The sequence below is a fragment of the Actinoplanes sp. NPDC004185 genome (assembly GCF_053603475.1).
Map to the genome: position 1 here is coordinate 114041 of NZ_JBSGFR010000001.1, position 57013 is coordinate 171053.

At 71.9% G+C, this 57013-nt stretch carries 51 protein-coding genes and 1 riboswitch (2 of these 52 cut by a window edge); of the genes, 22 read left to right on the top strand and 29 right to left on the bottom strand.

Features of this window, described 5'->3' with window-relative positions; translation table 11 throughout:
- A protein-coding gene (locus tag ACWEOZ_RS00515) for a family 16 glycosylhydrolase (protein ID WP_451908629.1) crosses the window boundary here: on the bottom strand, positions 1-305 show its 5' end (the start). The gene continues 1204 nt to the left of window position 1, outside the view; 305 of the gene's 1509 nt are visible here — the first part of the coding sequence; the start codon lies at positions 303-305; the stop codon falls past the left edge of the window.
- 271 nt (positions 306-576) lie between these two features.
- Positions 577-903 carry a TfoX/Sxy family protein gene (locus ACWEOZ_RS00520; protein ID WP_451908630.1) on the bottom strand — a complete coding sequence of 109 codons (327 nt, stop codon included), beginning with the start codon at positions 901-903 and terminating at the stop codon, positions 577-579.
- Positions 904-946: 43 nt separating this feature from the next.
- On the opposite strand from ACWEOZ_RS00520, the gene ACWEOZ_RS00525 reads away from it, so the two are divergent.
- Both ACWEOZ_RS00525 and ACWEOZ_RS00530 read left to right on the top strand, forming a co-directional pair.
- Positions 947-2131 (top strand): hypothetical protein, encoded by a 1185-nt coding sequence (locus ACWEOZ_RS00525; RefSeq protein ID WP_451908631.1) that lies wholly within the window; start codon positions 947-949, stop codon positions 2129-2131.
- A 230-nt stretch (positions 2132-2361) separates the two neighbouring features.
- Positions 2362-2441, top strand: a riboswitch (cyclic di-GMP riboswitch).
- Positions 2442-2455: 14 nt separating this feature from the next.
- Positions 2456-5344: a Calx-beta domain-containing protein gene (locus ACWEOZ_RS00530; protein WP_451908632.1), complete on the top strand. Its 2889-nt coding sequence runs from the start codon at positions 2456-2458 to the stop codon at positions 5342-5344.
- Positions 5345-5396: 52 nt separating this feature from the next.
- Here the strand turns inward: ACWEOZ_RS00530 and ACWEOZ_RS00535 are convergent, their stop codons facing one another.
- The 9 genes from ACWEOZ_RS00535 to ACWEOZ_RS00575 all read right to left on the bottom strand — a co-directional run bounded on the left by ACWEOZ_RS00535 (position 5397) and on the right by ACWEOZ_RS00575 (position 14761).
- Complete coding sequence (locus ACWEOZ_RS00535) at positions 5397-6485, bottom strand: hypothetical protein (RefSeq protein WP_451908633.1); 1089 nt, start codon at positions 6483-6485, stop codon at positions 5397-5399.
- Positions 6486-6611: 126 nt separating this feature from the next.
- The gene (locus ACWEOZ_RS00540; protein ID WP_451908634.1) at positions 6612-8573 is read right to left on the bottom strand and encodes an ABC transporter ATP-binding protein; all 1962 of its coding nucleotides are present in this window, start codon (positions 8571-8573) and stop codon (positions 6612-6614) included.
- A 97-nt stretch (positions 8574-8670) separates the two neighbouring features.
- A complete protein-coding gene (locus ACWEOZ_RS00545; RefSeq protein ID WP_451908635.1) occupies positions 8671-10407 on the bottom strand; it encodes an ABC transporter ATP-binding protein in 1737 nt (578 codons plus the stop codon).
- A gap of 3 nt (positions 10408-10410) precedes the next feature.
- On the bottom strand, positions 10411-11034 hold the full coding sequence (locus tag ACWEOZ_RS00550; protein WP_451908636.1) for a TetR/AcrR family transcriptional regulator: 624 nt from the start codon (positions 11032-11034) through the stop codon (positions 10411-10413).
- 61 nt (positions 11035-11095) lie between these two features.
- Positions 11096-11854 carry an alpha/beta fold hydrolase gene (locus ACWEOZ_RS00555; RefSeq protein WP_451908637.1) on the bottom strand — a complete coding sequence of 253 codons (759 nt, stop codon included), beginning with the start codon at positions 11852-11854 and terminating at the stop codon, positions 11096-11098.
- A complete protein-coding gene (locus ACWEOZ_RS00560) occupies positions 11851-12306 on the bottom strand; it encodes an SRPBCC family protein (RefSeq protein ID WP_451908638.1) in 456 nt (151 codons plus the stop codon). Before ACWEOZ_RS00560 ends, ACWEOZ_RS00555 begins: the two co-directional genes overlap by 4 nt.
- Positions 12303-12650: an ArsR/SmtB family transcription factor gene (locus ACWEOZ_RS00565; RefSeq protein ID WP_451908639.1), complete on the bottom strand. Its 348-nt coding sequence runs from the start codon at positions 12648-12650 to the stop codon at positions 12303-12305. Before ACWEOZ_RS00565 ends, ACWEOZ_RS00560 begins: the two co-directional genes overlap by 4 nt.
- Before the next feature lie 21 nt (positions 12651-12671).
- Positions 12672-14075 carry an AAA family ATPase gene (locus ACWEOZ_RS00570; protein WP_451908640.1) on the bottom strand — a complete coding sequence of 468 codons (1404 nt, stop codon included), beginning with the start codon at positions 14073-14075 and terminating at the stop codon, positions 12672-12674.
- A 56-nt stretch (positions 14076-14131) separates the two neighbouring features.
- Entirely contained in the window at positions 14132-14761 is a 630-nt protein-coding gene (locus ACWEOZ_RS00575; protein ID WP_451908641.1) for a TetR/AcrR family transcriptional regulator, read from the bottom strand.
- A 58-nt stretch (positions 14762-14819) separates the two neighbouring features.
- On the opposite strand from ACWEOZ_RS00575, the gene ACWEOZ_RS00580 reads away from it, so the two are divergent.
- From ACWEOZ_RS00580 to ACWEOZ_RS00605, 6 genes are all read left to right on the top strand, one after another.
- Entirely contained in the window at positions 14820-15839 is a 1020-nt protein-coding gene (locus ACWEOZ_RS00580; protein ID WP_451908642.1) for an aldo/keto reductase, read from the top strand.
- A gap of 29 nt (positions 15840-15868) precedes the next feature.
- Complete coding sequence (locus ACWEOZ_RS00585) at positions 15869-16393, top strand: PadR family transcriptional regulator (protein ID WP_451908643.1); 525 nt, start codon at positions 15869-15871, stop codon at positions 16391-16393.
- On the top strand, positions 16390-17070 hold the full coding sequence (locus ACWEOZ_RS00590; protein WP_451908644.1) for an ABC transporter ATP-binding protein: 681 nt from the start codon (positions 16390-16392) through the stop codon (positions 17068-17070). The genes ACWEOZ_RS00585 and ACWEOZ_RS00590 overlap by 4 nt, the downstream gene beginning before the upstream one ends.
- Positions 17067-19286, top strand: a complete 2220-nt coding sequence (locus ACWEOZ_RS00595) for an FtsX-like permease family protein (RefSeq protein WP_451908645.1) — start codon at positions 17067-17069, stop codon at positions 19284-19286. The genes ACWEOZ_RS00590 and ACWEOZ_RS00595 overlap by 4 nt, the downstream gene beginning before the upstream one ends.
- Positions 19287-19293: 7 nt before the next feature.
- Entirely contained in the window at positions 19294-19800 is a 507-nt protein-coding gene (locus ACWEOZ_RS00600; RefSeq protein ID WP_451908646.1) for a DinB family protein, read from the top strand.
- A gap of 70 nt (positions 19801-19870) precedes the next feature.
- On the top strand, positions 19871-20065 hold the full coding sequence (locus ACWEOZ_RS00605) for a hypothetical protein (protein ID WP_360552915.1): 195 nt from the start codon (positions 19871-19873) through the stop codon (positions 20063-20065).
- A 57-nt stretch (positions 20066-20122) separates the two neighbouring features.
- On the opposite strand, the gene ACWEOZ_RS00610 is transcribed toward ACWEOZ_RS00605, so the two are convergent.
- Entirely contained in the window at positions 20123-20401 is a 279-nt protein-coding gene (locus tag ACWEOZ_RS00610) for a YggT family protein (protein ID WP_433720772.1), read from the bottom strand.
- A 77-nt stretch (positions 20402-20478) separates the two neighbouring features.
- Between ACWEOZ_RS00610 and ACWEOZ_RS00615 the strand changes: the two genes are divergently transcribed.
- Positions 20479-21207 carry an MBL fold metallo-hydrolase gene (locus tag ACWEOZ_RS00615; protein WP_451908647.1) on the top strand — a complete coding sequence of 243 codons (729 nt, stop codon included), beginning with the start codon at positions 20479-20481 and terminating at the stop codon, positions 21205-21207.
- Between the two features lie 9 nt (positions 21208-21216).
- A complete protein-coding gene (locus tag ACWEOZ_RS00620) occupies positions 21217-21765 on the top strand; it encodes a GNAT family N-acetyltransferase (protein WP_451908648.1) in 549 nt (182 codons plus the stop codon).
- Here the strand turns inward: ACWEOZ_RS00620 and ACWEOZ_RS00625 are convergent.
- Positions 21734-22603, bottom strand: a complete 870-nt coding sequence (locus tag ACWEOZ_RS00625) for an NAD(P)H-binding protein (RefSeq protein ID WP_451908649.1) — start codon at positions 22601-22603, stop codon at positions 21734-21736. The two genes, ACWEOZ_RS00620 and ACWEOZ_RS00625, sit on opposite strands and share 32 nt — an antisense overlap.
- Positions 22604-22684: 81 nt before the next feature.
- Here ACWEOZ_RS00625 and ACWEOZ_RS00630 point away from each other — a divergent pair, with 81 nt between their 5' ends.
- The gene (locus tag ACWEOZ_RS00630) at positions 22685-23368 is read left to right on the top strand and encodes a TetR/AcrR family transcriptional regulator (RefSeq protein ID WP_451908650.1); all 684 of its coding nucleotides are present in this window, start codon (positions 22685-22687) and stop codon (positions 23366-23368) included.
- On the opposite strand, the gene ACWEOZ_RS00635 is transcribed toward ACWEOZ_RS00630, so the two are convergent.
- Positions 23358-24215: a helix-turn-helix transcriptional regulator gene (locus ACWEOZ_RS00635; protein WP_451908651.1), complete on the bottom strand. Its 858-nt coding sequence runs from the start codon at positions 24213-24215 to the stop codon at positions 23358-23360. The genes ACWEOZ_RS00630 and ACWEOZ_RS00635 overlap by 11 nt on opposite strands.
- A gap of 87 nt (positions 24216-24302) precedes the next feature.
- Between ACWEOZ_RS00635 and ACWEOZ_RS00640 the strand changes: the two genes are divergently transcribed.
- Positions 24303-25079, top strand: coding sequence for an SDR family NAD(P)-dependent oxidoreductase (locus ACWEOZ_RS00640; RefSeq protein WP_451908652.1), 777 nt, complete (start codon positions 24303-24305; stop codon positions 25077-25079).
- On the opposite strand, the gene ACWEOZ_RS00645 is transcribed toward ACWEOZ_RS00640, so the two are convergent.
- The 6 genes from ACWEOZ_RS00645 to ACWEOZ_RS00670 all read right to left on the bottom strand — a co-directional run bounded on the left by ACWEOZ_RS00645 (position 24972) and on the right by ACWEOZ_RS00670 (position 30163).
- Positions 24972-25724, bottom strand: coding sequence for a DUF2306 domain-containing protein (locus ACWEOZ_RS00645; protein ID WP_451908653.1), 753 nt, complete (start codon positions 25722-25724; stop codon positions 24972-24974). The two genes, ACWEOZ_RS00640 and ACWEOZ_RS00645, sit on opposite strands and share 108 nt — an antisense overlap.
- A gap of 72 nt (positions 25725-25796) precedes the next feature.
- On the bottom strand, positions 25797-26453 hold the full coding sequence (locus ACWEOZ_RS00650; RefSeq protein ID WP_451908654.1) for a response regulator: 657 nt from the start codon (positions 26451-26453) through the stop codon (positions 25797-25799).
- Positions 26450-27568 (bottom strand): sensor histidine kinase, encoded by a 1119-nt coding sequence (locus ACWEOZ_RS00655; RefSeq protein WP_451908655.1) that lies wholly within the window; start codon positions 27566-27568, stop codon positions 26450-26452. The genes ACWEOZ_RS00650 and ACWEOZ_RS00655 overlap by 4 nt, the downstream gene beginning before the upstream one ends.
- 55 nt (positions 27569-27623) lie before the next feature.
- Positions 27624-28655 carry a zinc-binding dehydrogenase gene (locus ACWEOZ_RS00660; RefSeq protein ID WP_451908656.1) on the bottom strand — a complete coding sequence of 344 codons (1032 nt, stop codon included), beginning with the start codon at positions 28653-28655 and terminating at the stop codon, positions 27624-27626.
- A gap of 4 nt (positions 28656-28659) precedes the next feature.
- Positions 28660-29529, bottom strand: coding sequence for a hypothetical protein (locus ACWEOZ_RS00665; RefSeq protein WP_451908657.1), 870 nt, complete (start codon positions 29527-29529; stop codon positions 28660-28662).
- A 55-nt stretch (positions 29530-29584) separates the two neighbouring features.
- Positions 29585-30163 (bottom strand): DUF1684 domain-containing protein, encoded by a 579-nt coding sequence (locus ACWEOZ_RS00670; protein ID WP_451908658.1) that lies wholly within the window; start codon positions 30161-30163, stop codon positions 29585-29587.
- A 131-nt stretch (positions 30164-30294) separates the two neighbouring features.
- On the opposite strand from ACWEOZ_RS00670, the gene ACWEOZ_RS00675 reads away from it, so the two are divergent.
- Entirely contained in the window at positions 30295-33930 is a 3636-nt protein-coding gene (locus ACWEOZ_RS00675; protein WP_451908659.1) for a family 78 glycoside hydrolase catalytic domain, read from the top strand.
- Here the strand turns inward: ACWEOZ_RS00675 and ACWEOZ_RS00680 are convergent.
- The 5 genes from ACWEOZ_RS00680 to ACWEOZ_RS00700 are packed head-to-tail and all read right to left on the bottom strand — an operon-like array spanning position 33909 to position 37959.
- Positions 33909-34970 (bottom strand): ABC transporter ATP-binding protein, encoded by a 1062-nt coding sequence (locus tag ACWEOZ_RS00680; protein ID WP_451908660.1) that lies wholly within the window; start codon positions 34968-34970, stop codon positions 33909-33911. The genes ACWEOZ_RS00675 and ACWEOZ_RS00680 overlap by 22 nt on opposite strands.
- Positions 34967-35758, bottom strand: coding sequence for an ABC transporter permease (locus tag ACWEOZ_RS00685; protein WP_451908922.1), 792 nt, complete (start codon positions 35756-35758; stop codon positions 34967-34969). The genes ACWEOZ_RS00680 and ACWEOZ_RS00685 overlap by 4 nt, the downstream gene beginning before the upstream one ends.
- Complete coding sequence (modA, locus tag ACWEOZ_RS00690) at positions 35755-36555, bottom strand: molybdate ABC transporter substrate-binding protein (protein WP_451908661.1); 801 nt, start codon at positions 36553-36555, stop codon at positions 35755-35757. The genes ACWEOZ_RS00685 and modA overlap by 4 nt, the downstream gene beginning before the upstream one ends.
- The gene (locus tag ACWEOZ_RS00695) at positions 36552-36950 is read right to left on the bottom strand and encodes a TOBE domain-containing protein (protein ID WP_451908662.1); all 399 of its coding nucleotides are present in this window, start codon (positions 36948-36950) and stop codon (positions 36552-36554) included. Before ACWEOZ_RS00695 ends, modA begins: the two co-directional genes overlap by 4 nt.
- Positions 36951-37008: 58 nt before the next feature.
- Entirely contained in the window at positions 37009-37959 is a 951-nt protein-coding gene (locus ACWEOZ_RS00700) for a phosphotransferase family protein (protein WP_451908663.1), read from the bottom strand.
- Between the two features lie 103 nt (positions 37960-38062).
- On the opposite strand from ACWEOZ_RS00700, the gene ACWEOZ_RS00705 reads away from it, so the two are divergent.
- Positions 38063-39061: a hypothetical protein gene (locus ACWEOZ_RS00705; RefSeq protein WP_451908664.1), complete on the top strand. Its 999-nt coding sequence runs from the start codon at positions 38063-38065 to the stop codon at positions 39059-39061.
- Between the two features lie 63 nt (positions 39062-39124).
- Positions 39125-40012 (top strand): siderophore-interacting protein, encoded by an 888-nt coding sequence (locus tag ACWEOZ_RS00710; protein ID WP_451908665.1) that lies wholly within the window; start codon positions 39125-39127, stop codon positions 40010-40012.
- Here the strand turns inward: ACWEOZ_RS00710 and ACWEOZ_RS00715 are convergent.
- A complete protein-coding gene (locus tag ACWEOZ_RS00715) occupies positions 40009-40815 on the bottom strand; it encodes a PrsW family intramembrane metalloprotease (RefSeq protein ID WP_451908666.1) in 807 nt (268 codons plus the stop codon). The genes ACWEOZ_RS00710 and ACWEOZ_RS00715 overlap by 4 nt on opposite strands.
- A gap of 237 nt (positions 40816-41052) precedes the next feature.
- On the opposite strand from ACWEOZ_RS00715, the gene ACWEOZ_RS00720 reads away from it, so the two are divergent.
- The 7 genes from ACWEOZ_RS00720 to ACWEOZ_RS00750 all read left to right on the top strand — a co-directional run bounded on the left by ACWEOZ_RS00720 (position 41053) and on the right by ACWEOZ_RS00750 (position 53187).
- Complete coding sequence (locus ACWEOZ_RS00720; RefSeq protein WP_451908667.1) at positions 41053-43947, top strand: LamG domain-containing protein; 2895 nt, start codon at positions 41053-41055, stop codon at positions 43945-43947.
- Positions 43948-43980: 33 nt separating this feature from the next.
- Complete coding sequence (locus ACWEOZ_RS00725; RefSeq protein ID WP_451908668.1) at positions 43981-50334, top strand: RHS repeat-associated core domain-containing protein; 6354 nt, start codon at positions 43981-43983, stop codon at positions 50332-50334.
- Positions 50331-50888, top strand: a complete 558-nt coding sequence (locus ACWEOZ_RS00730) for a hypothetical protein (protein WP_451908669.1) — start codon at positions 50331-50333, stop codon at positions 50886-50888. The genes ACWEOZ_RS00725 and ACWEOZ_RS00730 overlap by 4 nt, the downstream gene beginning before the upstream one ends.
- A 116-nt stretch (positions 50889-51004) precedes the next feature.
- Complete coding sequence (locus ACWEOZ_RS00735) at positions 51005-51562, top strand: hypothetical protein (protein WP_451908670.1); 558 nt, start codon at positions 51005-51007, stop codon at positions 51560-51562.
- A 245-nt stretch (positions 51563-51807) separates the two neighbouring features.
- On the top strand, positions 51808-51984 hold the full coding sequence (locus ACWEOZ_RS00740; RefSeq protein WP_451908671.1) for a hypothetical protein: 177 nt from the start codon (positions 51808-51810) through the stop codon (positions 51982-51984).
- A gap of 65 nt (positions 51985-52049) precedes the next feature.
- Positions 52050-52589 carry a hypothetical protein gene (locus tag ACWEOZ_RS00745; protein WP_451908672.1) on the top strand — a complete coding sequence of 180 codons (540 nt, stop codon included), beginning with the start codon at positions 52050-52052 and terminating at the stop codon, positions 52587-52589.
- Positions 52582-53187, top strand: a complete 606-nt coding sequence (locus ACWEOZ_RS00750) for a hypothetical protein (protein WP_451908673.1) — start codon at positions 52582-52584, stop codon at positions 53185-53187. The genes ACWEOZ_RS00745 and ACWEOZ_RS00750 overlap by 8 nt, the downstream gene beginning before the upstream one ends.
- Before the next feature lie 17 nt (positions 53188-53204).
- On the opposite strand, the gene ACWEOZ_RS00755 is transcribed toward ACWEOZ_RS00750, so the two are convergent.
- From ACWEOZ_RS00755 to ACWEOZ_RS00765, 3 genes are all read right to left on the bottom strand, one after another.
- Entirely contained in the window at positions 53205-54488 is a 1284-nt protein-coding gene (locus tag ACWEOZ_RS00755) for a multidrug effflux MFS transporter (protein WP_451908674.1), read from the bottom strand.
- 208 nt (positions 54489-54696) lie between these two features.
- A complete protein-coding gene (locus ACWEOZ_RS00760) occupies positions 54697-56325 on the bottom strand; it encodes a beta-1,3-glucanase family protein (RefSeq protein ID WP_451908675.1) in 1629 nt (542 codons plus the stop codon).
- 171 nt (positions 56326-56496) lie between these two features.
- A protein-coding gene (locus tag ACWEOZ_RS00765) for a ricin-type beta-trefoil lectin domain protein (protein ID WP_451908676.1) crosses the window boundary here: on the bottom strand, positions 56497-57013 show its 3' portion. Its footprint extends 1031 nt past the window's final position; the window shows 517 of its 1548 coding nt (coding positions 1032-1548); its start codon lies off the right edge, out of view; its stop codon occupies positions 56497-56499.

Here is a 57013-nt window from a genome sequence, read left to right on the forward strand (position 1 = left end):
GGGAGCTTGTCGACGGCGAACTGCAGCGTGGCGTCCCGGCGTCCCCTGGGGTTGCCGTCGCACAGCGACGGGCAGCTGGCCAGGGTGGTCTTGCCCTCGGTGTCGCCGTCCTGCGGCACCTGGGTGACGGTCGTGTCGGCCACCGGCCGCAAGGTGAGACCGTCGTCGTCGCCCGCGAAAACGGGCACCAGCGTCCCGGCGGTGACGGCCAGCACCGCGGTGCCGATGATGGTGAGCGATCGGGTGCTGCGAATCCCCCGCCGCGGTGCCGGTGCATGGGCCGGCACGTGCGCCCTGCGCAACATCAACTGTCTACTTTCCTCGGAGATATTCCCTTGTGGTGGATCGACGGCCGAGCGTATCCGGAACAGCGTGAAGATCACATCTTCGCAAAACCGCGCCTAATGCGGGCTTAAGACTGCACTAATGCGCGGCCGACCATTGCCCCCGTGTCCAAATCGGTCGTGTCCGCACATGTCCACCCGCCGCAGCCTGCGCGAACGCCGTTGCGCGGGTTGGCATGAATGGCGGTCAACCTGCAGTTGTGCGGCCGCCGACCATGCCGAACCGGGCGATTCACCCGGGTGGCAGCGTGCTGACGAAATCGCGGGCCCGGATCAGCCATTCCTCGAGCACGTCGTCGTCGAGTTCGGCGCCGTCCACCCGGACCCAGCCCCGCATCCGCCGGCCGCCCATCTCCATCAGCCGGGTCCCCGGCCGGGCCAGCGCCTCGTCGGCCGCCGCCGGCCCGACCCGGACCATCAGGTCGTCACCGGTGACCCCGACGGTGAGCCGGCCGTCGGTCAGGAAGGCCAGCGAGCCGAACATCCGCTTGTCGGTCACCCCGGGCAGGTCGGCGAGCCGGTCGCGGACCCGCTCGGCCAGGGCCTCGTCGTAAGCCATGACCCGACCGTACCGCTGGCGCGCGCTCCCTGGAGTCGGCGCCATGCTCCGCCGGACAGCGGCCGTCGTGGTCACCCTGATCGCCCTGGTCGCGGCCGTGCGGCTGGTCGCCCCGCAGGACACCTCGGGGGTACGCCGGCAGCTGACGTTCCTGCGCGCGCAGCTCGACGCCGGCGCCGCGCAGGAAGCTCAGGAGCTGTTCCCGGAGGGCTACTTCTTCCTGTACGCCCTCTACGGCCTCGCCCACGTCGACCTCGGCCGTACCGCTGCTGACCCGGCCGAGGACGCTCGTGAGGCCCGCTGGGCGCTGGCCCGGCTGGAGTCACCGGCCGGTCGGCGGCCGTTCGACGCTGCTCTCACTCCGGCGTACGGCGTCTTCTACCAGGGCTGGACCAACTGGCTCCGCGGCGGCGTCCTCTCCCTGGGACCGGACCCGGCGCTGCGGCGGGTCTTCGAGTCCGCGTCCGCGGCATTGGCCACGGCCCTGGACGCGGCGGCGACGCCGTACCTGGCGGCCTATCCGGGACAGGCCTGGCCGGTCGACTCGACGGTCGCGGTCGCCTCGCTGCGCCTGCACGACAAACTCCTGAGCCCCCGGTACGCCGGCACGACCGATCGCTGGCTGGCCGGAGTCCGGCAGCGCCTCGACCCGGCGACCGGGCTGCTGCCGCACACCGCCGACCCGGTGTCGGGCCGGCCCACCGCGGGCGCCCGGGGCACGTCGCAGAGCATCATCCAGCGGTTCCTGGTCGACATCGACCCGGCGTTCGCCCGCGAGCAGTATCTGCGGTTCCGGTCCCTGTTCGTGGTGCGGCCGCTGCGGCTGGGGCCAGCGGTGAGGGAGTATCCGCGCGGGACGGACGGGCCGGCGGACGTGGACTCGGGTCCGCTGCCGCTCGGGGTGAGCCTGTCGGCCACCGCGGTGACGCTGGGCGCGGCCGCCGTGCAGGGCGACCCGCAACTGGCCGGGGCACTGGCCAACTACGGGGAGCTGATCGGCGTACCGGTGTCGACGCCGTGGTCCAAGCGCTACGCGGCCGGCGCGCTGCCGATCGGGGACGCCTTCCTGGCGTGGTCGAAGACCGCGCGGCCCTGGGTCGCCGGCCCGCCGGTGCCGCTGCCGGGCGTGGTGGACCGGTTCTGGCGGTTGCCGTTCCTGGCGTTGCTGGCGTTGGCCGTGCTGCTGGCCTGGCTCCCGGCCGCCCGCGCTCGTCTTGCCACCGTCTAGATCCGCTGTGCCGATGCATTTCGCCTGGTAGAGGGTCCGCTCGACCGAGACGAAATAGACACAAGACCGTGCCCACGGGGCCATCCGGCCTAAAAGTCCAATTCCCCCACAACTCGGCAATCGGCTGGTTACAGTACGGACGGCGCAGTTCCGAAGTGCGAGTTATGTCCCCGCGCTAGGTGCCCGCGCCAACCGGTCCACGCCGGCGCACCACAAGCCGTCGCGTGCGGCACCGAGAAAGGCAAACCCGTCGAGAGGCGGGGACGCAAAGCCAGGGACCTCCCGAGCGGGAGGCGGCCCAGCCGCCGAAGGAGACAGAAACACATGCGCTATTCACCAGCCCATGCGGCCAAGAGCGGCTCGGTTCCGTTCATGCTGCGTGGTCCCAAGTCGGTGCGGACAGTCATGGCCGCCGCAGTCGCGGGCATCGTCGGTCTGGTACCGACTGTCCTGATCGCGTCGCCCGCTCACGCCGTGGCCGGCGGCCTCACGATCACGACCGCCGCCAAGACCGAAGGCAACAACGTCAGGTTCACGATCACCCGCACCGGGGGTGGAGTCGGCACTCGTGACCTGAGCTGGTCGACGGTGGATGACGCGTCTGCCGACCACCCGGCGAAGGCCGGGGAGGACTACACCTCGAAGAGCGGGACGATCAGCATCGCCGCCGCCGATACGGCTCCGCACTACATCGACGTGCCCACCTCGTCCGACACCTTGGACGAGTTCGAGGAGACCTTCAAGATCGTGGTCACCGAGGGCGGTAACCCGGCGGTCTTCGACACCGGAGATCCCGCCGGCCTGATCGGGACGATCAACGATGACTCGAACGACGTGCCGCCGAGCTACACGCTGACGGCGTCGCCGACGACGGTCACCGAGCCGTCGTCCGCCACCCCCGCGAAGTCGACGATCACCGCGCGGCTCTCCGCAAAGTCGGGCAAGCCGGTCACGATCGACCTCACGACGGACGACATCACGGCAGAGGCCGGAGTCGACTACAACAGCCTGACCGACACGCTCACCATTCCCGCGGGTGAGATGGAGGACACGGCGATCGTCGAGGTGCTGAAGGACGACCTCGACGACTCCGATGAGAACGAGACCTTCTCGGTGGACGGCGACGGCACCAACGTCGCCCCGGCGAAGCGCTCGACGACCGTGACCATCGCCGACCGCGATGCCACTCCGAAGGTGACCCTCGGCGGTGGCGGCAATGTGGACGAGGGCGACGACGTCACCTTCACGGTCAGCCTGGACAAGCCGTCGGAGCGCACGGTCACCGTGCACTGGGACGCGGTCGCGGCCGACCCGGTGACCAACCACGGGGCCGCCACCCCCGCCGACGACTTCACTTCCTACCCGGATTCGGCTTCGCGCACGGTGACCTTCGTCCCGGGGGATGCCTCCGAGAGCATCGTGATCCCGGTGAAGGCGGACGACCTCGACGAGCTGAACCCCGAGGACTTCGCCATCCAGCTCTCGGCACCCGACAACGCGACCCTCGGCTCGATCGTCAAGGTGGCGGCCCAGATCAGTGACGCGCCCGGCGACGACGCGCCGGCGGTCAGCATCACGCCGACCGAGGTCGACGAGGGCGACAGCGGTACGACGAACAAGAAGTTCACCGCCACCCTCAGTGAGAAGTCGGGCCAGACCGTCAAGGTCAGGGTCTCCTCCGTCATCGACGGCGTCGCGGGTGTGGGCGTTGCCCTGCCGGGCCGTGACTTCGTGGCCAAGAGTGAGGTGCTGACCTTCCCGGCCGGCACGACCACCCAGGACTTCACCGTCGGCGTCATCGGTGACACTGTGGACGAGGGTGACGACGAGACCTTCAACATCAACCTGACCGATGTCGACGGGACTGCCGACGTGTCGGCCTCCCCGGTCGAGATCGAGATCACGGACGACGACGACCCGCCCACGTTCTCCGTCGCTGATCTCGTGTTCACCGAAGGTGACGACGCCACTGCCGCGCTGATGCCGATCAAGCTGAGCAGCGCCAGCGAGCACGAGATCCGCTTCGACGTGACCGACGACCCCACCGGCAGCGACACCGCTACCGAGGCCCAGGAGGCCTGGTGGGGCAGCAACGACTACGACACGCCGCCGTCGCCGGTCGTCATCCCGGCCGGCCAGACGACCGGCTATGCGCTGGTCTACGTGAACGGTGACGAGGTCTACGAGGGCAACGAGACCACGCACTTCGAGGTGGCCGTCACTGCCGGTACTTCGACGTACATCAGCGGGGCCGACACCAAGACGCCCAAGCTGACGCTGACCAACGACGACGTGGCGCCGCAGCTGGAGATCAACAGCGACACCGGTGAGGAGGGCGACACCCTCGACGTCACCGGCACGATCACCGGCATTGCCGAGGACAACGTCAACCTCAACATCACCTTCGCCGGTGGCTCGTCCAAGGGCAGCAACGCCGCGGAGCCGGACGACTTCACCAACCCCGGCGCCAAGGGGTACACCATCCTCGGTGGGACCGCCCCCGGCACTGTGGTGACGGTGGCGCAGATCGCGCTGACCCAGGACACCGCCGCGGAGCCGGCCGAGACGATCATCGGCACCGGTATCGGCCTGGGCAATGTCGGCTCGGTCAAGGAAGGCATCATCACGATCGCCGCCAGCGACGGCGGCACCGACCCGGGCGCCGAGGCACCCACGCTGGGAACGACGACGCCCGTGCGGCTCGGCCGGGGTCGCGTCGTACTCAGCGGCAAGGCGACTGCCGGTCAGGCGGTCGACCTGTGGGGCAAGAACGTGAACGCCAGCGGATACGCCAAGATCACCTCGACGACGGCCGGCTCCGACGGGATGTTCTCCTTCAGCGTGGGCCTCAACACCTACGGCATGGACTTCAAGGCCGCCGTCGGCAGCAAGCAGTCCGACCCGGTCCGCGTGCTCGTGCGTGAGGACCCGGACATCTCGGTTGTCTCCAACGCCAAGGGCTCGGTGACGGTCACGGTCACCGGCGACCCGAAGGTGGCCGGCCTCACGGCCAAGGTTCTGCAGGCCAAGACCGGCGGTGGCTGGATCACGGCCGCCACTGGCAAGCTCTCCTCGGCCGGCACGTACACCAGGACCATCACCGGGCTCACGTCCGGCAAGTCCTACACCTTCAAGGCCCAGGTCCTCGGTAACACCGAGCGTGGTGTCGCCGGCAACTACTCGGCCTACAGCAAGAACGTCAAGGTCAAGTAAGTCTGACGGGATCTGAGGCAGGGGCGGCCCATCGGGCCGCCCCTGCCGCCGTCTACGGCTGGAGCGCCGACACCGTCACGTCGGTGAAGCGGAACCGCGTGTTGTCCCCGCGGATCCCGACCGGCGCACCCGCGCGGATCGGCGCGCACCCGACCCCGGTGTCGACCGCGCTGACCATCGCCTTGCCGTCGACGTAGAGCACCACGGTCACCGAGCCGCCCGGGTTGTTCTGCACCGTCGCGGCCACCTGGCGCCACCGGCCGCGCACGATCGGCATCCCCGGGATCTCGGCACCCAGCGTGTAGTACGTGCCGCCGTTCACCGGGCCGCCCGGACACTTCTTCTTGATCAGCACCTTGCCGTCGCGGCGGGCGACGCTGGCCGCGTACAGCTCGTACTGCGACTTGTGACGCAGCCAGATGTGGACCCCGTCGTAGCTGCTCGCCGGGGTGTACGACGTCGTCGTCTGGTACGCGATGGACAGCCGGAACGCCACCCGGACGTCGACGAAGTCGGCGCGGACGGTGTGCATCCGGAAGACCGACGAGCCGGTGCTGACCGCCGAACGGGGTCCCGGAGCGCCGTCGTCGATCTTCCCGGTGTCCCCGCTGCCCCGCGTGGCGAACAGCGAGCCGGTGGTCACGTGCCAGACCGCCGAGCGCGCCGCCTGCGGGTTCCTCGGGTTGTGGTAGGCGAACCCGTTGGTCACCAGGCCATCGCTGCGCCCGAGGGCCGGACGGTAGACCTGCGGGCGCTGAGCCGGCGCGGTCGCCGCGACGGCCACCTCGCCGACCGTCGTGGCGCCCGGGAGCTCGACGCCGATCCGCTCGGTCCCGGCCGGCACGGCGGGCGTGGTCGTGGCCAGCGGCGCCCACGACGCGGACGGCCCGTACGGCGTGCCGGTGAACCACTTCCGCCAGCCCGTGGCGGTGCTGTACGTGTACGCGACCGCCCGGACCGTCGAACTGGCCCGGTAGGTGGACGTGATCGTGTAGGCGCGCCCCGTCGAGACGGCGAAGCCACAGTCACCGGCCGGCTGCCAGCAGGCAACCGGGGGAGTCGCAGCCGGGCTCACGGGAGCGGCTCCGAGCAGTCCCGGCAGCGCTGTGGCCAGCACGGCCAGCTGGGGAAGGTTCCACACCGCGACGACCTCCGGCTCAGCGTCCCGCCACCCCCAGGTGGGCCGCGTAGCCGCAACGTTCGGGAGCCCGGCCGCGGAGCTGAGAGGTCCCGGCCCCGCGACCCGGCGCACAACCGAACGGCACCCTCAGTCGACCTCCACGGCGGCCTGCGCGAACTGGGCCGAGTACAGCCGGGCGTACGCGCCGTCCGCGGCGATCAGGTCGTCGTGGGTGCCCTGCTCGACGATCGCGCCTTGCTCCATCACCAGGATCACGTCGGCGTCCCGGATCGTCGACAGGCGGTGGGCGATCACGAACGAGGTCCGGCCCGTACGCAGCCGGTTCATCGCGCGCTGGATCAGCACCTCCGTACGGGTGTCGACCGAGCTTGTCGCCTCGTCCAGGATCAGGATGCTCGGCTCGGCCAGGAACGCCCGGGCGATGGTGATCAGCTGCTTCTCACCCGCCGACACGTTCGAGCCCTCCTCGTCGATCACCGTCTCCATGCCGTCCGGCAGCGACCGGACGAACCGGTCGACATGAGCCGCCTCGGCCGCCTCGGCCACGGACTCCGGCGTGGGGTGGTCGGCCCCGTACGCGATGTTGTCGTAGATCGTGCCGCCGAACAGCCACGGGTCCTGCAGCACCATGCCCATGTGCTCGCGCAGCTCCTCGCGGGGCATCGTCGCGATGTCGACCCCGTCGAGGGTGATCCGGCCGCCGGTCACCTCGTAGAAGCGCATCAGCAGGTTGACCAGCGTGGTCTTGCCGGCGCCGGTCGGGCCGACGATCGCCACGGTCTGCCCGGGCTGCACGGTCAGCGACAGGTTGTCGATGAGCGGCTTGTCCGGCAGGTAGCGGAAGGACACGTCCTCGAAGGCGACCCGGCCGTGGACCGTGTCACCGAGCACCGGAGCGGGTGCCTCGGCGGACTGCTCCTCCGCGTCCAGCAGCGCGAAGACCCGCTCGGCCGACGCCACCCCGGACTGCACCAGGTTGGCCATGCTGGCCACCTGGGTCAGCGGCTGGCTGAACTGCCGCGAGTACTGGATGAACGCCTGCACGTCGCCCAGGGACAGCGAACCCGTGGCCACCCGCAGGCCGCCGACGACTGCGACCAGCACGTAGTTCACGTTGCTGATGAACATCATCGCGGGCTGGATCAGGCCGGAGATGAACTGGGCGCGGAAGCTGGAGGCGTACAGCTCGTCGTTGTGCTCCCGGAACGTCTCGGCCGCCTCCTGTTCGCGGCCGAAGACCTTGACCAGCGAGTGGCCGGTGAACATCTCCTCGATGTGGCCGTTGAGCCGGCCGGTCGTCGCCCATTGGGCGACGAACTGCGGCTGCGACCGCTTGCCGATCCGGGTCGTGACCCAGACCGACACCGGCACGGTGACCAGCGCGATCAGCGCCAGCAGGGGCGAGATCCAGAACATCACGGCCAGCACGCCGATGATGGTCAGCAGGCTCGTGACCAGCTGGCTGAACGTCTGCTGCAGCGTCTGCGCGATGTTGTCGGTGTCGTTGGTCGCCCGGCTCAGCACCTCGCCGCGCGGCTGCTGGTCGAAGTAGGACAGCGGCAGCCGGGCTAGCTTGGCCTCGACCTGCTCGCGCAGCCGGGACACGGTGGCCTGCACGACTGTGGCGGTCAGCCGGCCCTGGAAGACGCCGAAGGCCCACGCGGCCACGTAGAGGGCGAGCACCCAGAGCAGCAGGTGCCCGAGGCGGGTGAAGTCGACGCCCTGGCCCGGGATGACGTCCATCGACGCCAGCATGTCGGCCCGGTTGGTCTCGCCCTCGGCGCGCAGCCGTTCGACGAGCTCGGCCTTGCTGACCCCGGCGGGCAGGCCCTTGCCGACGATGCCGTCGAAGATGATGTCGGTGGCGTGACCGAGCAGGCGCGGGGCGGTGACCGACAGCGTCACGCTGGTGATGCCCAGCAGCAGCACCACCCCGACCAGGATCCGCTGCGGGCGCAGCATGCGCAGCAGCCGCAGGCTGGAGCCCTTGAAATCCTGGAGCTTCTCGACCGGCATGCCGCCGCCCATCATGCGGGCAGCCGGCCCGCCCATCGGCGGTCCACCAGGACGACGCGTAGGCGCGGTCATGCTGTGCCTCCCGAAACAAAGAGCAGAGCCGAAATGCGATCATGACGCTCGCTTCGCTCGGTCATGTCGCAGCCTCCAGAAACAAAGAGCAGCTCGGTCATGCCGCGGCCTCCTGCTCCGTGAGCTGCGAGAGAACGATCTCGCGGTACGTGGGGTTGGTGTCCATCAGTTCGGTGTGCGAGCCGGTGCCGACGACCGCGCCGTTGTCGAGCACGACGATCCGGTCGGCGTCGCGGATGGTGCTGACCCGCTGGGCCACGATCACCACGGTCGCGTCGGCGATGTGCGCGGTCAGCGCCGCCCGCAGCGCCGCGTCGGTCGCGTAGTCCAGCGCCGAGAACGAGTCGTCGAACAGGTAGATCTCCGGCCGGTGGACCAGGACCCGCGCGATCGCCAGCCGCTGCCGCTGACCGCCGGAGACGTTGGTGCCGCCCTGCGCGATCGGCGCCGCCAGCCCGCCCTCCATGCGTTCGACGAACTCCCGGGCCTGCGCCACCTCGAGCGCGGTCCACAGCTCCTCGTCGGTGGCGTCCGGGTTGCCGTAGCGCAGGTTCGACGCGACCGTGCCGGTGAACAGGTACGGCTTCTGCGGCACCAGGCCCACCGTGCGGGAGAGGAGCGCCGGGTCGAGCTCGCGGACGTCGACGCCGTCGACCAGCACGGTGCCGCCGGTGGCGTCGAACAGCCGGGGGACCAGGTTGAGCAGGGTCGTCTTGCCGCTGCCCGTACTGCCGATGACGGCTGTGATCTCCCGCGGCCGGGCCGTGAGGTCGATGCCGGACAGCACCGGCGCCTCGGCGCCGGGATAGTGGAAGTCGACGCCGCGCAGCTCCAGGGAGCCGTGCCGGCGCAGCTCGGTGACCGGCCGCGGCGCGACCACCACGCTGGACGGCAGCACGAGCACCTCCTCGATGCGCTCGGCGCAGACCTCGGCCCGCGGGATCATCACGAACATGAAGGTGGCCATCATGATCGCCATCAGGATCTGCATCAGGTAGCTGAGGAACGCGGTGAGCGCGCCGATCTGCATCGAGCCGTCGTCGATGCGGTGCCCGCCGAACCACAGCACCGCCACGCTGGAGGCGTTCACCAGCAGCATCACGGTCGGGAACATCAGCGCCATCAGCCGCCCCACCCGTAGCGACACGTCGGTCAGCTCGGCGTTGGCCACGCCGAAGCGGGCCTGCTCGCGGTCGTCGCGGACGAACGCGCGGATCACCCGGATGCCGGTGATCTGCTCGCGCAGCACCCGGTTGACCTTGTCGATGCGCACCTGCATGGTGCGGAACAGCGGGCGCATCCGGACGATGATCAGGGTGACCACGCCGACCAGGACGGGCACGACGACCAGCAGCAGCGAGGACAGCGGCACGTCCTGGCGCAGCGCCAGCACAATGCCGCCGACGCACATGATCGGGGCCGACACCATCAGCAGGAACGTCATCAGCACCAGCATCTGGACCTGCTGGACGTCGTTGGTGGTGCGGGTGATCAGCGAGGGCGCGCCGAACTGGCCGACCTCGCGGGCCGAGAAGTCGAGCACCCGGGCGAAGACGGCGGCCCGCACGTCCCGGCCGACGGCCATGGCGGTGCGGGCGCCGAAGTAGACGGCGGCGACCTGGGCGGCGATCTGCACCAGCGTGATGCCGAGCATCTCGGCGCCGACCATCATGACGTAGCCGGTGTCGCCGGGCACCACGCCGTTGTCGATGATGTCCGCGTTCAGCGTGGGCAGGTAGAGCGTGGCGAGCGTGGCGACGAACTGGAAGAGCACGACCATCCAGATCGATTTTCCGTACGGCCGCAGCCGCGCGCGCAGAAGTCGGACGAGCACCGGTCAGACACCCCCGTGTGAATGGTCTGGTTGGACGAGCAGCCCGTCGAGCAGCAGCGACACCAGCTCGTCGCCGTCGAAGCGCCGGTCGGCGAACGGGCCGTAGGTATTGGCTCCGCAGAAGAGCAGAACCAGCCGGGCGACCTCCGCCGGCGAACGGCGCAGCTGCGCGGCGTCCGGCTCGATCAGCTCGGTGAGGGCGGCGAGCAGCTGCTCGCGGGCCCGGTTCATCCGCACGATGCCGGCCGGATCGTTGGCGTGATGGGCGTGCCGGACCGCGACCATCAGGCGGGCGTTGTGGGCGAACCGCTTCATGATCAGTGTGGTGGCGGTCGCCAGCCGCCCCCGCAGATCCTGGCCCGGACCGATCGCGGCGACGGCGTCGATGGTGGGCGCGGGATCGAAGGCCTGCACCATCGCGGCGGTCAGCAGTGACTTCTTGTCGGGGAAGACACCGAAGATGGTGCCCTCGGCGACCCCGGCCGCCTGGGCGATCTGCTTGGTGCTGACGTCGAGCCCGTGCTCGTGCAGCAGCGGGATGGTGGCGGCGATCAGGGCGGCGCGCCGATCCTCGGGGGCCAGGGCAGGCACCCGTCGGCGTCGCGGACTCTGGGCGGGCGAGGTCACTCCGTGGAGCCTAATGAGCGAGCACTCACTCAGCCACTGATATTTGTCACGGGTGTTTCGATCAGTCCCGGAGGAAACCGATCAGGTGCGGGGCCAGGGCGTCCGGTTGCACGTCGTGCGTCTGCCCGGCCAGCGAGCGGTGCTCGGCCGCCGGGAACGCGGCCGCCGTCGCCTGCGCTGCCTGCTGCAGCGCCGCCGGGCTCGCGGTCCCCGAGACGACCAGCATCGGTACGGTGACCGGCAGCTCGCCCGGCACCCGCCCGTCACCCAGCAACGTGTCGTCGTAGGCCAGCGTCGGGGCGATCGCCTCCAGGGTCGGCCAGCCCGGGCCGCTGCGCATGCCGGCGATCACCGGTGCGGGCACGCCGACGGTGGTCATGAACAGCTCGACCGCGTCCCCCCGCCGGCCCGCCGCCAGCAGCTCGCCGAGCCGCGCGGTGTATTCCTTGTCCCCGCCCAGGAACGGCGGCTCGTACAGCACCAGCCCGGTGACGCCCGGATCGGCGGCGGCGGTCGCCAGGGCCAGGGCGCCGCCCGACGACATGGCGTAGAGAGCGGCCCGGCCACCGGCGGCTCGTACGATCGCCCGCAGGTCCTCGATCTCCCGCTCAGCCGCGTACGGCAGGGTGTCGCCGCTCTCCCCGCGGCCCCGCCGGTCGTAGGTGAAGACGGTGAAGGCGCTCGTCAGGAGCGCGGCCAGCGGCCGCATCGGGCCCGCGGCCCGGTAGCACATGGCCCCGTCGACCAGGACGAGCGCGGGCCCGGTGCCGGCGCTGTCGTACGCGATCTCGGTGCCGTCGGCGGATGTCACGGTGGTCATGTGGGCTCCTGGTCGGTCAGTCGGGTCACGTAGGCGGCGAAGCGGTCGAGGCTGGTGACGAACCCGGCCTGGGCCTCGGCGGCGAGATACGCGGCGGGCACGTTGCTCTGGTGGGTGACGACCTCGGTCCGCCCGTCGTGCAGGTCGGTGAAGGTGACCGTGGTCCGCATGCCGCCCTCGACGCCGGCCTCGACCCAGACGAGCCGGTGCGGCGGATCGATCTCGGCGTAGACGGCCCGCATCGTGTACGTGCTGCCGTCGGCGTCGCTGACCATGGTGGTCTCGAAGGCGCCGCCCGGCCGCAGGTCGACCACGATGCCTCCGATCGGGGTCGTGGTGCCGGCCGGGCCCCAGAAGTGCACGAGGTGGGCCGGCTCGGTCATGCAGGCGAAGAGCAGCGCGGGGGAGCCGCGGTGCACCCGGGTGAAGGTGAGCTCGCCGGTGCCGGTCACGAGGCGTCCTCCGCTGCGCTGCGCAGGCTGCTCAGGTGCTGCGCCAGGCGGTCGTGCCGGTCCGCCCAGACCTGCCGGTGCCGGGCCACCCACTCGACGGCCTCGTCGAGCCGCCCGGCCTCCAGCACGCAGGGCCGCGACTGCGCCGTCCGGGTGCGGGAGATGAGCTGGGCCTGCTCCAGCACTTTGAGGTGTTTGGAGACGGCCTGCTGGCTCATCGGCAGCGGCTCGGCCAGCTCGTTGACCGTGGCGTCGCCGTGGGCCAGCCGGGCCAGGATCGCGCGCCGGGTGGGATCGGCGAGCGCGAAGAACACCTGGCTCAGATCATCCTGCAGAACGGGCATGAGCCGAACAGTACGCACAACTCACTCGTTGTACAACCCGTCGGTTGTCGACGTGCCGAGCAGGGAACGGGTGACGCTCTCGGCCTCGGCCAGCATCTCGTCCACCGCCTGCCGCAGGTCGGCGTCACCGGGGTCGCGGTCGTCCTCGGCGGCGATCAGCACCGCCCGCCGCACCAGCTCCTTGGCGAACGAGGCAGTGGTCCCCTCCGAACGCTCGGCCACCGCGTCGAGAACATCCGGGCTGAACGGAAGCCGGCGGGCGTACCGGGCGATCAGCAAGCGGCGGGCCGCCAGTCCCGGCAGCGGCACCTCGACGGCCAGGTCCACCCGGCCGGGTCGCTGGGCCAGCGCCGGTTCCAGGACGTCGACCCGGTTGGTGGTGAGCAGGAACGCCACGTCGGCGTCGTCGCTCAACCCGTCGAGGGCCTCCAGCACCGCGAACAGCAGGGGCTGCTCGCCGCCGTGATGGTCCCGGCTCTCCGCGACCAGGTCGCAGTCCTCCAGCACCACCAGGGCCGGCTGCAGGGCCCGCGCCATCAGGGCGGCCTCCGACACGTACCGGATGGAAGGCCCGGCGAGCAGAATGACCGTGAGGTCCGGCAGCGCGCCGAGCAGGTAGCGGACCGTGTGGGTCTTGCCCGTGCCCGGCGGGCCGTAGAGCAGCAGGCCGCGCTTGAGGTGCTGGCCCGCGGCCCGCAGCCGGTCCCGGTGCCGGGCGACCCCGGCGACGTGGCGCTGCAGCCGTTCCAGCACCCCGGCGGGCAGCACGATGTCGTCGGGCGCCAGGACCGGCCGGCGGTGGAAGGTGATCCCGCCGACGCCCGGCTCGAAGTCCGAGCCACCCAGCGTCAGCACCTGCCCGCGCAGGACGGACCGTTCCAGCATGACGGCCCGGACCGTACTGATGAGTGCGGCGGCCACGCCGGGGGCCGCGGCGAGCACCTCCATCCGCGCGTTCGTGCTGCCGGTCCGCGGGTCGGCCCCGCGTTGCAGGACCGCCACCGGCGCGCCGTCGAAGGAGAACAGCCGCATCCCGAACGAGACGATCTCCCGGGTGCTGTCCGGCCCGGTCGCGGTGCTGCTGTAGTCGACCGCGCCGACCGGGAACTGCTGGAAGCGTCCGGACGCCTCGAGGATCTCGCTGAGCGAGTGGTGCCGGCGCTGCTCCCCGCCACCGATGCCGAGCAGCGTCGCCGGCTCGCCGCGCTGCTCGATCTCGTCCAGCGCGACGTCCAGATCGGCCAGCCGGTAGGCCGGGAACTCCTCGCTGACCACGGGCAGCCGGCGCGGATCGGCGCCGAGATGATCCGTCAGCAGCGCGACCAGTCCGGGCTCGCCGGACGACTCCTCGGCGTGCTGCGCGCCGACCACCTCCTCGAGGAAGGTCCGGAACACCGCGACGAAGGCTGCCGTCTGCTCATCCATGCGTCCGGACGCTAACCGGCGCAGCCGGCATGCGTGGCCCGATCGGCGAATAAGCCCTACCGGCCGGCCTGTCCGTAGACGGTGGACACCCAGGCGTGGGTGAGGGTCCGGACGAGCACCTCGCGGTCGTCGAAGGGCGGCACGCCGGCCGCGGCCAGGTAGTAGAGCCGCTCGCCGAGCCAGCTCAGCGCCGCGGCGACCGCCCGGACGTCCTGGCCGGCGAGCACCGCCGAGGCCACCGGGTCGGCCTCGATGCGGGCCACCGCGGCGTCCGTGAACACGTCCATCTGGGCCAGCCACAGCTCCCGGAGCTGGTCGTCGGAGTGCCAGCTCTCCACGACGGCCTTGAGGACCCCCGCGTTGGCGTGCCACAACTCGGCCCCCGCGGCGACACCCGCACGGAGCGCGTCGGCCGGCGCGGCGGGCGAGTCGGTCCACGGGGTCGCAGCCTGACGGCCCTGGCCGACCGCGCGGCGGACCAGCTCGGCGAGCGCCGCCTGCTTACCCGGGAAGTAGAAGTAGAAGCTGGCCCGGGACACCCCGGCCCGCGCGATGACGTCCGCCACGCTGATCGCCTCGAAGCGGCGTTCGTCCAGCAGCTCCCGTAACGCGCCGAGCATGCGTTCGCGCAGCTCCGCCCCCTCGCTCGGGGCGGTGGTGCGGCGGGCGTCCTTCTTCGCGGCCATGCCGGGAGCGTAACAGCATGTCTGTACACCATGACCAGACACGCTGTATGGTCGGCGAATGAGATATCGGACGCTGGGCCGGAGCGGACTGCGCGTCTCCGAGCTGATCCTCGGGGCGATGACCTTCGGTGAGCAGGGCGGTGTGGGGGCGCCGCCGCAAGAGTGCCGCCACATGCTGGACGCCTACGCCGAGGCGGGTGGCAACGCGATCGACACCGCGGTCAACTATCGCGGCGGGGCCAGCGAGGAGATTCTCGGCGCTCTGCTCGAGGGCCGCCGGGACTCGTTCGTGCTGGCGAGCAAATACACGGTCACCCGCGACGCCGCCGATCCTAATGCCGGTGGCAACGCCCGGAAGAATCTGCGCGCTTCTCTGGAGACCAGCCTGCGCCGGCTGCGCACTGACTACCTGGATGTGTTCTGGGTGCACATGTGGGACCGGGCGACGCCGATCGAGGAGACGATGCGCGCCCTGGACGACGCCGTACGGGCCGGCAAGATCCTCTACGTCGGCATCTCGGACGCGCCGGCCTGGGTCGTGGCCCGCGCCAACACGCTCGCGGAGTGGCGGGGCTGGAGCCCGTTCATCGGCCTGCAGGTGCCGTACAGCCTGGTGCAGCGGGACGCGGAACGCGAGCTGCTGCCGATGGCCGAGGCGCTCGGCCTGGCCGTCACGGCGTGGAGCCCGCTGGGCGGCGGAGTGCTGTCCGGCAAGTACACGGTGGACGGCGACGCGGGCAGCACCCGGCTGGACCGGGCGAGCGTCGACGAGCGGACACACGCGATCGTCCGGGCCGTGCTGGCCGTCGCGGCGGAGATCGGCGCGACGCCGGCCCAGGTCGCCCTGGCCTGGGTCAGGAGCCGGTCCCGCGCCGTCTTCCCGATCCTGGGCGCCCGGCGCCTGGCCCAGCTCCAGGACAACCTGGGGGCGCTGAGCGTCGAGCTGTCCGACGAGCAATGCGGCCGGCTGGCCGCGGCGACCGGCTTCGAGCTCGGCTTCCCGGGCGACTTCATCAACCAGAACGCCCGCTGGGTGTTCGGAGCCGCGGATATCGAGGGTGCTTCCGCTATTCCCTGAGCGTATACTCTCAGCGTATAGTTGCCGTCATGACGGTGCCGCTTACCCTTCTGGGGCTTCTCGAACGTGAACCCAGCCACGGCTATGACCTCAAGCGTGACTACGACGCCTACTTCGGGCGGGGCAAGCCGCTCTCGTTCGGCCAGGTCTACTCCACGCTGTCCCGCCTGGCCCGCGACGGCAAGGTCGTCATCAGCGACCTGGAGCCCGGCGAAGGGCCCGACCGCAAGCGCTACATCATCACCGATCTCGGCGCGACCGAGGTGGACGGCTGGCTGACCGAGCCGGTCGCCCCCGAGCCGCACCTGCAGACCGTGCTCTTCGCCAAGGTGACTCTCGCGCTCATGCTCGGGCGCAACGCCGAGGGCTATCTCGACACCCAGCGTGCCGCTCACCTGCAGCGGATGCGCGAGCTCACCGAGATCAAGCGCACCGGCGGCCTGGTCGACGCCCTGCTCGCCGACCACGGCCTGTTCCACCTGGAGGCCGATCTGCGGTGGATCGACCTGACCTCCGCCCGGCTCGACGCGCTGGCCAAGGAGGTCCGGTCGTGACTGTCATCGAGGCGCGCGACGTCGTCCTGTCGTTCGGTGAGACGCCCGCGCTGCGCGGCGCCGACCTCGCCGTCGCCGAGGGGGAGCTGCTGGCCATCATGGGTCCGAGCGGCTCCGGCAAGTCCACGCTGCTGCACTGCCTGGCCGGCATCCTGGTGCCGGAGTCGGGCGAGATCCTCTTCGAGGGCCGGCGGGTGGACCGGCTCGGCGAGACCGAGCGCAGCCGCCTGCGGCGGGACAAGTTCGGCTTCGTCTTCCAGTTCGGCCAGCTCGTCCCCGAGCTCAGCGCGCAGGAGAACGTCGCATTGCCGTTACTGCTCAACGGGATGCGGCGGGCCGCGGCGGTGGCCGAGGCCCGGGCCTGGTTCGGCCGGCTCGGGCTCGACGGCCTCGAGGAGCGCCGCTCCGGCGAGCTCTCCGGCGGTCAGGCCCAGCGGGTCGCCCTGGCCCGGGGGCTGGTGGCCAAGCCGCGGGTGCTGTTCGCCGACGAGCCGACCGGCGCGCTCGACTCGCTCACCGGCGAGCACGTCATGGACCTGCTGGTCAACGCGGCCCGGGCGGAGGGCACCACGGTCGTGCTGGTCACCCACGAGCCGCGGGTCGCCGCGTACGCCGACCGGGAGGTCGTCGTCCGCGACGGCCGGGTGCACTCGCTGACCGCCGAGGCGATCGCATGATCCGCTTCGGGCTGCGGCTCACCCTCGCCGGCGGCCGGGAGGCAGCGGTACGCCTGGTCGTCATCGCCCTGGCCGTGGCCCTCGGGGTGGGCATGCTGCTGCTGGCCCTCACCGGCCTGAACGGCGTGAAGAGTCAGAACGACCGGTACGGCTGGGCCAACTCGGCGGACGCGCCCGGCGCCGAGCAGGGCGTCGATCCACTGTGGTGGCAGCTGCGGGTGGACGGCTTCGACAGCCGTACCGTGGGCCGGGTCGATCTGGCCGCGACCGGTCCGCGCTCGCCGGTGCCGCCGGGCCTGCCCCGGCTGCCCGGCCCGGGGGAGTACTTCGCGTCGCCGGAGCTGGCCGAGCTGATCGCGGACACCCCGGCGGCTCAGCTGGCCGACCGCTTCCCGGGCCGCCGCCTGGCCGGCACGATCGGCCGCGACGCGCTGCCGGCCCCGGACTCGCTGGTCGCCGTCGTCGGCTACACCCCCGCGGAGCTGCAGAAACGCGCCGGCGTCACGCGGGTCGGCACGATCGCGGCCACCCCGCCGGAGCAGTGCCCGAACGGCTGCTGGAGAGGCATCCCTACCTCCGGTCTGCAGCTCATCCTGGCCGTGGTGGCGGCCGCCCTGATCTTCCCCCTGTTCATCCTCATCGGCACGGCCACCCGCCTCGCCGTCACCCGCCGCGAGCAACGGTTCGCGGCGATGCGGCTGGTCGGTGCGACCCCGGCGCAGGTCTCCACCGTGTCCGCGGTGGAGTCCATGGTCTCCGCACTCGCCGGCACGGTCCTCGGCTTCGTCCTGTTCTTCCTCGTCCGGGACACGGTGGCGGCCATTCCGTTCACCGGCGCCCCGATGTTCCCCGACGACCTGGCGCTCGACCCGGTGATCGTCGCCGGCGCGGCGCTCGGGGTGCCCCTGGTCGCCGCGCTCGCGGCCCGGCTGGCCCTGCGCCGGGTGCAGATCTCCCCGCTGGGGGTCACCCGGCGGGTCACGCCCCGGCCGCCCCGGGCCTGGCGGCTGATCCCGCTCGCGGCCGGCCTGGGCGAGCTGGCGTACTTCGTGGGCCGCCGGCCGGACACCACCAACGGGCAGATCATGGCCTTCCTGCCGGGCATCTTCATAGTCATGATCGGCCTGCTCGTGGCCGGCCCGTGGCTGACCATGGCCGGCTCCCGGCTGGTTGCGCGCCGGGCGAAGCGGCCCGCCTCGCTGATCGCGGCCCGCCGCCTGGCCGACAACCCACGGGCCGGCTTCCGCTCGGTCAGCGGCCTGGTGCTGGCGCTGTTCGTCACGAGCGTGGCGGTCGGGGTGATGGGTTCGATCGCTGCCGACCGGGGCACGCCGAGCCAGGCGCCTGACGCCGCCAACCTGATCACCCTGTTCCGGGATCGGGACGTGGCGCCGATCGGTGATCCGGTCCCGGCCGGGCTGGCGGCGCAGCCGGGTGTCCGGGGTGTCGCCGTGACCCGGATCCCGCCGGCGAGCGTGCCGGTGCCCGAGGCCCCGCCCGGTTCCACCACCTTCTGGCCTTACGTGCTGGCCTCATGCGACGACATCGCCGGGCTGCCGGGCGTGACCCCCTGCGCCGCCGGGGTCCGTACCGTCTGGGTGTGGCCCGACCTGACCGGCCCGGACGAGTGGACCGGGCCGTGGCCTCCCGCGGACGTCGACCCGGCCCAGCTGAGCACCTTCAGCGCGCAGTCGGTCGTGACCGTGACGGACGGCTCGACGCCCGCGCTGGAACGGGCGCGGACGATTCTCCAGCTGGCCCACCCGATGCTCTACTCGCCGTATTCCAGCGTGGAGTTCATGGCCGAGACGGCCAAGGTCTTCGAGGGCTGGAAGCGGCTGGCCGACGTGGTGATCCTGGCCAGCCTGGCCATCGCCGGGTGCAGCCTGGCGGTGAGCGTGGCCGGCGGGCTGAGCGAGCGCAAGCGCCCGTTCAGCATGCTGCGGCTCACCGGCGTCTCGCTCAACACCCTGCGCCGGGTGGTCGCACTGGAGAGCGTCACCCCGCTGGTGATCGCCGCGGTAGTGGCGCTGGGCTCGGGGCTGCTGGCGGCCCATCTGTTCCTGACCGCGCAGATGGAGTTGTCGCTGAGCCCACCCGGGATCTCGTTCTATGTCATCGTGGTCGCCGGGCTCGCGGCGTCGCTCGCCGTGATCGCGTCCACGATGCCGCTGCTGCGCCGGATCACCGGCCCGGAGGCGGCCCGCAACGAATGAGGGACCTGTGCAGGACGACCGGATCGGACCACCCCTGCTCGGCGGGGAACGCGAGACACTGCGCGCGTTCCTGGACTTTCACCGGGCGACGCTCGCGATGAAGTGCCAGGACCTGTCGGACGACCAGCTGCGGCAACGCTCGATGCCGCCGTCGACGCTGACCCTGCTGGGCCTGGTGCGGCACCTGGCCGAGGTCGAGCGCACCTGGTTCCGCCGGGTCATCAACGCCGAGGACATCCCGCTGCGCTGGTCGGCGGAGGGCGACTTCCAGGCCGCGTACGACGCGTCGGCGTCCACCCGGGCCGAGGCGTTCGGCGCCTGGCAGGAGGAGGTCGAGCACGCCCGCCGCATCGAACGGGCGGCCGAGTCGCTGGACGTGACGGGCTACCAGGCGCGGTGGGGCGAGAAGGTCTCGCTGCGCCTGGTGATGCTGCACATGATCCACGAGTACGCCCGGCACAACGGCCACGCGGACTTCCTGCGCGAGGGCATCGACGGCGAGGTCGGCGCCTGAGCCACCCGCCCGGCGCGCCGGGGACCGGGGAGTCTTCGGCCCGGCCGGACGGTGGGGCAGACTGATGCCCATGGTGCAGCCAGGTCCTGACCCGGACAACTACCCGCCGATCGACCCGAGCGAGCCCGTCCCCGACGATCCGGGCGAGCTGTCCCCGGACACCCCGGAGACGCTGCCCCCGCCCCCGGTCGAGCCGATGCCCGGCCCCGACGACCCGGGCAACGTGCCCGAGGGCGACCCCGGCAACGTGCCCGAGCCCGCCTGAGCAGGCGACGGCCCGGCTGATCACTCAGCCGGGCCGTCGTGGTCAGTCAGGAGGGGGTCAGCCGATCAGCGAGCGGATGATCACGATGGCCAGGAAGACCACGATGAACGCCAGGTCGATGGACATCCCGCCGAGCCGCAGCGGCGGCACCACGCGGCGCACCGGAGCCAGGATCGGCTCGGTCACCGCGTGCACCCCGGCGGAGAGCCGGGAACGCACGGACCCGTACGCGGACGGCCCGGCCAGCGCCACGGTCCAGTCGAGCACCGCCCGGGCGATCAGCAACACCTGCAGCAGCAGCAACACCAAGCTCACGAGGGCGAGCACGAGACCCATGAAGACCTCCAAGGCCGGACGGGGGCGCTCTCCACTATGCGGCTTTTTGTTGTGAATTCGCTGAGTGGCGGTTGCGGATGCGGCTGACCGTCCTGGGAGCCTGCGGCGCCTGGCCGGAGCCCGGCTCGGCCTGTAGTGGCTACCTGGTGGAGCACGACGGCTTCCGGCTGGTGCTCGACCTCGGTTACGCCACCATGCCGCGGCTGCCCGGGCCGGTCGACGCGGTCTTTGTCAGCCACGGCCACCCCGACCACTGCGCGGACCTCAACCCGTTGCTGCGCGCCCGGGCGTTGAGCGCGGATCCGCCGGCACCGCTGCCGGTCCACGCCCTGCCGGGCGCGCTCGATGTGGTGCTGGCCCTGGACCGGCCGGGGATGCTGGACGACGCCTACGTGCTGCACGAGCTCACGCCGGGGGAGACCTTCCGGGTCGGCCCGTTCGCCGCGTCGACCCGGCTGCTGCCGCATTTCGTGCCCAACGCGGGCATCCGGCTGGCCGTTGATGGGCGGGTGCTGGCGTACACGGGGGACTGCGGCCCGAGTGCCGAGGTGGTGGCGCTGGCCCGGGACGCGGATCTGCTGATCGCCGACGCGACGCATCTGGGCGGCGTACCGCTGGAGGATCGGGGTCTGCTCAGTGGCCCGCGGGATGCGGGCCGGCAGGCCCGGGAAGCCGGGGTACGGCACCTGCTGCTCGCCCATCTGTGGCCCGGCACCGACCACCGTGCCGCCGTTGCCGAGGCGGCGGCCGAATACCGCGGCCGGATCGGTGTCGCGGTGCCCGGGCTTGTGGTGACCCCTGGGTAGGCTGCCGGGATGTACGCGATCGATCTTGGCGGGGGAGCGCAGCTGCGGCCGCTGGAGCCGTGGCAGGCGCCGGAGTTCCTCGCCCACATGGACCGGGCCCGCGCCACCGTGGATCCGTGGATCCCGTGGGCCGGCATCAGCACCGACCTGGAGTCCGCGACGGCGACCCTGCAGCGCTACGCGGACAAGGCGGCCGGCGACAGCGGCCGGCTGCACGGCATCTGGCTCGACGGCACGCTCGTCGGCGGCGTCATGTTCGTCCACTTCGACGTGGCCGCGGGCACCTGTGAGGTCGGCTGCTGGCTGGAGCCGGCCGCCCAGGGCCGCGGCCTGATCACCCGCGCCGCCCGGCTCATCATCGACTGGGCGATCGAGGTGCGGGGCATCTTCCGCGTCGAGTGGCTGTGCCGCACCGACAACACCGCGAGCGCGAACGTCGCTCGCCGCCTCGGCATGCGCCTCGACGGTGTGCTGCGCGGGGAGTTCCTCTACAAAGGTGTCCGCCACGACACCGAGGTGTGGTCGCTCATCGCTCCGGACCGGCCGGCAGCGAGCTGACCAGGTAGTCCTCGATGCTGGTGGCGGGGCGGCCCAGCAGGCCGGCCAGCGTCGGGCCGGCCGGAGCGAAGTCGCCGCGCCGGCTCGCGGCGAACAGGCCCACCAGCATGTCGGCGGCGGACTCGGGCAGGCCCGCGGCGAGCAGTCCCTGCCGGTATTCCTCGTCCGGGACGACCACCCGGTGAATCGGCCGGCCGGTGCGTTGCGTGGCGATCTCGGCCACCCGGGTCATGTCGACCGCCGCCGGGCCGGTCAGCGGCGGGGTGAGGCCGTCGAAGCCGCCGTCGATCAGGATCTTCGCGGCGGCCGCGGCCAGGTCGGCGTGGGTGGTCCAGGCGACCGGGCCGTCCTCGGGCACCCGCAGCTCGCCCGTCTGCAAGGCGTGCCCCAGCAGCATCGGGACCGTGCTGGCGTAGAAACCGTTGCGCAGTGCGGTGAACGCGACGCCGGCCTGCCGCAAGGCGTCCTCGGTCGCGGCGTGGTCGGGCATCGGCGGGAAAGGCGAAGCCGGGTCGGCACCCATGTGGCTGGTGTAGACGATGCGCTTCACGCCCGCTGCGACGGCGGCGTTGACGGCGTTGCGGTGCCGGCGCACGGACTCCGCCCCGGTGCTGTTCACCGAGACGATGAGCACGGTGGACGCGCCCTCGAAGGCGTCGCCCAGGCCGGCGGGGTCGTCGAAGTCGCCCGGCCGGACCCGGACACCGCGCTGGTGCAGGTCGGTGAGCTGCTGCGGATCGCGGACGCTGGCCCCGAGCTGCTCGGCCGGCACGTGCTCCAGCAGGTTGTCGAGGACGGCGCGGCCCAGCTGTCCGCTTGCCCCGGTAACGATGATCATGAGATGTCCTTTCCAGTGATAACAAGGAGACCGTACCACCGGTAATACCGGTGGAAACAAGAGTGCGTTATCGTTGCTGATGTGAGTGACAGCACGCGGGAGCGCATCGTGGCCGCGGCTCTGGACCTGCTGACCGGGGGCGGCGAGGACGCCGTCTCGACGCGGGCCGTCAGCGCCGCCGCCGGGGTGCAGCCGCCGACCATCTACCGGTTCTTCGGCGACAAGCAGGGCCTGCTCGACGCGATCGCGACCCACGGCCTCCAGCAGTATCTGGCCACCAAGTCCACGGCCCCGCTGTCCGACGATCCCGTCGCCGACCTGCGCCGCGGCTGGGACCTGCACGTCGAGCTGGGTCTGGCCAACCCCGCGCTCTACACGCTGATGTACGGCCGGCCCCGCACCGGTCACGCCGCCTCGGCCGCCACCCGCGCGGCGGCCGACGTGCTGGCCGGGCACATCAGGCGGATCGCCGAGGCCGGCCGGCTACGGGTGTCCGAGGCACTGGCCGCCTCGCTCGTGCACGCGGCCGGTTCCGGCGTCACCCTCGCGCTGATCGCCACTCCGGCGGAGCAGCGCGAGCCGGCCCTGTCCGTCACCGCCCGGGAGGCTGTCATCGCGGCGATCAGCACCGACCGGCCCGTCGGCCGGGAGCCGGGGCCGGTGACCGCGGCCGTGGCGCTGCACGCCGCCCTGCCCGCGGTCGACAGCCTCTCGACGGGCGAAAAGGTGCTGCTGGGCGAATGGCTGGACCGCATCACGGCCTGACCGCGGGGGTCATGCGCTGGGTGCCGATGACCGAGAGCAGGTGCAGGGCCGCCTCGGACGGCGAGCCCGGAGCCGCGGTGTAGATGACCACCCGCTGGTCCCGGTCCGCGATGTCCAGCACGTCGCAGTTGACCGTGACCGGCCCGACCTGCGGGTGGTGGAACGTCTTGATGAGAGCGGGCACCGTGCGGATGTCGTTCGAGTCCCACAAGCGGGCGAAGTCCTCGCTGCCCGTGAGGAGATCGTGGATCAGCTCGTTCAGCTCCGGGTCGCCGGGATAGCGGGCGGCGGCGGCCCGCAGGTGCAGGGCGGACCTGCGGGCGAAGGCGTCCGCGTCGGAAACGCCGTACAAGCGGCGGCCGTCGAGGTGCGGGCCGAGGAAGACGCGCCGCACCAGGTTGCGCTCCCGGCGGGAGCGGGCGGAGAAGTCCTCCATCAGCGCGGCGGCCAGGTCGTTCCAGGCGATCACCTCGTACGTCGCGGACGTGACGATCGCGGCCGTGAGCGGCAGGCGCCGCAGCAGGTCCACGATGCTCGGCCGGACCTCACGGGACGGGCCGGGCGGCGGGCCCGGTGGGTAACCGGCCAGGTGGTGCAGATGGTCACGCTCGGCGTCCGACAGCCGCAGGGCCCGGGCCAGGCCGGCGAGCACCTCACGGGACGGGTGCGGGCCACGGGTCTGCTCCAGCCGGGTGTAGTACTCGGTCGAGATGAACGCCAGCTGCGCCACCTCCTCGCGGCGCAGGCCGGGGGTGCGGCGGCGGGGGCCGGCCGGGAGCCCCACGTCGGCCGGCGTGATCCGCTCCCGCCGGGAACGGAGGAAATCCGCGAGCTGTCGCTTGTCCACCGGCCCAGTGTCGTCGCGCCCGGCGGTGGCTATCCAGGTACCGGCGATGCCTGGATAGGGTCTGGGCCGGGGCGCAGGGTCGGGGCCATGGACAAAGAAACCACTGAGGGCCTGCTGGCCGGCAAGGTCGCCTTCGTCTCCGGCGCCGGGCGGGGCATCGGGGCCGCCGCGGCCCGCCTGTTCGCTCGCGAGGGCGCCCGGGTGCTGCTGGCCGCGCGCACCGAGGAACAGCTGAAGACCGTGACCGAGGAGATCCGGCGGGACGGCGGCCGCGCGGACCACGTGGTCTGCGATCTGGCCGACGCCGACAGCGTGCGGGCCGCCGTCGCGCGGACCGTCGAGGTCTTCGGGCGGCTCGACGTCGCCTTCAACAACGGCGCCACGATCACCCCGCCGGTGCCGTTCGACCAGATACGGCAGGAGCACTTCGACGAGCTGTACGCCGTGAACCTCCGCGGCGTGTGGCTGGCCATGGTGGCCGAGATCGGTGCCATCCGGGAGACGGCCGGCACCGGGGCCATCGTCAACAACTCCAGCGTGGGCAGCCTGCGCGGCAATCCGGCGCTGCCCGCGTACGGGGCGATGAAGCGCGCGGTCAACAGCCTCACGGAGTCGGCCGCCGTCACGTACGGCCCGCAGGGCATCCGGGTCAACGCGATCGCCCCCGGCAACACGAGCACCGAGATGATCCGTACCTGGGAGGCGGACTCGCCCGGCCTGACGGACCGCCTCATCGCCGCGACGCCGCTGCGCCGTTCAGCCGATCCGGCCGAGATCGCCGAGGCCGCGGCGTGGCTGCTGAGCGACCGGGCCTCCTTCGTGACCGGTGCCGTGCTCCCGGTCGACGGCGGCGCCCGGGCGTGACCTGACCGGGCGGGGACGGCGCCGGATGATCCATTCCGCCACCGCCAGGTTGATCGCCCAGGCGGCGATCATCAGCACCGCCCGGGTGCCGACGCCGGGCTGACCCGCCGTCAGCACCCACGGCGCGTGGGTCAGCGCCTGCGTGCCCGCGCCCTGACCGATGGCGTAGGCCCGGATCATCCACGCGCGGTGCCGGACGATGTCGCGCCGCCGGATCGCGAGGAAGCTGAGCACGATCGCCGCCGCCATGACCGTCCCGAAGCCCAGCCGGGCCACTCCGAGGACCCCGAAGCGGGGGCCGTCGAAGGCCGGCAGCGGGTAGTACAGGGTCATCCACACCCCGGTCACCGCCGCGGCCAGGCCGCACGGCACCAGGACGCGACCGGCGATCCGGTGCCATCGGGGCCGGCGCCGGCGCAGCCCGCGGTGGAACTGGAACGCCCCCAGCAGGCAGAAGAGGGAGGCGCCGATGATGTGCACGACCACCGGCAGCGGCACGGCGAGGAAGCGGGCGTTGGCCGACGTGGCCTCGGCGCCGGAGGCCAGCTCGGTCACCCGGACGCCGCCGGCGAGCACCGGTACGGCGCTGAGCAGCAGCAGACCCGCCGTGACCCGCCACTCGGACCGGGGGGAGGAATTCGTCATGACCCGATGGTGTCGGTCGGCGCCGGTCGGCTCATCGGTCCCAGGTCCGGTGGCCGGGCCGTACTTTCGGCGTCAGCGCCCGTGCACGCGGTGCGTCTCGTAGGCCCAGATCGCGATCTCCACCCGGTTCCGGGCGCCGAGCTTGTTCATCAGGCTGGTGACGTGGGTCTTCACGGTGCTGAGGGTGATGTGCAGCTCGGTGGCGATCTCGGCGTTGGTCCGCCCGCGGGCCACCGCGCCCAGCACCTGCTCCTCGCGGTCGGTCAGCGGGTCGACGGGCTGCACCGCCGCCGCGGGTCCCGAGCTCGCGAAGGTCCGCAGCAGCCGCGCGGTGATGCTCGGCGCGATCAACGCCTCCCCGTCCGCGGCGGCGTGCACGGCCTGGGCCAGCATGGCCGTTCCGGCGTCCTTGAGCAGGAAGCCGCGGGCCCCGGCGCGCAGTGCGGCGTACACGTACTCGTCGAGGTCGAAGGTCGTGATGACGACCACCGCCAGCGGATCGGTGACGTCCGGCCCGGCCAGCGCCCGGGTGGCCGCGATGCCGTCGACGCCGGGCATCCGGATGTCGAAGAGGCACACGTCGGGACGCAGGTGCCGGGCCAGCTCGACGGCCCGCCGGCCGTTCGCGGCCTGGCCGACGACCTCGATGTCCGGCTGCGAGTTGAGGATCATCGTGAGCCCGGTCCGGACGATCTCCTGGTCGTCGGCGACGACCACCCGGATGCTCACGCCGGCGCCTCGCCGCGGGGCAGCACCGCGGTGACGGTCCAGCCGCGGCCCGGGTCGGGGCCGGCCTCGCAGGTGCCGCCGAGCAGCCCGGCGCGCTCGGCCATGCCGATCAGGCCGTAGCCCGGTGAGCCGGTCCGGCGCGGGTGGCTCTCGCCGTCGTCGCTGACCCGCAGCCGCACCGCGGTGGGATCGGCGCTGACCCGGACCTCGATGCGGGTCGCGTGCCGGGCGTGCCGCCGGGCGTTGGTCACCGATTCCTGGGCCAGCCGGAAGATCGCCGCACCGACCGGGGACGGGATGCCGGTGAGGTCGCCGGTGACGCCGACGTCGACCGGCGGGCCGGTGCGGGAGCGGCCGGCCAGCGTGGCCAGGTCCTCCAGGCGGGGACCAGGGTCGGGCTCGGCCGGCCGGTCGTGCCGCAGCACCCGGACCATGCTGCGCATCTCGGCCAGCGCCCGGGACGCCTCGGCCTCGATGATCCGCAGGGCGTCGGTGGCGGCGGCCGGGTCGTGCGGCGCGGTGGCCAGGCCGGCCTGGGCCCGGATGGCCATCGCGGACACGTGGTGGGCGACGGTGTCGTGCAGGTCCCGGGCCAGCCGTTCGCGTTCGAGCAGGGCGACCTGTTCCAGCTCGCGCTGCCGGGCCCGGGCCCGGTACCGCGCGGCCAGGCCGAGGGCCACGGTCGCGGAGATGACGGCGGGACCGGCGACCAGATCGGCCCCGCCGAGCTGCCCGGCGGCCGCGGCGAGCACGCCCTTGGCCAAAACGACGGCCAGCCCCAGCACGGCCTCGCGGCCGGAACCCCAGCGCAGCAGGGCGTACAGCAGGATCAGCACGAAGGCGACCGTGTACATCTCCAGGGCCGGGAGGAGCCCGCTGACCCCGAAACCGATCACCACCATCAGCAGCGGCCGGGTCCGGCGCCACAGCAGGGTCGGCACCAGCGCGACGACCACGGCGACCGACACGAACCGCCACGGCAGCTCAGGACGCAGCAGCCCTTCGAGCACGGCGAGCGGGATCAGCACGGCGACCAGAGCCCAGTCCCGCCACACCCGCGCCGGCGGGTGCGGGGAGCGGGGCTCGTCCCGGATCGAGCGCAGCAGTTCGAGCACGTGCTGATCGTACGGATGGCCCACCGCCACCAGATCGTCCCAAAGTACTAGGGGCTCAGGGCACGATGACCTGGACGCCGGCCGGGGCGGCGCCGTCCATGGCGGCCAGGGCCGCCGGGGCGTCCGGGAGCGCGAGCTCACCGGTGACCAGCTCGCCGGGGCGCAGCGCGCCCGACTCCACCAGCGACAGCATCTCCGGGTACGCGTGTGCCGGCATCCCGTGGCTGCCCAGGAGCTCCAGCTCGTGCGCGACGACCAGCTCCATCGGCACCGTCGGGCGGCCGGTCACCGCCGGCAGCAGGCCCACCTGCACGTGCCGCCCCCGCCGGCGCAACCCTTCGATCGAGGCGGTGAGGGTGACCTGGCTGCCCAGCGCGTCGAGGGAGACGTGCGCGCCGCCGCCGGTGAGCTCCCGGATCGCCTCGACCGGCGGTGTGGTGGCATCGACCGTGGCCGCCGCGCCGAAGCGCCGGGCCAGGGCCAGCGCCTCGGCCGACACGTCGACGGCGACCACCCGGGCCCCCGCCGCCACCGCGATCATCACCGCGGACAGCCCGACACCGCCGCACCCGTGCACCGCGACCCACTCGCCGGGCCGGACCCGCCCCTGGGCCAGCACCGCGCGGAAGGCCGTCGCGAACCGGCAGCCCAGGGTGGCGGCCGCGGCGAAGCTGATCCGGTCGTCCAGGCGCACCAGGTTGGTCTCGGCGTGCGGCACCACGACGAGATCGGCGAACGAGCCCCAGTAGGTGAAGCCGGGCTGCTCCTGCCGGTGGCAGACCTGCTGGTCGCCGGCCAGGCAGGCCGGGCAGGTGCCGCACGCGCAGACGAACGGCGCGGTGACGCGGTCGCCGGCCCGCCAGCCCCGGACGCCCGCACCGACCGCGGCGATCTCCCCGGCGAACTCGTGCCCCGGGACGTGCGGCAGCCGGATGTCGGTGTCGTGGCCGCGCCAGCCGTGCCAGTCGCTGCGGCACAGCCCGGTCGCGCGGACGGCCACGACGACCCCGCCGCCGGGTGGCTCGGGGTCGCGGACGTCGCGAAGCTCGGGCAGGTCACCGAACCGGTCGTAGATCACCGCACGCATGACCTCATCGTCGCAGCCGGCCGTACGACTCCAGCGTGCGGAGCGCCTCGACCGTGATCATGCCCCGCCACTCCAGCCGTGACGCGGCGCTCGGCGGCTTCCAGGTCGGCTGCCAGCCGCCGTCCGGCTGCTGGGCCGCGAGCAGGTGGTCGAGGTGGCCGTCGAGCTGCTCGTCGGTGAACAGCGAACGCCAGGGGGAGTCGGCAACCGGGGCAAGGTGCAGCGGGGTCAGCCCGTATCCCTCCGCGTCGGGGTCGAGGTGGAACCCCGAGGAAGCCATCAGCCGCTCGACCACCGCGGGCACCTGCTTGTCCGCTCGCTCCCGGTCGGGTACGTGGGCGAGGAACACGAGCACCTCGGACAGGGCGTGCACCTCGTCGTCGGGGATCCGGCCCTCCGCCAGGGCCTGCCAGCAGTAGCCGGTCGCCTCGTCGCGCCACGGGTGCGCGAAGTTCAGCTGGTACAGCAACCCGGCGAGGCCGGCGGTCGGGTTCAGCCCCGGCACATAGGTCCAGTCCGTCATGTGCTCGGCGCGGGGATAGGCCTCGATGACCGGCGCGGCCAGCGAGACCGCTCCGTCGACGGCACCGCGCCGCAGGAAGTCCGCCGCGCCTCGCAGGAGGTCCGGATCGCTAGCGCCTACGGTGGCGAGGGTCCGCAGGGCGACCTCGACGTCGATGGGCAGGCTGGCCGGGCAGCGGGTGTCCGGTTCGAGCCCGTGGCCGAAGCCGCCGTCGTCGTTGCGGTAGCCGCGGAGCGCGTCGACGACACCGGTCGCCGGGGCACCGTGAAACAGAGTGTTGAAGAGGCGTTGCTCCAGCAGCCGGGCCTCGGCCCGGACGAACCGCTCGGCGGCGGCGAAGACATCATCCATGGCCGCAGCGTAGGAGCCCGCCGGTGGCACCGTCTTGAAGAAATCGGACGCGCGGTCAGTGGTACTTGAGCTCGCCGGCGGTGATCGCGGTGGTCAGCCTGTTCTCCGGGGGTGCCAGGGGGCAGAGCCACTGGTCGTCGTACGCGCAGCTCGGGTTGTAGAGGTAGTTGAGGTCCAGCAGGACGCGGGTGCGGGACACCATCTCCAGGCCGCGGCCGTGAGTGCCCTTCACCGTGTCCGTCAGGTAGCGGCCGCCGCCGTACGACTGGGGGCCGCAGGTCGAGTCGCGGACCGGCAGGAACAGGCCACCCCCGTACGCGGCCAGCCACCACAGCGACAGCTCGCCCCACGGGGTGTCCAGGATGCCCACCCGGTCGTAGTGGCACACGCCGTCCGGCCCGCCCGTGTCGATGTCGATCTCGCCCGGGGCCGGCCGCAGCTCCACCTCGGCGCGGAACTCCTCGCTCGGCGGGAAGTAGGACAGACCCTCGAAGTCGCCGGTGCTCGGGATCGGTGACTGGGGGTGGTACGCGAACAGCTCGTCACGCCGGGCGCGGAAGTCGGAGAGGTCGGTCGCGGTCAGGTAGATCCGGGCCACCGCCGCGCGGTAGTCGGCGAGTTCGAGTGCCTGCACGCGGACCACCGTATCCCGGACCCCTTGAGTGGATCTTGTAGTTCGTCCTACGCTCGAAAGGTCAGCGCATTGAAACGTTTAAATGCGTTGATCCGCTGCCCCGCGCACCTCCCCCCACCGAGGAGAATCGCATGGCCAAGTCCCTGTCCCCCCATGCCCGGAAACCGCTGCTGCTCGCCGCGGCCCTCCTGCTGCTGCCCGGCTCCCCGGCCGCCGCGGCGCCGCCCGTCTCCCGCCCCGCCGCCCTGATCACCGCGCCGGTCGGCCTGGCCGGCGCGCACTGGATCTGGTTCGCCGAGGGGGAGCCCGCCCAGAGCGCCCCCGCCGCCACCCGCTACCTGCGCCGCACCTTCACCGTCCCGGCCGGCCCCTACACCGACGCCCAGCTGGTCGTGACCGGAGACGACACCGTCGACGTCTGGCTCAACGACACGTACCTCGCCGGCTCCACCCGGACCGCCGACTCCTGGAAGACCGCCCGTTACGTCGACCTGGCCGCCGCCCTCAAGGCCGGCAGCAACACCCTCACGATCGCCGCGCGCAACACCGGTACGGGCCCGGCCGGTGTCCTCGGCCGGATCCGGGTCGCCACCGCGCAGAGCACTGTCGACCTGGTCACCGACGGCAGCTGGCAGGCGGCCGACTCGGTGCCGCAGACCTGGACCGCCGCCAAGGACCTCGGCGCGTACGGCACCGGTCCCTGGCGCAGCGATGTCGCCGGTCCCGACCCCGGCGCCGGCTCGCCGGTCACCCTCGCCGGCCTGACCACCGAGCGCCGGACCGACCCGGTCGGCCTCGACACGGCCAAGCCGCGCTTCGGCTGGCGGCTCGTCTCGGCCGCCACCGGCCAGCTGCAGGGCCGCTACCAGGTCACCGTCGGCACGACCCCGGGTGCCGCGGACATCTGGGACAGCGGCCAGGTCACGTCCGGGCAGAGCGTGGACATCCCGTACGGCGGACCGGCGCTGCTCAGCAACCGCACCTACCACTGGCGGGTACGGGTCTGGGACGCCCAGGGCCGGCCCAGCCCGTGGAGCTCCGCCGCCCGCTTCGACACCGGCCTGTTCAACCCGGCGGCCGAGTGGCAGGCGGACTTCATCGGCGGCCCGGCCACGGCGAACCTCACCGGCGCCGAGTGGATCTGGTATCCCGAGGGCGACCCGGCGACCACCGCTCCGGCCGAGCAGCGGTTCTTCCGGCGCACCTTCGACCTGGCCGCGGTGGCGAAGTCCACCCTCGTGGTGACCGGGGACGACACCGCCGACGTGTGGGTCAACGGTTCCCGGGTCAGCACCTCGCGACGCGTCACCGACTCGTGGAAGCGGGCCACCACAGTGGACGTCACGGCGCAGCTGCGTACCGGGACGAACACCATCGCGATCGCCGCGGCCAACAACGAGGCCGGACCGGCCGGTGTCATCGCCAAGCTGGCCGGCGGCACGACCACCGTGGCGACCGGCAGTGCGTGGAAGGCCGCGCAGTCCGGCTCGGCCGGCTGGGAGCAGCCCGGCTTCGACGACTCGGGCTGGGCCGCGGCCAAGGTGACGGCTGCCTACGGCGCCGGCCCGTGGGGCGCGCAGGTCACGGTGCCGAACCCGACGCCGTACCTGAGCAAGGGTTTCAGCGTCGGCAAGCCGGTCGCCCGGGCGCGGCTCTTCGCCACCGCACTGGGCCTGCACGACACCTATCTCAACGGCACCAAGGTCGGCGCCGAACGAATCGCCCCCGGCTGGACCGACTACGACGACCGCCTGCAGTACCGCGTCTACGACGTCACGGGCAGCCTGAAGCAGGGCAGCAACACCTTGGGGGCACTCGTCGGCAACGGCTGGTACTCGGGCAACATCGGCTTCGCCGGCAGCCGGCGGTACGGCACCTCGCCGTGGTACTCGGCGCAGCTGTCCATCGAGTACACCGACGGGACGCGGGCTGACGTGCGTACCGACGGCTCCTGGTCGGCGACCGCCGGCGTGATCGTCGCCGACGACCTGTACCACGGCGAGGATCAGGATGCCCGCATCCGGCCCGGGGCCGGCACCGCTGTCACCGTCCGCACCGCCGCCGAGCCGCGGCTGGTCGCCCAGGTCGACCCCGGCGTCACCGTGCAGCAGCAGCTGCGGCCCAGGAGCATCACCCAGCCCAGGCCCGGGGTCTTCATCGCCGACCTCGGGCAGAACTTCGCCGGCTGGAACCGGCTCACCGTGACCGGCCCGGCCGGCACCCGGGTGACCCTGCGGCACGGCGAGATCCTCAACGCCGACGGCACGCTCTACACCGCGAACCTGCGCGCCGCCCAGGCCACGGACACCTTCACGCTCGCCGGGACCGGCGCGCCGGAGGTCTTCGAGCCGCACTTCACCGTGCACGGCTACCGGTACGTCGAGCTGACCGGCTTCCCCGGCACCCCCACCGCCGACAGCCTCACCGGGCTCGCCGCCTGGACCGACGGCGCCGAGACCGGCACCTTCACGACCAGCGATCCGCTGGTCAACCAGTTGCAGCACAACATTCTCTGGGGCGCCCGCTCCAACATGCTGTCCATTCCGACCGACTGCCCGCAGCGCGACGAGCGGCTCGGCTGGACCGGCGACATCGCAGCGTTCGGGGCCACGTCGACGTTCAACTTCGACACCCACGGACTGCTCACCAAGTTCGCCGACGACCTGGTCGATGCCCAGCGGGCCGACGGGGCGTTCACCGACGTGGCCCCGGCCGTGATCGACGGCGCGGGCAAGGCCGGCTGGGCCGATGCGGGCGTGATCGTGCCGTACACGGTGTGGCAGCGTTACGGCGACCTGTCCGTCGTGGACAAGCACTTCGCGGCCATGGCCCGCTACGTCGACTACCTCTCCTCGACCGCGGGGGCGGACCTGATCCGCGACCACGAGACCTTCGGTGACTGGCTCAACGTCGACGACAACACCCCGAACGACGTCTCCAGCACGGCGTTCTTCGGCTGGTCGGCGCGCCTGCTCTCGCGGATGGCCGCGGCCACCGGCCGCACGGCCGAGGCGACCCGGTACGGCACGCTGGCCGACCGGATCGCGGCGGCGTTCACCAACCGCTTCGTCGCCGCCGACGGGACCGTGGGCAGCAACAGCCAGACCGGGTACGTGCTCGCGCTCGCCTTCGGCCTGGTGCCCGCCGGCCGCGCCCAGGCGGTGGCGGACAAGCTCGCGGCCAAGGTGGACAGCCGCAACGGGCACCTGTCCGTGGGCTTCATGGGCGTGGAGAATCTGCTGCCGGTGCTGGCCGGGCACGGGCACACCGACACGGCGTACCGGATCCTGCAGCAGCCGGACTATCCCGGCTGGGGTTACATGAACTCACGCGGCGCGACCACCGTCTGGGAGCGCTGGGACGGGATCCGGCCCGACGGTTCGCTGCAGGACGTGGGGATGAACTCGTTCAACCACTACGGCCTGGGCTCGGTGGGGGACTGGCTCTACCGCACGGTGGGCGGGGTGGCCCCGGCCGCGCCGGGCTACCGGCAGGTGCTGGTCGCCCCGAAACCCGGCGGTACGGTCACCTCCGCGACCGCGTCGCTGCAGACCCGGTACGGCCAGACGCGCTCGGAGTGGACCCGCACCGGCTCCACGCTGACGCTGAAGGTGGTGGTCCCGCCGAACGCGACGGCCACGGTCCAGGTCCCGGCGCCGTCCGCGGCTGCTGTCACCGCCCCGGCGGAGGCTGTGCCGCAGGGCTACGGCGGTGGCGTCGCGTCCTACAGCCTGGCCTCCGGTAGCTACACCTTCACGGCGGGGTAGGTCGTCGCCTCGGTCGCTTTGAGGCTGGCCCAGACCTCACGACCGGGCTCGAGTCCCAGCTGCACGGCGGCCGCCGGCGTCACGTCGGCGGCCACCGTGATCCCGCCGGTCAGCTCGATGCGCAGCGCGTCCCCGTGCCGGGAGACGGACGCCACGGTCGCCGGCCAGGTGTTGCGGGGGCTCCCGTCGGGGCGCGCCGCGTACAGGGCGACGGCGGCGGGCGGGAACGCCACGAACACGTCACCGTGCAGCGGTGTCGCTGTGGTCAGGGCGAAGTCGTCGGTGATCCGGACCAGCCCGCCCTCGGCCCGGCCGCGGTAGAGATTGAGTCCCACCAGCCGGGCCACGTAGTCGGTGCGCGGCCGGGACGTGATCGCGGCCGCGTCGCCGGATTGCACCACCCGGCCGTGCTCGAGGATGACGAGCCGGTCGGCGAGCATCATCGCGTCCAGCGGATCGTGGGTGACCAGCACCGTGGGCCCGGCGTGCCCGGCGAGGTGGCCGCGCAGGTGGGTCCGGGTGTCGAGCCGGGTCCGGGCGTCCAGCGCGGCGAGCGGCTCGTCCAGCAGCAGCAGGCGCGGCCCGGTGGCCAGCGCCCGGGCCAGTGCCACCCGTTGGGCCTGCCCACCCGAGAGCTGCCGCGGCTTCTTGCCGGTGTGCTCGGCCAGTCCGACCCGGCCCAGCAGCTCGGCTGCCTCGGCCCGGGCCCGCGCGCGCGGCACGCCCCGGCAGCGCGGCCCGAAGGCGACGTTCTCCAGGGCGGACAGGTGCGGGAACAGCAGGTAGTCCTGGAAGACCACGCCGATGTGCCGGTGCTCGGGCGGGGTGTTCACCTTGGCCGCCGGGTCGTCCAGGCGTTCGCCGTCGAGCTCGATGGAGCCGTCGTCGAGGGGGACGAGCCCGGCCAGCGCCCGCAACGCGGTGGTCTTGCCGGCGCCGTTCGGGCCCAGCAGCGCCACCACCTCGCCGGCCTCGGCGCGCAGCACGGCGTCCAGCGTGAACCCGTCGCGCCGGACGACCAGGCGCGCGTCCAGGCTCACGGGGCACCCAGCCAACGGTCACGCAGCCCGGCCAGGATCACCACACTGACCACGAGCAGCACCAGGCTCAGCACGATGGCCGCGTCCAGGTCCCTTTCCAGGGCCAGGTACACGGCCAGCGGCATGGTCTGGGTGCGCCCCGGGAAGTTGCCGGCGAAGGTGATCGTCGCGCCGAACTCGCCCAGCGCCCGGGCCCAGCACAGCACCGCCCCGGCCGCGACCCCCGGCCCGATCAGCGGCAGCGTGACCCGGCGGAACGCCGTCCACCGGCTCGCCCCCAGCGTCGCCGCGGCCTCCTCGAAGCGCGGGTCCGCCCCCCGCAGCGCCCCCTCGACGCTGATCACCAGGAACGGCATCGCCACGAAGGCCTCGGCCACCACCACCCCGGCGGTGGTGAAGGGCAGGCTGAAACCGAACGTGGCGTCCAGCCACTCGCCGACCAGGCCGCGCCGGCCGAAGACCAGCAGCAGCGCGACCCCGCCGACCACCGGGGGCAGCACCAGCGGCACGGTCACCAGCGCCCGGACCAGCCGCCGGCCGGGGAACCGGGCCCGGGCCAGCAACCAGGCCAGCGGTACGCCCAGCAGCAGGCACACCACGGTGGCCAGGGTCGCCGTCAGCAGGGACAGCCGCAGGGCCGCCAGCACACCGGGCTCGGTGAGCCGTTGCGGCAGGGTCGTCCAGGGTGCCCGGATCACCAGCCCGGCCAGCGGCAGCACGAGGAACGCCAGCCCGGCGATCGCGGGGATCGCCAGGGCCAGCGGCGCTCGGGACGGTGACCGGCTCAGGGCTGCTGGAACCCTGCGTCGGTGAGGATCCGCTGCGCCTCAGGGGTCCGGAGGAAAGCGAGGAAGGCGGTGGCGCCGCCCGGATTCGGCGCGTCCTCGAGCGCGACGATCGGGTAGTCGTTGACCGCCCCGGCGGACTCGGGGAACTCGACGCCGTCGACGTCGGCCGCCGCCGCCTTCACGTCGGTGCGGTAGACCAGCGCGGCGTCCACCTCGCCGAGCTTCACCTTGGCCAGCGCGGCCTTGACGTCCTGCTCCAGGGTCACCGGCGTGAACCGGACGCCGGCCGCGGACAACGCCTTCCCGGCGGCCGCACCGCAGGGGACCTGCTCGGCGCAGAGAGCCACCTTGACGCCGGAGCCGGCCAGGGCGGCCAGGGTGGTCAGGCGCTTCGGATTGCCCTTCGGCACCGCGATGACGAGCTGGTTGCGGGCGAAGGTGACCGGGGTGCCGGTGGCGGCGCCCGCGTCCGTGACCGTCTTCATGGTGGTGGCACTGGCCGCGGCGAACACGTCGGCCGGGGCGCCCGCGGTGATCTGCTGGGCCAGGCCCGCGCTGCCACCGAACGAGAAGCTCACCTCGGCGGACGGGTTGAGCTGCTCGAACTTCGTGCCGATGGCGGTGAACGCCTCGGTCAGGGAGGCCGCCGCCAGCACCGTCACCGGTCCGGCCGCGCCGCTCCCGGCGGAGCCCGCCGGAGCCGCTCCCGGACCGGCGTCGTTTGCGGCCGAGCCGCCGCATCCGGTCGTGGCCAGCACCGCGGCGACCACGACGGCAGCCCATCGTCGTGCCCTCATGCGTCGTCCCCTCGTTCCACGACCACAGTCGTGGACTTGATGACCGCGGTCGCCGGGGAACCGACCTCCAGGCCCAGGTCGTCGACGGCCTCCCGGCTCATCAGCGACACCAGCCGGAACGGCCCGGCCTGGATGTCGACCTGGGCCATCACCGCGTCCCGGGTGATCGCCGTGACGATGCCGCGCAGCCGGTTGCGGGCCGAGGAGCGCCGGGACCCGGTGGCGGGCTCGTCGGCCAGCGAACGCGCGAACGCGGCCAGGTCGGCGCCGGCGACCGTGCGGTGCCCGTGGCCGTCCCGCTCGGCCGCCAGCCGGCCGGCGTCGATCCAGCGGCGCACGGTGTCGACGCTGACCCCGAGCAGCTCGGCCGCCTCACCGATCCGGTACGTCGTCACAACCGCCAGCCTAGGCCGCAGATGCGAGGCCGTCGAGCCGTTCGGGCTGGCATCTGCGTCACGTCAGGTCGCGCAGCTCTCCTTCGAGCAGCACGGTTAGATAGTCGTGCCGTTCGCTGCCGACCGGGATGCCCCGGCTCGGACCCTCGGCCAGCATCAGCGTGTACAGCAGGACCCGGTACAGCGCGAGCCGGGCCCGGGCGGCGTCGTCGAGCACCAGGCCGCTCGCGGCGGCGTAGCCGCGCAGGAACGGATGCTCCGGCTCGTCCTCGATGCGGTGGAACAGGGCCGGCGACACCAGGTCCAGCAACGGGTCGCCCCAGAGGAAGCGTTCGCCGTCGACGAGCCCGGTCAGCCGGCCGCCGGCGGCCAGCACGTTGCCGTCCCAGAGATCGAAGTGCAGCAACGCCGGCCGGGTGACCTGGGCCAGGTTCGTGTGGTGCCGGGCGGCGAGCGCGTCGATCCCCGGCGGCAGCGGCACCTCCCAGTCGGCGGCGTCGGCGAGCAGGGCGGCGATGATCGCGCCGTACGCCGTCGGCCAGTCGGTGCCGGCCGGGCGGTCGCCGGTGTAGCCGAAGTGCGGGCCGGTGATCCGGTGCAGGCCGGCGATCGCGGAACCGAGCTGCTCGCGTACCCCTGCCGCCGCGGCCGTCCCGGCGGGGTCCGCCGGCTCGCTCAGGCTGCTGCCGGGCAGCATCGTCGTGACGATCCAGTCGTCCGCGACATGCAGCACCTCCGGCACCGGCACCCCGGGCGCGCCGGCTCGGACGGTCCGGAAGTATGCCGCCTCGGCGGGGATGAGGTCACGCTCGTACCGCAGCAGCCGGACGCCGGGCCGGGGGCCGACCTTGACCACCACGTCCCGTCCGTCGGCCAGCCGGGCGCGCCACACGGCCGCGAAACCACCGCCGGACAATTCCTCGGCTTCGCTGACATTCACCCCGAAAACGCCGCTGAGCAGGCCGTCGATCGCGGAAAAGTCGAGATTGCGTTGGGTCGGACTGCGCATGCCGCATTGTGCATCTCTCGTGGTTGGGAAAACCTTGGGGTCCACGAAGGATCGAAGCCCGATCGATGGTGGGTCGGACGCCCGGAAGGGTACACACGCTTGCATGACCGTCAGTGACGAACGGCCGGGGTTGGCGGACCTCGGCCGGGACATCACCTCAGGTGACAACGCCGTTCCCCCGGCAACCCGCCCGGTGCCCCTGGCACCGCCGGTCGGCGTGGACGACCTCCCGCGATACCTGCATGCCCTGCGCCGGCTGGCCGACGCGGACGACCTCGCGGCGGCCCACTCCGGCTGCACGCTCGCGATCGACGTCGCCGGCCGGGACGGCTCGGCGGCGGGCCTGGCCATGGCCTACTCGCAGCGCAGCTCGGTGGCCCGGCGGCTGGGCCGGCTGGCCGACGCCGTCCGCGACGCCGACGCGTCCGCGGGACTGCTCGCGGTCTCGGGCACCGATCCGGCCGGTCCGGCCGGCTCGCTGGTGCTGTCGCGGCGCCTCGCGGTCCTGCTGGACCTCGGCGACATCGCGCTCGCCGACAGCCTGCTGACCGCGGCCGGGCTGGACGGTGACCTGCCCGACGACCCCGAGTTCCTGCTGCTGCGCTACGTCCGCGGCAGGCTGCACACCGCGGCGGAGCGGCCCGGCGAAGGGCTGGCCGACCTGTACAAGTGCGGCGAGCGGCTGGCCGTGCGGCGCTCCGACCACCCCGGCGTGCTGCCGTGGCGCTCGGCGGCCGCGTCCGTCCTGGTCGGACTGGGCGCCCGGGAGGCGGCCGAGCGGCTCGTCGCCGAGGAGGTCGCTCTGACCCGGCGGCACGGGCTCGCCTCGGCGCTGGGCCGCGCGCTGCGGATCCAGGGCCAGGTCCGCCCGGGCACGGCCGGGATGGCCGCCGCCGAGGAGGCGATCCGGGTGCTGCGGGGTACGCCGCGGCGCTTCGAGCTGGCCACGGCCCTGGTCGACCACGGCGCTCTGCTCAACGCGGCACGCCGCCGGCCGCAGGCGCGACGGGTGCTGCGCGACGGGCTCGAGCTGGCCCAGGAATGCGGCTCGCCCGCCCTGGTCGCCCGGGCCCGAGCCCTCTTCGCGGGACGGCACTCCTAGCCCCGCCGGTAGGTAAGGGTAGCCTTAGCTTGCTGGTGACCCCGTACCGATCGGACCGGTCTTTTGACGACGACATCGCATGCCGCCGCGCCGACGCTGCGCCCCGCCGTCGAGCCCTACCGGCCGTTCGCCCTCCGGGTGGCCCGGGCGGTCCGGCTGAGCACCACGTTCCTGCGGGTCACGCTGACCGGTGAGTCCCTGGCCGGGTTCGCCGGGCACGGGCTCGACCAGCGCGTCAATCTGCTCCTGCTGCCCCCGGACGCGGACCACGAGGAGTTCGCCCGCCGCCCGGACTGGCCGGCCGCCTGGCGTTGCGGCCCACCGGCTTCGTGGGCGCCGCTGCGGGTCTACACGGTCCGGGCGTTCCGTCCGGCCGCCCTCGAGGTGGACGTGGACTTCGCGCTGCACGGTGACAGCGGCCCGGCGTCGCGCTGGGCGTCGGCGGCCCGGCCCGGTGACAAGGTGGTGATGATCGGCGCCACGCACGGCCACCCGGTCACGGATGTCGCCTGGCGCCCACCGGCGGGCGCCACCCGGCTGCTGCTGGCTGCCGACGAGACGGCGCTGCCGGCCGCCGCCGCCATCCTGGAGAGCCTGGACCGCCCGGCCACCGCGTTCCTGGAGGTGCCCAGCCGCGACGACTGCCTGCCGATCGGCGGCCCGGCCGCCGTCACCTGGCTGGTCCGCGCGGCCGGGCAGCGGCTGGAGCCGGTGGTCCGGGCCCACCTGGACCTCGCGGCGCCGTGCGGGCCGCCCGCCGCCGTGGACGCCGCCGAGGACGAGGTCTGGGACGTGCCGGAAGTGCCCGCGGGCGCCTTCTACGCCTGGCTGGCGGGCGAGGCGGGCACGGTGGCGGCCCTGCGCCGGCACCTGGTCGGGGAACGGGGCGTGGACCGCGCCTCGGTTGCCTTCATGGGCTACTGGAAACGAGGTCGCGCCCGGCGCACCTAGACGGTCAGGGGCTCGCGGGGCGCCCAGGTGCTGTGCTCCGCGAAGGCCCGGTAGCGGTGCAGGGCCAGGAACAGCCAGCCCAGGCTGATGATCGCCAGGATGACGAAGGCGATGGCGCCGCCGAAGGTGTCCCAGGCGGTGTGCATCGCGACCGCGCCGATGAAGGTGGCGATGAACGCCAGCAGCTTCTTGGCCGACGGGCTGGCCACCAGCGCCCACAGGGCCCCGCAGGTCAGGCCGGTCCAGGCGGTGTGCCCGGCCGGGGCGGTGAGGCCGCGGACGAACAGCGTCTCCTGGACCGCGCCGATGTTGCCCTGTGAGGACAGCAGCGCGTTGAACCCGTAGCCCATCGTCTCCAGCGCGGCGAAACCCATCCCGGACGCCACGCCGATGACCAGACCGTCCGAGGGCAGCCGGCGGCCGTGCCGGGCCAGCAGCGCGAACAGCAGCACGATGGGCACGATCATCTTGGCGGATTCCTCGATGAGCGCGACGAACACCATCGGCAGCGCGCCCAGCCCGCGCAGGGCGTCGTACTCCAGGGTGCCGGCCACGACGACGCCGATCACGCCGCCGAAGAAGGCGGCCACCACCAGCGCTGACGGCGGCACCTGCCAGTGGCCGGTGCGGGCCTGCGCGAAGGTCAGGAACGCGAGCGGCACCACGGTCGCGCCGAGCAGCAGCAGGGACGGGATGAAGTTGGGGTTCTGGGTCCGTACCAGGGTGCGCAGCACGATGACGTACAGGATCAGGCCGATGACCAGCACGCCCAGCCACGCCCACCGCCGCGAGAGATCACGCATGCTGCGATCCTCGCGTACCCGGAGGTCGGTGCGCCAGGCACGGCGCGGTCCCGCGTCCCCCTTCTTTGTTCAAACGTTGACTTAATTCTTCCTTAGTGGTCCGCGTCACATAGACGATCTTCGGGGCAGCGAAGATCACCCGAGGCCAGCTAGCTTCCTGACGCCCGGTCGACGCCGGGCGCTTTCACGGGGAGAAAGTCTGTGCTGGTCAATCGTCGTTCGCTCCTTCCTGCCCTCTTGACGTGGGGCCTGGTTCCGGCCCTCACCGCCGGGCTCACAGTCGCGTGGCAAGCCGAGCCGGTCGCTGCCGCACCGCCGGTCCCGGCCCGCGCCGAGGCGCCGGCCGACCCCGGTCCGTCTCCCGAGGAGGTCGCGACCCGGCAGGCTCGCGACACCGGCCGGCCCGTGGAGGTGGTCGAGCGCCGGGCCGAGGACGAGATGCTCTTCGCCAACCCGGACGGCACCTTCACCGCGGAGATCACCGCGGGACCGCAGCGGGCCCGGCAGGCCGACGGGTCCTGGTCGGCGATCGACACCACCCTCGTACGCCGGCCCGACGGCTCGGTGGGTCCCCGGGCCGCCGCCGTGGATCTGGCGTTCTCCGGTGGTGGCAGCGACCAGCAGCTGATCCGGCTGGCCGACGACGGCAAGGCGGTGGCCATCGGCTGGCCGGGCAAGCTGCCGGCCCCCGTGCTCTCCGGTGACACAGCCACCTATGTGGAGGCTCTGCCGGGTGTCGACGTCAAGGTGAGCGCGTCGGGCACCGGCTACTCGTACGTGATGGTCGTCAAAACGGCCGAGGCCGCGGCCGACTTGGCGCTGGCCCGGCTGAGCCTGCCGGTCGAAGGTCACGGCCTGGCGATGCGCGAGACCGGATCCGGCGGCCTGTCCATGGTGGACGAAAACGGCTCGGCGGTCTTCGAGGGTGACCAGCCGGTGATGTGGGACTCGGCCGCCACCCTGACCGGTGCGGCACCGGCGGCCACGGCCCGGGCGACGGCTGCCGCCGACGTCCCGGCTGTCCCGGCCGACGCCCCGGTCCCCGCTGACGAGTCGGTAGCTCCCAGCGCCGGCGACCGGGTGGCGGACGTCGACCTGGGCGTCGCCGCCGGGACCCTGACCCTGGTGCCGGACGCCGCCCTGCTGGCCGACCCGAAGACGGTGTATCCCGTCTACATCGACCCCGATCAGGGCGTCAAGCGCACCGACTGGATGTACGTCAGCAGCGCCCACCCCGGCACGGAGTACTACAAGTTCAAGGACGACGAGGGCGTCGGCCGGTGCTCGAACTGGGGCGGTTACGTGTGCAGCAGCAGCGCGTACACCAACCGGATGTACTTCAAGTTCACCCCGGTCAAGGCCGACTGGGCCGACCGGGTCGTCAGCAGGGTGAAGTTCACCGCGGTCGAGACCTGGTCCTTCTCCTGCACGGCGAGCTGGGTGAACCTGAACCTCGTCGACGCCGGTCAGGTCGACTCGGGCACGAACTGGAACAACAAGCCGGCCGACGGTGACCTGATGGTCGACCGCAAGGTGGCGTACGGACGGGGCAAGTCGTGTGATCCCGATGCCCCGCCGTCGCCGGTCGAGTTCGCCGACAACAAGGAAGAGACCAACGAGAACCTCACCGCGACGGTGAAGGCGAAGCTCAAGGCCGGGTCTCCGATCGCCTTCTCGCTGAACGCCAAGGACGAGAGCGACGGCAACAGCTGGAAGCGCTTCGAGGGTGACACGGCCGCGCTGTCGGTCACGTTCAACACCCGGCCCGGCAAGCCGTACGGCGAGAAGACCACCAGCCCCACCACCGGTTGCGTCACCGGCGCCGCGCGCCCGTTCGTCCGCGACGCCACGCCCGACCTGCAGGTGACCGCGGTCGACGACGAGACCAGCCAGAACCTCAAGGTCACCTTCGAGGTGCTGGACATCGCCACCGGCAAGACGGCCCACAAGGCCACGGTTGATCCGCAGAAGCAGCAGGGCTCCTTCATCGCCCCGGTTCCCGCGGGCAAGCTCGTGCACGGGCACTCGTACAAGTGGCACGCCCTGAGCAACGACGGCCTCGACGACGCCATCGCCTGGTCGGACTGGTGCGAGCTGTCGATCGACCTGGAGGAGCCGACGGTCGCGCCGGTGGTCACCTCGGACGACTTCCCGAGCGAGGGACGCGGCAAGCCGGTCGGCCAGAGCGGGGTGTTCAGCTTCAGCTCCGGTGCGGTCCAGGACCCGGCCTACGGCAACGACATCGACTACTACAAGTGGTCGCTCACCACCGACGTACCGACCAACACGGTCAACAACGCCGCGCTGGGCGGACCGGGCGTCTCGCCGCCGATCACCCCGACCAGCTTCGGCCCCACCGTGCTCTACGTGCAGAGCTTCGACCGGGCCGGCAACTCCAGCCCGCAGCTGCGTTACGTCTTCCGTCCGGCGCGGGCCTGCGACGACCCGGCGGCGGACACCTGTGCCGCCGGGGTGTGGCTGCTCGACGAGGGGAGCGGTACGACAACGGCCGACGGTTCCGGTAAGGGCCACTCGCTGACCGTCTCCGGAGCGGAGTGGTCCTCCGGCCAGCTCGGCGCGAGCGACAAGGCACTGCGTTTCGACGGTACGGCCGACTTCGCGTCCACCGCGGCGGTCGTGGACACCCGGCAGGGAGTGACCGTGGCCGCCTGGGTGAAGCCGTCGAGCTTCGCGCACAACGGCACGGTGATCAGCCAGGCCGGCACGTACGGCAACGGCTTCGCGCTGGGCTACTCGGCCGGTACGAAGCGCTGGGTCTTCGGACGGCACAAGTCCGACAAGGCCAACCCGGTCGCGAGTGACCTGGTGCAGGTCGCATCCGGGACGATCGAGGCCCCGGAGCTGGACAAGTGGACCTACCTGACCGGCGTCTTCGACCCGGCGGACAACATGCTGCGGATCTTCGTCGACGGCCGGGAACAGGGCGCGGTCAAGTACACCGGCACGATCTGGGACGCCACCGGCAGCCTCCAGCTGGGCCGGGCCCGCGCGAACGACAAGTGGACCGACCTGTTCGCCGGTGACATCGACGACGTCCGGGTCTTCGCCGGTGTCCTCGACCCCGCCGACATCGACGGGCTCTGGTTCGCCAGCCGCCCCCCGGCGGCCTGATCCGCCGTGCCGACTCTCCGGAAGGAAACATCCATGCGCCGCGCCTGTATGGCTGCCGGCCTGGCGGGACTGCTGCTCGCGACCTTCGCGGCGGTACCGGCCCGGGCCGATGACGTCGTCGACGAAGCGGCCCGGGAGGCCCGCCGTCCCAAGACGCAGCAGTCCGTCTCGATCGACGTCGGTGAGGAGGGCATGCAGCCGCCGCTCACCGGCGGCGAGGACAACTCGCCGACGCGGGTGGCGTGGCCCACCCCCGCCGCGGCCACAGTCGCCGTGCCGGCCACGGCGGCTCAGGGCACTGCGACACCCGGCGGCCTGCCGGTCACCGTCGAGGCCCCGGACGAGGCCACCACGCCGGCGCCCAGCGCCGTACGGGTGGAAGTGCTGGACCGGGCGACCGCCGACCGCGCCGGGATCGACGGCCTGTTGCTGTCGGTGTCCCGCTCGGACGGCAGAGCCGCGAGCGCCGAGGTGAACCTCGGCCTCGACTACTCCGCTTTCGCGCGGGCCTACGGCGGGAACTGGGCGAGCCGCCTGCGCCTGGCCAGCGTGCCCGCCTGCGCGCTCACCACCCCGGACGAGCCGCAGTGCCGCACCAGGACGCCCCTGGACACCCACAACGACCTGGAGAACGAACGCGTCGTCGCCGACGTCCCGGCACCGCCGGTGGCGACGGGCGGCACCAGGTCGCGGGTGGCCTCGGCCTCCGCCGCGGCGGCCGGCGCCGGCCTGCTCGCCGTCACGAGTGGCGCCAGCGGTAGCGCCGGCAGTTACGCGGCCACGTCGCTTGCTCCCTCGGGCAGCTGGCAGAACAGCGGCAACACCGGCGGTTTCTCCTGGCAGTACCCGCTGCGGGTGCCGCCGGCACTGGCCGGCCCGTCACCGCAGCTGAGCTTCGGCTACTCCTCGGCGAGCGTGGACGGGCGGGTCGGCTCGACCAACAACCAGCCTTCCGTGGTGGGTGAGGGCTTCGACCTCGCGGTCGGCTACATCGAACGCTCCTACCGCTCCTGCACCGACGACGGCCACGACGAGCGCGGCGAGGAGAAGTACGACCTCTGCTGGCACTCGGACAACGCGACCATGTCGTTCGCCGGCCGCAACGGCGAACTGGTCAAGAAGTCCGCCGACGAGTGGCGGCTCAAGTCGGACGACGGCACGAAGATCACCCGGGAGACCGGCGGCTTCCACGACGGGCACGACAAGCAGTACTGGGTCGTCACCACCACCGACGGCACCCGGTACTACTTCGGCAAGGGCAAGCGCACCGCCGACGACACCGAGAGCACCGAGTCGGCCTGGCAGGTCCCGGTCTACGGCGACGACGCCGGCGAGCCCTGCCACGACGACAAGTTCGCCGACTCGCGCTGCCTGCAGACCTGGCGCTGGAACCTCGACTACGTCGTCGACGCGCACGGCAACACGATGACCTACTACTGGAACACCGAGACCAACCGCTACGGCGCCAACCGTGACGACAAGTCCGTGCAGTACGACCGCGGCGGCTACCTCAAGCGCATCGAGTACGGCGAGCGCTACGGCGACGAGCGGGAGACGAAGGCCCCGGCGCGCGTGCTGTTCTCGGTGGCCGAGCGGTGCAAGGGCGACGACGCCGACTGCGAGCCGGGGGACCTGAAGGAGGGCACCGCCACCCGCTGGCCGGACGTGCCCTTCGACCAGATCTGCACGGATGACGAGAGCTGCGAGGAGCAGTGGTCACCGACGTTCTTCACCCGCAAGCGGCTGAAGTCGGTCACCACCCAGGTCCTCGGCGGCGCCGACTACCGTGATGTCGACACCTGGGAGCTCGCCCAGTCCTACCCGGACCCGGCCGACGCGTCGACCGCCTCGCTGTGGCTGGACTCGATCACCCACACCGGCAAGGCCTCCGGGGCCGACATCACGCTGCCGAAGACGACGTTCACCAAGACCGCGCTGGACAACCGGGTCGACCGGGACGGCGACGACCGGCTGGCGTTCAAGAAGTTCCGGATCACCGGCATCCAGTCCGAGTCCGGCGGCCTCATCTCGGTGAACTACGCCAAGACCGAGTGCACCTGGAAGGATCTGCCGACCCCGGAGACCAACACCCGGCGGTGCTACCCGTCGTTCTGGTCGACCGAGGGACAGATCGGCGAGGACACCGACTGGTTCCACAAGTACGTGGTGGAGTCGATCGTCGAGAACGGCCGTACCGCCAACAGCGCCGCCAAGGTGACGAGCTACCAGTACCTCGGCGGGGCCGCCTGGCACTACGACGACAGCGAGATCACCAAGGCCGACAAGAAGACCTGGGGCCAGTTCCGCGGCTACCAGACCGTACGCACGATCGTGGGCGGCACGGGCACCGCCGACCGGCTGCGGACGGAGGCGACCTTCCTGCGCGGCATGGACGGCGACCGCAAGGGCGAGGACGGCGGCCGCAAGGCCGTGACCGTGACGGCCAGCGACGGCACCGAGGTCACCGACCACGACCGCTACCAGGGCTTCCTGCTGGAACAGCGGACGTTCAACGGCGAGTCCGGCGCGGAGATCTCCGGGCTGGTCAACACGCCGTGGCTGTCGGAGCCGACCGCGAGCGAAGGCGCCGACGACGCCCGGCTGCTGGCCATCAAGAAGGCCACCAGCCGTACCGCTCTGGACGGCGGCAAGGTCCGGCGCACGTCGGTGGAGCACGAGTACGACGGCTACGGCATGCTGCGGTCCTCCGACGACCACGGCGACCTCGACGTCAGCGGGGACGAGTCCTGCACCGAGAACTGGTACAACCGCAACGTCGACAAGCGGCTGCTGACTCTGGTCAGCCGGGTCCGTACGGTCTCGGTGGGCTGCGACGCCACCCCGAGCCTGCCGGCCGACGCGGTCTCCGACGTGCGGACGTCGTACAACGGCAAGGACTTCGACGAGACCCCGGCCAACGGTGACGTCACGCGGACCGAGCAGGCCGAGTCGTACACCGACGGCAAGCCGGACTATCTGACCGTGGCCCGGTCCAGCTACGACAAGTACGGCCGGCTGCGGTACTCCTACGACGCCGCGAACAACCAGACCGAGACCAAGTACGTCCCCGCCGAGGGCGGACCGGTCACCAGCATGACGGTCGTCGACCCGCTGGGCCAGGACACCACCTCGACCGTCGACCCGGCGTTCGGGCTGGTGACCCAGACCGAGGACCCCAACGACCAGCGCACCGCGCTGCGGTACGACGCGCTCGGCCGGCTGGTCAAGGTGTGGCTGGCCGGACGCTCGGTCAGCGACGACGTGCCCGACATCGAGTACGTCTACTCCATCCAGACCGACAAGCCGGTCTCCGTCACCACGAGGAAGCTCACCCCCAACGGTGGTGTCCGGACCTCGTATGCGATCTACGACGGCATGCTGCGGCCCCGGCAGAACCAGGAGCCGTCGCCCAACGTCGGCCGGATCATCACCGACACCCAGTACGACTCGCGTGGCCTGGCCGTGGAGCAGGCAGGCCCGTTCTACAACAAGGAGGCGGCCGGTACGACACTGGCCGACACGTCCTCCGCCGAGGGCAAGCTGCCACTGACCCAGACCGTCTACGACGCCGCCGGCCGGGCCAAGGAGGAGATCTTCAAGGTCGGCCAGACGGAGAAGTGGCGTACCTCGACGTCGTACCACGGTGATCACACCGACGTGACGCCGCCGAAGGGCCAGACCCCCACGACGTCGTACGCGAACGCCCAGGGCCTCACCACCCGCCTGCTGCAGTACCACGGGGCCAAGGCCGAGGGCCCGGCGGACACCACGAAGTACAGCTATGACAAGGCGGACCGGCTCAAGGAGGTCGAGGACGCCGCGGGCAACGTCTGGAAGTACGGCTACGACCTGCTCGGCCGCCAGACCAGCTCCACCGACCCGGATGCCGGTTCCAGCACCATCAAGTACAACAAGCTGGATCAGATCGAGTCGACGACCGACGCCCGCAAGCGCACCCTGGCCTACAAGTACGACAAGCTCGGCCGGCCCGAGCTGCTGGAGGAGGTGCCGGCGGCGCCGGCCACGACCCGGACCAAGCTGGCCGCCTGGACCTACGACACGGCGATCCTGGGCAAGGGCCGGGCGGCGACGGCCACCCGCTACGTCGGCACCAACGCCTACACCTCGACGATCGCCGAGTACGACGTGGCGGGCCGGCCCAAGAGCACCTCGGTCACCATCCCGGCGTCGGAGAACAACCTGGCCGGCACCTACGCGGCCAAGGCCACCTACAACGTCGACGGCAGCCCGGAGACGATCACCAGCCCGGCCGCCGGTGACCTGACCGCCGAGACGATCCGCTACGGCTACAACGCGCGCGGCATGCCGACGTTCATCACCGGCACCTCGGGCTACGTGCGGGACACCACGTACTCGGACTTCGGTGAGGCGCTGCAGTACACCCTGGGCACCAGCACGGCGAGCAAGTACACGTGGCTGACCCAGGCGTACGAGGAAGGCACCCGCCGCCTGCAGAACGCCCGGGTGGACCGCGAGGCGGTGACCGGCACCGACACCAACGCGACGTACGCCTACGACGCGGCCGGCAACATCACCAGCATCGCGGACCAGCCGAGCCAGACCGGGACCAAGGCCGACGTCCAGTGCTTCCAGTACGACTACCTGCGCCGACTCACCGAGGCGTGGTCCCAGGCGACCACCGCGTGCGCGGCTACGCCGGTCGAGTCGGTGCTCGGCGGCGCGGCCCCGTACTGGCAGAGCTTCAAGTACGACGGGGCCGGCAACCGGACCGAGGAGGTCACCCACCGGACGGTCGCCACGGGCACGGACGTCAAGAAGGTCTTCAAGCCGTACGGCAAGGGCGCCCAGCCGGCCCACGCGGTCGACCGCACGGACGTCACCAGCACGACCGCGGGCAAGGCGGTGGCCACGGCCGACACCTACAAGTACGACGCCAGCGGCAACACCGTCGAGCGCAACCTCGCCGGCAAGCCGGGTGAGGCGTACCACTGGGACGCCGAGGGCCGGGTGTCCGAGGTCCTCAAGGCGGGCGTGGTGGTCGCGTCGTTCGTCTACGACGCCAACGGCAACCGCCTGATCCGCCGGGACATCGCCGGCAAGGCGGTGACGCTCTACCTCGGTGGCATGGAACTGAAGCTCGACACGTCGACGGCTGACGTGAAGACCCAGAAGGTGACGGCGACCCGCTACTACACGTACGCCGGCATGGCCGTGGCCGTGCGGACCAAGGCCGCGGTGACCTGGCTGGCCGGTGGCCAGAACGGCACCGCGGAACTGTCGGTCAATGCCGCCGATTCCAAGGTGGTCCAGCGCCGCACGCTGCCGTTCGGTGGCGTCCGCGGCAGCACCGGGACCTGGCCGGGGGAGCGGGGCTTCGTCGGCGGGACCAACGACGCGCTGACCGGGCTGATCCACCTCGGGGCCCGCGAGTACGACCCGGCGACCGGGCGGTTCCTGTCGGTCGACCCGGTGATCGACTTCAGCGATCCGGAGCAGCTGAACGCCTACGCCTACGGCCGGAACAACCCGTTCGCCTTCCCGGACCCGTCCGGCATGTGGTGGGGCTGGAGCAACACCGGTCACCTGGCCCTGGACGTGATCGGGCTGGTGCCGGCCTTCGGCGAGGCCGCCGACCTGGTCAACGGCGTCTGGTACGCGGCCGAGGGCAACTATATGGACTCGGCGCTGTCCTTCGCCTCGGCCATCCCGATCGCCGGATACGGCGCATCGGCGGCCAAGGGCGCGAAGTACGCCGACGAGGCGATCGACGCGGTCGACGTGGCTGTCGACACGGCCAAGACCGCCGACAACGCCACCGACGCGGCCAAGGCCGCGGACAACGTGGTCCCGCCGGCCGCGCCGAAGGCGGCGGAACCGCCGAAGCCCGACCCGCCGGCTGCTCCGAAGAAGGCCCCGGAAGGTGCGAAGGACACGTCACCGGCGAAGGCCGACGGTGGCGGCGGCAACGGTGGCGGCCCCGGCGGTGGCGGCGGCAAGGGCGGCGGCGGCAACGGTGGCGGCGGCAACGGCGGCGGCGGTGGCGGTGGCGGCAAGGGCGGCGGCAAGCCGGACCTGGACGCGATGTCGAAGTCCGGGCAGACCAAGGAGAAGGGCGGCAAGACCTCGGCCGGCCGCGCTTACCAGAAGCACAGCGACCGCGGTGAGGTGCCGAAGGTCCCCGGCAAGGAGCACAACTCGGTCGGGCAGAATCTGCTGGACGACATCCTGACCGACCCGCACTCGGACTTCCAGCCGATCACCTCGAAGACCAATCTCGGCGGCACCCGGGTCATCAGCAATAAGATCATGTCTTTCGTCGACGACAATGGTGCGGTTCAGGAACGATTCATCGGAGTCGTGTTCAGCAGTTCCGGCCGAGTGGAGTATTTCGGGATGTTCCTATGATCCGCGACGGAGAGGTCAGAGGGCTTTCGGCCCAGGCGTTGCGGAGCCTGGTCGGTGGCCGCATCGAGCGGCTCTCGCTCTGGCTCCCCGAGGATGCCGACCAGGAGCTGTCCGGCGACGCGCCGGCCGGGGTCGTGGACGTCGATCACGGCGTCGTGGTCTCGACCACGGCGGGTGAGCTGGCGCTGGCCTGGCGGATCGACGGCTACTACGAGTACCTCAGTGCCGTCGGTGATCCCGCCGCCAGCCCGGCCGCCCGGGTGGACCGGCTGGTCGACGTGTCCGACAGCCGGGCCTGGCGGGGGCTGATCGGGGCGACCGTCACGGGTGTGGGCACGGCCACGGCTGAGGCCGAGGACGGCAGCAGGCAGCTGTGGTCGGTCCGGCTGGCGACCGATTCCGGGCCCAGTCTGACGGTCGCGCTCGGTGAGACCGAGGACGGCGCGGTCGAGTATCGGCCCAGCAACCTCGTCGCCGTTCTCGACCGCCGGGTCGCCGAGGCCTATGCCGCCGAGCCCGGTGGCCAGAGCGCCTGGGGCACCGACTTCGGCTGACTGTCCGCATGTCCGCCGACGCGGGAGCCATCGCGGCGTGCTGCTCCGATGGCTCCTGGCGTCCGGCGTCCGGGGGGGGTCACCTGCTTTGATCGTTTGCCCGGGGGAAAGTCGTGATGCGCAGACGCGGCGACCTTCTCCACCGGGTTGAGCAGGCGTTGCTCGGTTCGGCGATTGAGCGGGTCACCTACGAGCAACTCCGCTGGGGCGGCCTGACCGGCATGCCGGAGGGGCCGGTGCACGAGGTCGATTCGACCATCCGCTTGGACCTCGCCGGCACCTCGGTGTTGTTGACCTGGGATCAGGTGGGTCGCAGCGAGTGCCTCGCCGTGGAGGTGACGCCGCACAGTGGTGGCGCCGATGATGTGTCCAGCAGCGACACGGTCACGGTCGACGTGACGCGAACGGATCAATGGGCCGGTCTGACCGGGAGAGAGATTCAAACGGTGGCCTTCGGTTGGCAGCGGGGTCACGCCGCCGAACCGGACGACTTGTGGACCCTGCGACTCGCCGTCGCTGGTGGCGGGCACGTGGTCTGCTGCCTGGGTGAACTGGACCAATCGGAGCGACCGACCTACAGTGCGGACGCCCTGCTGGTGATCTTCGATGACTCGACGGCCCGCGACTACGTCACCGCGGGAAGTGTGGGCAGTGCCTGGGCCGATCTTCCTTGATGCCGGGTCGACCGGATCCGGAATCGGGCCGTCTGCATACGAAGGGCGGGCTGATGACCCAGATGCGCTGCTTCACCCCCGCGGAGCTCGAGGTTCTGGGGCGGAAGCGGAATTTCCTCAGGGATCAGTCCGAGTCGCCTTGTCCCGCGTGCGGAAAGGTGGCCATTCGCACGTACCTGAGGAACACGAAGCACGCCGGTCGGCCGGCGGTGATCAGCTACACGTGGTGCGCGGCCTGTCGCAGGATGGCCGGCTCCACCGGCGCTCTGCCGCGTGGTCTCCTCATCGCTGATCCCTGGCAGACGCTGGACCCGGCAGCGTGGCAGGAATTCGACACGAGCCTGCCCCGGCTCTTCGGTAGGCTCGACCGGCTGTGGGACAGCGGTGTGCTGCCACAGAGTCTCAGCTGGACGCAGCGGTGAAGCGCTCGCGGTAGCACGGCCTTCCGGTGACCTGTCGAGCGTCGGCCCAGTGGAGGTCTCTTACTTTGATCATCTGTCTCGGCGACGCCACGGCGATTGTGCGCGCATGGGCCGACGCCACCGTTGCTGAGGTGTCCGGGCCGGCCGGCATGACGATGCTGGGTGGTCCGGCTTCCGGCGACGGCTCCTTCTTCACGGTGCGGATCGACCGGGTCACAGAGCCCAGGACCACCGTCGGCCTCGGGCTCTGGGGAGCCCGGCCGTCCAGTGCGCCGACCCTGCTGGGCCGCACGTGGGCCGGCGCGGTCTGGATCGGCGCGGACCTGGCGGCCTATGCCGTGGACCTGCGTTCCGGCCGGGTGACGGCAAGCAATTTCGAGTCGCCGTTCATGGAATTCTTCGTCTCGCAAAAGCTGGACGTGCTCGCGGTTGTCCATGAATCGGGAATGCGCTGTTTCAACAATGACGGTTCCGAACGGTGGAGGACCGACACCGATCTCATCGAGGATCTGCGGTGGACCGAAGAGGCAGTGACCGTCGAACAGTCGGGCCGACCCCCGATGGTCATTTCCCTGGCGGACGGCAGTGGAGTCACGGATGAGTGACTCGAAGGAGCAGGTTCTGCGAGCTGTGGTCGGCGGCCGCATCGAGCGGATCCGGCTCTGGTTGCCCGCCGACGCCGACGCCGACGCCGACGGGTCCGGCGCTGATGGGTCCGACGGATCCGGCGCCGACCGGTCCGGCGACGAGCTCGCCGGCGTTGATCATGGCGTCGTGGACGTTGATCACGGCGTCGTGGTTTCGACCACGGCGGGTGAGCTGGCGCTGGCCTGGCGGATCGACGGCTACCGCGAATATCTCAGCGTCGTCGGTGATCCCGCCGCCAGCCCGGCTGCCCGAGTTGAGCGGCTGGTCGACGTGTCCGGCCGCCGCCCCCGGCGCGGGCTGATCGGCGCGACCGTCACGGGCGTGGGCGCAGCCACGGCTGAGGCTGAGGACGGCAGCACGCTGCTGTGGTCGGTCCGGCTGGAGACCGGCACCGGGCCCAGCCTGACCGTCGCGCTGGGCGAGGTGGTCAATGGCGCGGTGGAGTACCGGCCCAGCAACCTCGTTGCCGTTTTCCGCCGCCGGACAGCCGAGGGTTACGCCGTTGAGCCCGGCGGCGAGGCCGCTTGGGGAAGCGACCTCGCCGACCTCCGCTGACTGCGGCGGTGGGCCGGTCAGTGAGCGGTGGCGAGCGCCGGGTCGGCGTCCTCGACCGGGAGCTGCCATGGGCGCACGACCAGCAGCAGCACCACGTTGGCGGCGAGCATGCCGCCGGCGATCACCAGGGCCATGCTGACCGCGCCGGTGCCGAGGACTCCGACCAGCGGAGCGGCCAGCGCGCCCACGCCGAACTGGACCGCGCCGAGCAGGGCCGCCGCTGTGCCCGCGGCCTCGCCGTGGCGGGACAGGGCCAGCGCCGGGGCGTTCGGCAGGGCCAGGCCGGCTGCGGCCAGGACCAGCCACAGCGGGACCAGCACGCCGACCAGGCCGCCGAAGCCGGTGGCCGCGAAGAGCAGCAGGACCAGTCCGGCGAGCGCGCCGCCGGCCAGGGAGCTGATCAGGATCTGCGACGGGGTCCAGCGGCGCAGCAGCCGGACGTTGAGCTGGGTGGCGGTGATCAGGCCGACCGCGCCCGCGCCGAAGACGTAGCCGAACTCCTGCTCGTTCAGGCCGTACTGCTCCTGGAAGACGAACGAGGAGCCGGAGACGTACGCGAACAGCGCCGCCATCGCCAGCCCGGCCACCAGGATCAGCCCCAGGTAGGCCCGGTCACCGAACAGCCGGCCGTAGTCACGCAGGGTGCCGACCACGCCACCGTTGCGACGTCGCTCGGCGGGCAGCGTCTCGGGCAGCGCCAGCGCGGTCACCGTGAGCATCGCGATGCCGAACAGGGCCAGCACCACGAAGACGCCCCGCCAGGACGTCCAGTTCAGGGTGATGCCGCCCAGCGTCGGGGCCAGGATCGGCGCGGCGCCCATGACCAGCATCAGGCGGGAGAGCAGCTTGGCGGCGGCCAGACCGGTGAACAGGTCACGCACGATCGCCATGGCGACGACCGCGGCCGCCGCGGCGCCCAGGCCCTGCAGGACCCGCAGCGTGCCGAGCAGCGCCAGGTTGGGCGCGATGACGCAGAGGACCGACGCCAGGATGTGCACGGCGACGCCGGCCAGCAGCGGCGCGCGGCGCCCGACGGCGTCGGAGACCGGGCCGATCAGCAGCTGGCCCAGGGCCAGGCCGGCCAGGGTGCCGGTGAGGGTCAGCTGGACCGCGGCGGTGGTGGTCTGCAGGTCGTCGGTGATCGTCGGCAGCGACGGCAGATACATGTCGATGGTGAGCGGGCCGAGGGCGATGAGGAAGCCGAGCACCAGCACGAGCTGCAGCCGCTCGCGCGGGGTCATGAGCTCCCCGGGCGTCTGCGCCGTCGGCGGTGCTGCGAGGCGTTCGGGCGCCTGGGTCATGAAAGTGGATCCCATCTCGTCGTCCGGTCGGTCGCTGTCCAGCGTCCGACACAGGTATGACAAGTTCGGGTCTCCGGCGGTGATTCCCCGGGCAGCAATTTGGTGCCGCCCGTCACAGTCAAAACAAATTGCCGAAAAAGCCCGGCGGGCCTCCCGAAGAAATGGTAATTCGGTTGACACGCCGGGCCCGGTGCCGACTGTCGGAGGATCAGAACGGGGTCAGCACGATGCCGGCCTGCCGCGGGTCGCCGTCGTGCACCAGCGACTCCTGGTTCTGCACGTCGTCGAAGGCGAAGCCGTACGCCTTACCGTCCACCATCTGCTCGTGGATGATCCGCGAGTAGTGGTTGGTCAGCGTGCCCTTGTAGAAGTCCGCCGCGGTCCCGCTGGGCTGGGTGTCCAGCGTGCCGAGCGTGCTGCGGTGCAGCGCCGCGCACAGCGTCCGGGCGATCGGCCCGACGACCTGGTCGTTCGGCGCGCCCAGGGCCCCGTCGCAGCCCCACACGTTGGCCGTCGAGGGCTTGGTGAAGGAGGCCACCGTCCGGCCGGTGGTGTCGGTGAAGTTCATGACGTTGCCGGAGGTGCGGCCGAGGAACTTGGTGTCCGGGCGGTCGCCGAACGGCACCACGGTCAGCGTGCGGCCGGCGTACGCGTTCCACGCCGACGTGATGTACGGGTCCAGATACGTCGCACTGAACTGTCCGCCGTCAGCCGCCTTGCCCGGGGCGAGCACGCGCAGCACCGTACCGTCGGCCCGGGTGTAGACGGTCTTCTCGAAGCCCGGCTGGGCCTTGATCCGGTCGATGACCCGCTGCCGCCCGCCGGCCTTGAGCTCGCCGGTCTTGCTGGTCATCCCGTTGCCGCCCTGCACCGAGACGATGTGCGGCACGGCGAACATGTCCACCTGTGAGCTGTTGAGCCACAGGCCGGAGTCGTTGAGCGTGAACTCGCTCCAGTCGAACAGGGTGTCCTTGTTCGGGTCGGCGCCGGCCCACGGCGCGGGCTGGACCAGGCCGTCGGTGCTGAGCCGGAAGTCGAGCTTCTTGCCGAAGGACATGTAGAGCCGGCCGGAGAGGTTCTTCGGCATCTTGATGGTGGTGCTGGCGCCGTTGGCCGGTCCGGGGATCGACACGTCGGGGGCCGGCACCGGGGTGGGCTGGCCGCCGGTCCAGTTGGTGAACGCGCCGGCGCCGTTGACGTAGCCCAGCTTGCCGGTGCTCAGGTTGACGCCGAGCAGGTAGAGGTAGACGGCGTCGGAGCGGCCGGTGTTGTTGGTGACGGTGACCGGCAGCAGGTTCGAGGCCGGCGGCGGTGACGGGTTGCCGGCCGGGGCCGTGGTGGGCGCCGTGGTCGGCGGCCGGGTGGCCGGTGCGGTCGCCGGCGGCCGCGTGGTGGGCGCCACCGTGGGGTTGTTCGTGGTCGGCGCGACCGTGGGGGCGGTCGGGCCGCCACCGCAGGGCTGGCCGTTGAGCAGGCAGTTCAGGGGCGTGCCGCCCGCGCCGACCATGCCGAAGGAGACCTTGGCGCCGGCCGCGACAGTGCCGTTCCAGGCCCGGTTGGTGAAGGTCCGGTGACTGCCGGCGGCGACCATCTCGGCGTCCCAGAAGCTGCCGATCGTGGCGCCGGCGGGCAGATCGAACTCGACCTTCCAGGAGGTCATCGCCGACGAGCCGCCGTTCGTGATGGTGACGTCGCCCTGCCAGCCGGAGCCCCAGTCGGACGTCTTGGTGAAGGCCGCGGTCGCCGCGGCGGCGGACGCCGGCAGGGCGATCCAGGTCGTCCCCGCGGCCGCGAGCACGGCGGCCACGGAGAGGATGAGTGTTCGTTTGCGGCTCATGGGGGGACTGCCTCCGGAGGGGGATGTGCGGGGATGCGCCTAATTATTAGGACTCCTAACTGCGGATCCGTTAATTAAGACAGTCATTAAAGTTTTTCTAACAGAAGCCGCACACAAAGAGTCGCCCGCCGATCGCGGACAGCGCGATCGGCGGGCGATAACAGTTATTCGCTATGCGCGACGCCACTTCTGGTTGGCGCCGCCGGTGCAGTCCCAGAGGATGAGCCGGGCCCCGTCGTTGGCGTTCCAGGCGTCGATGTCGACGCACTTGTTGGCCTGCGGGTTGACCAGGTCGCCGGCTGCTGACAGGACGAACTGCTGCGCCGGGTTGCCGCTGCAGGTGACGATCTGGATCACCGCCCCGTTGGCCGTCGACCCCCAGGCGACGTCCATGCACTTGTTGTTGGAGGTCTGCAGCGTGCCGTTGACGAAGTTCCACTTCTGCGCGGCGGTGTTGTTGCAGGTCCACATCTGCAGGCCCACGCCGTCGGCGAAGTTGGCATTGGGCACGTCGATGCACTTGCTGTTCAGGTTGCTGATCAGCGAGCTGCCCCCGCTGCCACCACCGCTCGTGGTCAGCGACAGGCCGTAGACGCCGAGGATCTCGTTGACCGGCTGGAACCACATGGTGCCGCCGGACGAGCAGTTACCGCTGCCGCCGGAGGTCACACCCTGGGCCTGGTTGCCG

What these genes read in the sequence shown, in the direction of transcription:
- ACWEOZ_RS00520 (WP_451908630.1), bottom strand. Translation starts at nt 903, where the DNA reads ATGGCTTACGACGAGGCCCTGGCCGAGCGGGTCCGCGACCGGCTCGCC.
- ACWEOZ_RS00525 (WP_451908631.1), top strand. Translation starts at nt 947, where the DNA reads ATGCTCCGCCGGACAGCGGCCGTCGTGGTCACCCTGATCGCCCTGGTC.
- ACWEOZ_RS00530 (WP_451908632.1), top strand. Translation starts at nt 2,456, where the DNA reads ATGCGCTATTCACCAGCCCATGCGGCCAAGAGCGGCTCGGTTCCGTTC.
- ACWEOZ_RS00540 (WP_451908634.1), bottom strand. Translation starts at nt 8,573, where the DNA reads ATGACCGCGCCTACGCGTCGTCCTGGTGGACCGCCGATGGGCGGGCCG.
- ACWEOZ_RS00555 (WP_451908637.1), bottom strand. Translation starts at nt 11,854, where the DNA reads ATGACCACCGTGACATCCGCCGACGGCACCGAGATCGCGTACGACAGC.
- ACWEOZ_RS00565 (WP_451908639.1), bottom strand. Translation starts at nt 12,650, where the DNA reads ATGCCCGTTCTGCAGGATGATCTGAGCCAGGTGTTCTTCGCGCTCGCC.
- ACWEOZ_RS00570 (WP_451908640.1), bottom strand. Translation starts at nt 14,075, where the DNA reads ATGGATGAGCAGACGGCAGCCTTCGTCGCGGTGTTCCGGACCTTCCTC.
- ACWEOZ_RS00575 (WP_451908641.1), bottom strand. Translation starts at nt 14,761, where the DNA reads ATGGCCGCGAAGAAGGACGCCCGCCGCACCACCGCCCCGAGCGAGGGG.
- ACWEOZ_RS00580 (WP_451908642.1), top strand. Translation starts at nt 14,820, where the DNA reads ATGAGATATCGGACGCTGGGCCGGAGCGGACTGCGCGTCTCCGAGCTG.
- ACWEOZ_RS00585 (WP_451908643.1), top strand. Translation starts at nt 15,869, where the DNA reads ATGACGGTGCCGCTTACCCTTCTGGGGCTTCTCGAACGTGAACCCAGC.
- ACWEOZ_RS00595 (WP_451908645.1), top strand. Translation starts at nt 17,067, where the DNA reads ATGATCCGCTTCGGGCTGCGGCTCACCCTCGCCGGCGGCCGGGAGGCA.
- ACWEOZ_RS00605 (WP_360552915.1), top strand. Translation starts at nt 19,871, where the DNA reads ATGGTGCAGCCAGGTCCTGACCCGGACAACTACCCGCCGATCGACCCG.
- ACWEOZ_RS00610 (WP_433720772.1), bottom strand. Translation starts at nt 20,401, where the DNA reads ATGGGTCTCGTGCTCGCCCTCGTGAGCTTGGTGTTGCTGCTGCTGCAG.
- ACWEOZ_RS00615 (WP_451908647.1), top strand. Translation starts at nt 20,479, where the DNA reads ATGCGGCTGACCGTCCTGGGAGCCTGCGGCGCCTGGCCGGAGCCCGGC.
- ACWEOZ_RS00620 (WP_451908648.1), top strand. Translation starts at nt 21,217, where the DNA reads ATGTACGCGATCGATCTTGGCGGGGGAGCGCAGCTGCGGCCGCTGGAG.
- ACWEOZ_RS00625 (WP_451908649.1), bottom strand. Translation starts at nt 22,603, where the DNA reads ATGATCATCGTTACCGGGGCAAGCGGACAGCTGGGCCGCGCCGTCCTC.
- ACWEOZ_RS00640 (WP_451908652.1), top strand. Translation starts at nt 24,303, where the DNA reads ATGGACAAAGAAACCACTGAGGGCCTGCTGGCCGGCAAGGTCGCCTTC.
- ACWEOZ_RS00645 (WP_451908653.1), bottom strand. Translation starts at nt 25,724, where the DNA reads ATGACGAATTCCTCCCCCCGGTCCGAGTGGCGGGTCACGGCGGGTCTG.
- ACWEOZ_RS00660 (WP_451908656.1), bottom strand. Translation starts at nt 28,655, where the DNA reads ATGCGTGCGGTGATCTACGACCGGTTCGGTGACCTGCCCGAGCTTCGC.
- ACWEOZ_RS00665 (WP_451908657.1), bottom strand. Translation starts at nt 29,529, where the DNA reads ATGGATGATGTCTTCGCCGCCGCCGAGCGGTTCGTCCGGGCCGAGGCC.
- ACWEOZ_RS00675 (WP_451908659.1), top strand. Translation starts at nt 30,295, where the DNA reads ATGGCCAAGTCCCTGTCCCCCCATGCCCGGAAACCGCTGCTGCTCGCC.
- modA (WP_451908661.1), bottom strand. Translation starts at nt 36,555, where the DNA reads ATGAGGGCACGACGATGGGCTGCCGTCGTGGTCGCCGCGGTGCTGGCC.
- ACWEOZ_RS00700 (WP_451908663.1), bottom strand. Translation starts at nt 37,959, where the DNA reads ATGCGCAGTCCGACCCAACGCAATCTCGACTTTTCCGCGATCGACGGC.
- ACWEOZ_RS00705 (WP_451908664.1), top strand. Translation starts at nt 38,063, where the DNA reads ATGACCGTCAGTGACGAACGGCCGGGGTTGGCGGACCTCGGCCGGGAC.
- ACWEOZ_RS00715 (WP_451908666.1), bottom strand. Translation starts at nt 40,815, where the DNA reads ATGCGTGATCTCTCGCGGCGGTGGGCGTGGCTGGGCGTGCTGGTCATC.
- ACWEOZ_RS00725 (WP_451908668.1), top strand. Translation starts at nt 43,981, where the DNA reads ATGCGCCGCGCCTGTATGGCTGCCGGCCTGGCGGGACTGCTGCTCGCG.
- ACWEOZ_RS00730 (WP_451908669.1), top strand. Translation starts at nt 50,331, where the DNA reads ATGATCCGCGACGGAGAGGTCAGAGGGCTTTCGGCCCAGGCGTTGCGG.
- ACWEOZ_RS00735 (WP_451908670.1), top strand. Translation starts at nt 51,005, where the DNA reads ATGCGCAGACGCGGCGACCTTCTCCACCGGGTTGAGCAGGCGTTGCTC.
- ACWEOZ_RS00740 (WP_451908671.1), top strand. Translation starts at nt 51,808, where the DNA reads ATGGCCGGCTCCACCGGCGCTCTGCCGCGTGGTCTCCTCATCGCTGAT.
- ACWEOZ_RS00750 (WP_451908673.1), top strand. Translation starts at nt 52,582, where the DNA reads ATGAGTGACTCGAAGGAGCAGGTTCTGCGAGCTGTGGTCGGCGGCCGC.
- ACWEOZ_RS00755 (WP_451908674.1), bottom strand. Translation starts at nt 54,488, where the DNA reads ATGACCCAGGCGCCCGAACGCCTCGCAGCACCGCCGACGGCGCAGACG.
- ACWEOZ_RS00760 (WP_451908675.1), bottom strand. Translation starts at nt 56,325, where the DNA reads ATGAGCCGCAAACGAACACTCATCCTCTCCGTGGCCGCCGTGCTCGCG.